This is a genomic window from Chitinophaga polysaccharea (genome assembly GCF_007829335.1).
GTDB classification, from domain to species: domain Bacteria; phylum Bacteroidota; class Bacteroidia; order Chitinophagales; family Chitinophagaceae; genus Chitinophaga; species Chitinophaga polysaccharea_B.
In genome coordinates this window covers 1,672,474-1,730,144 of sequence record NZ_VIWO01000001.1, presented here as the reverse complement: position 1 = coordinate 1,730,144, position 57,671 = coordinate 1,672,474, and the positions used below count along the sequence as shown (strand labels likewise).

The window sequence follows — 57,671 nt, the reverse complement described above, 5'->3', positions numbered from 1 at the left end:
ATGGGATATCCCATGGCAGGATAGTCTTCCAGGTGGCTGTAAATTTCCATCGCTACGTAGGGCAGCCCCCGATGCAAGGCAGCAGTAGCCAGCTTGTTGATCACCGCCTCCCCTTCTTTGCCCCTGCCCTGCCTGACCAGGGAGTCGGCTGCAAAGGCATCAATGTATAACGAAAACCTGCTCTGGGGATATTTGTCTGCCAACTGTTTTGCCTTGCGCAGCGCCCATTGCAGGGAATCTCTGCGGGTACTGTCCTGGTAAAAACGCATCACATAATTAACCAGTAGCATGCTATAGAGGGAATCCTGTGTAGCCGGTAGACGGCTGGCCATATGGAAAGCCTCATAGAAATAATTTCCTGCATCATCCTTCCTTCCCATGTTGAGGTAATAGATATAGAGATTATTCAGGGTATTGCATATACGCACGCTATCCGACAACGACTTATGCAGCTGAAGGGCTCTATAGGCATAGATAGCGGCAATGCTGAAATCTGTTTTCAGCGCATAACGGTAACTGATCACATCAAAGGCATCGGCGATTCCATGAGGATATTGCAGGCGTTCGGCTATCTCCAGTTCCCTGATGGCATACCGGAAACTACTGTCGATATTAATCATCATGTAGAGGGTACCAATTTTACCCAACGTATTTACATAGGCCGCACTGTCCCGCTGTTCATGCAGTTCTTGCAAAAGAACCGGCAATTGCGGGCCTTGTGCGGCTGCATGATTCACCTGGCCTAACCATAACATCGCAATACCCATAGCCAATGCCAGGTTACTGCACCTTGTACGTATACTTATCATTACTTCCTCAATACCATTTTCTTTGCCTCCGGCAACCGGTAATAAAAAGTGCTTCCTCTATCCTGGTTATTATTGGCGCTGATAGTTCCGCCCATTTTTTCAATAAAGTCTTTACAGATAATCAAGGCAACACCGGCGCCTTTTCCAGGCCTTTCCTGTTGCTCTGCCTGGCTGTCCCAGCTAAACAGACGGGATAATACCGTGGTATCTATACCTGTACCGGCATCTTTAAAGGCTACCTGCAGCCATTCCTTTTCACGTATAGCCGTTACAGTTATAGTACTATGTTTCGGTGAAAATTTGATCGCATTATGCAAAAAATTACGGTGAATAAACTGCAGCATTTCGTAATCTGCATTTACCGTAATCGCATCCGGGATTTCTTTCAGTACCTGGATATCTTTTTCTGCCAGTAAATGATGCAGGTTGTTGACGGTGGTATCGATCATATCTGACAGCAGGAAAATTCCTGGGCGATATACAAAGCCTGATAACTGGGTGCGTATCCACGCCAATATTTCTTCGAATACCGTGAGTGTAGCCGCTGCACTGGCTTCTACCTGCAGGATCATATCGGCAGCGTCTGTTACGGTCAGCGCTTCTTCTTCTATAAACCCGGTGATATTAACAATGTTATGCAGGGGCGTTCTGAAATCATGTGCAATCATAGAAATCAGCTTATTCTTAAAATCGTCGCTTTCCTGCAACGCTTTATTACCTTTACCGATTTCTTCGCGCAAAACAGCCATACTGGCTGCATTCATACGTGAAAGTCGGTATGCGCGTACAAAATACAGCAGTAAAACAGCCAATAGCATAGCAATAGCGGTGATGATGATCACCTGGTAATACCAGAAATAATTGTTGCTTTTACTTTGCTGTAGTTTAGCATGTTGCAGCTGGTATTGCGTACGCAGCGAATCCATCAGCTCATCGCCAAAAACATAAGACAGGTAATCTGCTTCCCCCTCCTGTATATCATCCTGTTGTTGCTGCATTACCTGCAAGGCCAGCTGGCTGTAGCTGGCAGCCCGCAGCGAATCCCGCTGCTGCAAATACCAGTTGAACAGTGTAGTAATGACCGGCAGCATTAGTCCTGTATATCCTCCCGCTACTGCATAATTAAGCGATTGCTGCTGGTATTGTAAGGAATCCGTTCTTTTCTGCCAGATGAGATACCCCGCCAATTGCGTGCAGGCATACATGGCAATATAATTCAGTCCCTGGTGATCGGCGGTGGCGATCACTCCTTTCAGCTGCGCTTCTGCGGCGGGAGCATTCCCGGCCCGCAGCGTTTCATGTGCCAGGAATAGCTTTACGTATAAACTACCCAGGTGGTCGTTATACTGCGAAGTCAGTGCTACCGCCTGCTGCAGGGCTTTCTGCGCCACTGGCAGCATGCTGGTATCCGCAGCATTGATCATATAGTAGTTGATTAACACCCAGGCCCGGAGGGAGTCGAGATGCTGATCCCAGGCTATTTTCAGCGCTTTGCTTACATAATACTGCGCTGCCGGATGGTTACCCTGGTATTGATAATAATTGCCAATATTCATCAGGGCGGCTACTACGCCGGCTGAATCGCCGGCAGCGCGACTGGCTTCCAATGCTTTTCCATAAAACAGAAAGGATAAATAGCGGTGAGGCCGGAGGGAGTAATAACGGCCAAGACCCCGTAAGGCATCGCGCCGGCCTTTTTCATAGCCAATGCTCGAAGCAATGGTATTGGCGGCAGTAGCGTATCCCCCACTGCTGTCGAGCTGGCAGGGAATGTAGCAGGCAGACAGGCGGTTTAGCGCGTCTACATACTTTATACTATCCGTTATTGCCGGTAACGCATGCTTAATGTTTGTAATTTCACTCTGCTGGGCGTACAATCCCCCGGTAATCAGTAACAGGCAGGAAAGCGCCATGTAACGCAAACGGGACATCATATATGGAAGTCAACTGCCCGTAAAATAGCGGTATTTACGGTGCCGGCTGTCATCCATTTTGTTCATTTTACAAACTAGATCTCAAAGACCAGTCCTTTGCGTTTCAGGGCTTCGTATTTTTCAGGATCAAAGCGATACAGGTGTGCTCCTTTCTTGGAAGATGTTTTGTCTTTTTCATCCAATTTTTCCATTACATCCAGGGAGAGAATTTTCTTGCGGAAATTGCGCTTATCCAGGGTTTTCCGGTAAATTTCTTCATACAGGCACCGGAGTTGGGAGAGGGTAAATTTTTCCGGCAGCAGTTCAAATCCAATAGGATGGAACTGGGCATTATTGCGCAGGGCGGTCAGTGCATCTTCAATCATCTTTCCATGATCAAAAATCAGGTCCGGAATTTCATGTAATTCCAGCCAGTGGGCCCCATGTTCCCTGGCCAATGGCTTATCGTGATTGGTAATACGGATCAGGGCATAATAGGCAACCGAAATTACGCGGGCGCCGGTATCACGGGCTACATCGCCATAGCAATGCAGCTGGTTCATATAAATATCGTTAAGACCGGTAGTATGCTCCAATACCCGTGCTGCCGCTTCATCCGTGCTCTCTTCTTCCTGCACAAAACCACCCACCAACGACCACTCACCGGCCATAGGGGCTACTTTACGTTGCATGATCAGCAATTTCAACCGGCCTTCATCAAAGCCGAAGATGATACAATCTACTGCTACCAGGTGCCTGGGAGCCTTCGCATAAAAGGAGGCAGCATTCATAATGGAACTTTAAAGGCAAAAGATCGGTAAAAATAATAAAATCAGCCTACTTTTTAGGCTTAAAACGGCTGTATTCCACAGCCGGTAACCGCTGAATACCCAACTGCGCTAACATATATACCAGTTGACCACGGTAAAAGGTACTATTGGTGCATACCTGCACAATGGCATCCTCCACGGCTATCTTGTAATGCTCGCTCTTTTTGAGGGTATAGGCAATCGTATGGTTCAACCGCACCTGGGGCGCCTTTGCTACCCACTCTTCCAGTAATGCCGATTGCTTCAGCCAGGCTGCGCAGGCCGCTGCAAATGAGCCGTCAAAGCCGGTCGTAGGATCAGTGGGCTTTTCTACCAGCTGCAAACGCTGGTACCAACAACATTCTTCCGACCATAAGTGATAAACCGCTTTCCGCAGGGTAGAAAAACGCCCTCCCTGCTCCTGGTCCACCTGCTCCGTTGTTAACTTCCCTAATCCCTTCACCAGCTGCTGATTAGCCCAATGATTATAAGCAGCCAAATGCACAAGCAAATTTTTCATGTTAAAAGAGATTAATAGTCACGCCCTGGTAAACACCTTCCAAATTACAATATTGTTTTTCATTTTAGCATATGATATTTTACCAATCTTCCTGCCGCCCCGGCGAGGGGCCGGGACGGGCAGCCAATGCCTGCAATGGAACACAGGGATCCACACAATTTTGATTATTTTGCACCCGGCATATTAAAACAAAGCGCCGGCTCACCGGCATAACATTTACAGCTATGGAAGATATAACGCTAAGGGTTGCACGAAAAGAGGATTGCCCCCGTTTGATGGAGCTGATCCGCGAACTGGCAGAATATGAAAAAGCATCGGAAGAAGTAACTGTCAGCATGGCCCATTTCGAAGAATCGGGCTTTGGCCCCCATCCGGTCTGGAAAGCATTTGTGGCCACCTCTATGGTGGAAGGCCGGGAAGTGATCCATGGCATGGCATTATATTATATCCGTTATTCAACCTGGAAAGGATGCCGTATGTACCTGGAGGATATTATTGTTACCCGCGAATGCCGTGGTAAGGGGCTGGGTAAATTACTCTTTGACCAGCTGATATTGGAGGCCCAGGAAAAACAATTCAGCGGCATTACCTTCCAGGTGCTGGAATGGAATACACCCGCTATCAATTTCTATAAAAATTACACCAACAAATTCGACCCGGAATGGATAAACGTAGCCATCGAACTGCGATAATTTTTTCCGTTCATATAATTCCGGAAGGGTATATCCTCCGTCCTTGCTAATATTGAGGATATACCCATTCCGTTATGACGATTGATTTCAGAACATTACAAAAAGTCGCTACCCACACACTGTGCGATGCTTTCAATACGGCATTCAGCGATTATATAGTTCCTCTGCACCTGACTCCTTCCATCATGGAACAAAAAATACAGGGCGAAAACCTGCACCGGGATTATTCAATAGGCGCCTTTGCCGGCAACGAACTGGGAGGATTTATTTTACATGCACCAGACGACCACCAGCATCCCACCATGCTGTATAATGGCGGTACCGGCGTTATTCCTGCTTATCGCGGCCAGCGCCTGGTACAGCAAATGTATGATCATTTCATTCCCCGTTACCAGCAACAGGGCATTCAGAAAATAATACTGGAAGTGATCAGCAGCAATATCCCAGCTATCAAAGCCTATAGCAGTACCGGTTTTGAAAAAATAAGAACGATCAATGCCTACAAGGGTAATATCCGCATCGGTAAAATCCCGGCAGGCATCTCTGTGAAAGAAAATAAAACGCCCGACTGGTCACTGCTGGCAACATTTATGGATATGGAACCCACCTGGTCTAACGCTGTAAGTACCCTGGTCAGGGAAGCGCCGTTTACCACCACCTGGGAGGCGGCGATAAGCGGAGAAACCGTTGGCTATGTCAGTATACACCGCGATACGCGCCGGATCCGTAATATAGCGGTGCATCCCCGCTTCCGGCGACAAGGTGTGGGCAGTGCCCTGCTTCAATATGCAGCCACCAGCCTCGACGGCCCTTTTACCATTATTAATATTGATGAAAATTTCCCGGAAATAGGGCTGTTCCTCGAACGTGCAGGCCTGGAACAATACCTCTCGCAATATGAGATGGTGTTGAAGCTGAAAGACTAAAAATAAAAAAGCGAATAACGGGTGTTATTCGCTTTTTACTTTTAAATCATATGCTTAGTTAATACCGTTTACCACGGTGTCTTTGTTAATCTTCTGGATCAATCCCTGTAATACTTTACCGGGACCTACTTCGGTAAACTCTTTCGCGCCATCCGCTACCATGGCTTGTACAGACTGTGTCCATTTAACTGCGCCGGTCAGCTGATCAATGAGGTGCTGTTTGATTTGCGCCGGATCGGTTACTGCCGCTGCTGCCACGTTCTGATATACTGGGCAGGAAGGCGTGTTAAAAGCAGTAGTTTCGATGGCTGCTTTCAGTTCTTCTTTGGCGGGCGCCATCAGCGGGGAGTGGAATGCACCACCTACCGGTAAAATCAGCGCTCTCTTGGCGCCGGCGGCCTTCATTCTTTCACAGGCTATTTGCACGCCTTTGAGGCTTCCTGAAATAACCAGTTGTCCGGGACAGTTATAGTTAGCCGGTACTACTATTTCGCCGGTTTCGGCGGTAACAGCAGCACAGATCTCTTCTACTTTTTCATCTGCCAGGGCCAGTACGGCAGCCATGGTGGAAGGTTGCAGTTCACATGCTTTCTGCATGGCATTGGCGCGGATAGCTACCAGTTTCAGGGCTGCTTCAAACGACAATACGCCATTGGCTACGAGTGCGGAAAACTCACCGAGAGAATGGCCGGCTACCATTTCAGGCTGTGAATGCTCAGTGCACAAAAAGGCTATTACTGCATGCAGGAATACAGCAGGCTGGGTAACATTGGTTTGTTTCAGATCTTCTTCTGTACCAGTAAACATGATATCAGAAATGCGGAATCCTAAGATGTTATTGGCCTGCTCAAAAAGTTCTTTTGCTTTTGCATTGGTGTCATACAGATTTTTGCCCATGCCCGGAAACTGGGAACCTTGTCCGGGAAATACGTAAGCATGCTTCATGTGGAGATATTATAGTTTTAGCTTATCAAATTAAAATTTTCCAAATATACAAGTAAAAGACTTATAAATTATTTAGGGACCCTCAAATTTTATCTTCCTGGTAACACTGCGTAGCAGCGCTATCCCAAAATAAAATCTGAGCGTCCCTAAAATAGGTATAATGTCTTCTATCTGCCTATCAGCTTGAGGAATTCGGCCCTGGTAGTACCGTTCTCAAATTGTCCGCTGAAAGCGGAAGTAGTGGTAACAGAGTTTTGCTTTTGTACGCCACGCATCATCATGCAGAGATGCTGGGCTTCGATTACTACCGCTACACCTTGTGGCTGCAGCGTTTCCTGGATTGCATCCAGGATCTGGTGCGTTAAGCGCTCCTGTACCTGCAGGCGGCGGGCAAATACATCCACTACCCTGGCTATTTTACTCAGGCCGGTAATATATCCGTTGGGAATATAGGCTACATGCGCCTTTCCGAAGAAGGGCAGCATATGGTGCTCACACATAGAGTACAATTCTATATCTTTTACGATCACCATTTCACTATATGCTTCGGTAAACCGGGCGCCTTCCAATATTGCTTTGGCATCTAACTGATACCCCTGCGTAAGCACCTGCATCGCCTTAGCCATGCGCTCCGGTGTTTTTTGCAGACCTTCCCGATCAGGATCTTCTCCCAATAATTGCAGGCACTCCCTATAATTCTCTACAAGACCGGACGTGATCTTATCATCGTATGTTTCAATCTTATTATACGCCATTCTTATATGATTTTAATAAATTCCAAGGCAGGCATATACGTATCCGTTTCCACTATTTTCCTCCGTAGTATTCTACGTATATGCGAGGGGTTTCATACAACTTGATACAGTGTAATTGTACTTCTGCTGGCAGGTGTTTGGCCAACTGGTCCCAGATAGCAATAGACAGGTTTTCGGCGGAAGTAAATTTACCTGCCATAAAATCTACATCCATATTGAGATTCCGATGATCGATCTTCTCAATAACAGCATCCCGGATAATTACTCCTAAAGTCTTGGCATTGAATACAAACCCGGTGTCCGGGTCAGGATTACCTTTTATAGTGACGTGTAATTCGTAATTATGACCATGCCAGTTTTCGTTGGCACATTTACCAAAAACTTCCTCGTTCTTCTCTTTGCTCCAGCCCGGGTTAGATAACTTATGCGCTGCATTGAAGTTCTCTACTCGCGTTAAATAAATCATTATTGCAAAAAATTTTTGCAAAAATACCACTATTAAGTGAGTAAGGCCAATTTATCCTAATTCCTGTCAATTGTTTTACATGGGAAGCTCTCATTTTTGCCGTACTTTTACCCCATGAAATTACTGGTAACAGCGGCTACCACACTGGAAATACAGCCATTTTTACAGTTCCTGGACCAACACCGCCCAACTTTATCTGCCGCCCATTGTGAAGTAGACGTACTCATCGCCGGCATTGGCATGATGCACACCGCTTTCCACCTCGGCCGGCACCTGGCCAATAATAAACCCCACATCGCCATCCAGGCAGGCATTGGCGGCGCTTTTGGCCCCCATTGGGAACTGGGACAGGTAGTGCTCATCCAGCAGGAATACCTGGCCGACCTGGGCGCAGAAGACAATGATCAGTTTAAAGATTTATTTGATATACAACTCTGGCAACCTTCCCAGGCCCCCTTTACGGGCACCAGCCTGGTCAATACCTTTGCCGGACTCCCCTGGATGCCTGCGCTGCCCACCGCCACAGGTGTTACGGTTAACCTGGTAAGCGGCAGCCTGCCCACTATACAGCGACTGGAACAACGCTATTCGCCAGACATAGAAAGCATGGAAGGCGCCGCATTTCACTATGCCTGTCTGACGGAAAACGTACCTTTCCTGCAGATGCGGAGCATTTCCAACCAGGTAGCTATCCGGGATAAAAGCAAATGGAAAATACCACTGGCCGTGAAAACATTAAACGAGGAACTGGTACAAACCGTGAAAACGCTGGCCGGCATTCAATAACAAGGAAATAAAATTTTGGAGCATATGCATTTATCGCTAGGATTTTCACCCTGCCCAAATGATACCTTCATTTTCGACGCATTGGTGAATAAAAAAATAGATACAAAAGATTTTACCTTCGATACCCATCTTGAAGACGTAGAAACGCTCAACAACTGGGCTTTACAGGGTAAACTGGCCATTACGAAACTGAGCTTTGCGGTATACCTCAAAGTAAAAGATCAATACGATCTGCTCAATAGCGGCAGCGCACTGGGACGCGGCTGCGGCCCTTTACTGATTGCCAGGAAAGATATCCCGAAAGAAGAGATCAAAAACCTGTGCATTGCCATCCCCGGAGAAAACACCACGGCTAACCTCCTGTTTTCTATCGCGTTCCCGGAGGCGAAAAATAAAAAGATCATGGTCTTCTCCGAGATCGAAAACGCCGTATTAAACGGCGACGTAGATGCCGGCGTTATCATCCATGAAAACCGCTTTACCTACCAGCTGAAAGGCCTGGTAAAACTCATGGATATGGGCGAATTCTGGGAACAAACTACCGGCAATCCTATTCCGCTGGGCGGCATCTTTATCCGGAAAGACATACCCGAAGCTACCCGCCACCAACTCGACCAGCTCATTCACCAGAGCCTGCAAAACAGCTACACCACTTATCCACAGCTCTCCGACTATGTAAAATCACATGCCCAGGAAATGGATGAACAGGTGATGCGTCAGCATATCGATCTGTATGTAAATGATTTTAGCCTGGACTTAGGCCAGGAGGGAAAGGCAGCCGTGATGGCATTGATGCACGCAGCGGAAAAAATCCGTTCTTAAACCAGCCTTTTTTTGTTCTTTTGTTGCGGTATGAGCGAAAACAAGGATACAATACTGTGGGACCGCTTCCGCCAGGGAGAGGAACAGGCACTTTATTCATTATATGACAAATACTATCACCTGCTCTTCTTCCTGGGTCTGAAAATATGCGCCAGGAGCGAACCGGTGAAAGATTGTATCCAACAGGTGTTTCTTTATCTCTGGGAAAAAAGAACAGGACTCGATACAGTTACCAATGTGCGCAGCTATATTATCACCTCCTTTAAACGGAGACTCCTGCTGCAATTGCAACAAGAGAAAAAAGACAACGGACTGCTTTCGCTCTGGATGGAAATGCAAAAACTAAAAACAGTATTACCGTAAACCAACCATTTATAGCAAGCGGGGATCATGGATCTCCGCTTTGCTTTTAAGATTTCAGCGCTTTCCCATATACTTCCAATGCCCGCTTCCTTGCTACCTCATGCGATACAATTGGTTTCACATAGGTAAGCTCTTCAAACTCCGGTACCCATTTACGTATATATTGCAGGTCTTTATCAAATTTCTGTGTTTGCAAAGTGGGATTAAACACCCTGAAATAGGGAGCCGCATCGCAGCCTGAACCAGCCGCCCATTGCCAGCCGCCGTTGTTGGAGGCTAAATCGTAGTCTAATAACTTATCCGCAAAATACGCTTCTCCCCAGCGCCAATCTATCAATAAATGCTTCGTTAAAAAACTCGCGGTAATCATGCGTACGCGGTTATGCATGTAGCCGGTAGCATTGAGTTCACGCATACCTGCATCCACAATAGGATAGCCTGTTTCTCCCTTGCACCAGCGTTCAAATTCCTGTTCATTATTACGCCAGTGGATCTTATCGTATTCCTTTTTAAAAGAATGTCCCACTACATGCGGGAAATGCCAGAGTATCATCTGGTAAAACTCTCTCCATATCAGCTCTTTGGCGAAGGTATCGTTGAATTGTAAAGCCTGCTGCATTAGCGCACGAATGCTAACGGTGCCGAAACGCAAATGAACACCTATCCTGGAAGTGCCCGCCACAGCGGGAAAGTCGCGATTTTTGTCGTACCCGCGGATCAGTGCTTCCGGCAATACGCTTGCAGGGAAATGTTTATCTCCTGCCACAAAGCCCATTTCCTCCAGGGAAGGAAACGGCAAAGCCGGCTGTTGGTATAATTGCCTGATATAACGGTGGCAGGGATAGGGTTTCAAATGAAAGGCAGTTAATGTATCGTGCCACCTCCGGCTATACGGCGTAAATATCGTATAAGGTTCTCCGTTATCTTTCAATACTTCATTCCGGTCGAGGATCACCTGGTCTTTATAAGTGTGAAAGGAAATGTCCTTTTCGCGGAGCTCCTTTGCTACCAGGGCGTCGCGCTCTCTGGCATAAGGCTCATAGTCATGATTGGTATATACTGCGGCTACGTTATACCGTTGGGTCCAGTGCGCAAAAGCAGCGGCGGGTGTACCGTAAAAGATATCCAGGGAGGCGCCGAAGGGTACCAGTTCCCGTTGCATATCTTCCAATGCCTGGTAGATAAACTGTAAGCGCTGATCCTGCTTGTGTTCCAGGTCATTCAGTATATTTGTATCAAATACAAATACGGGCACCACTGGTTTACCGGAGCGTAATGCATAATAAAATGCGGCCTGGTCATCCAGCCGCAGGTCGCGGCGGAACCAGCATAAACTCACTTCAGTCTTCATGCAAACAGGTAATTTTAGCTACAACATTCCTTCATGCAGTACTTCATGTAAAATAGCAGCAGTGGCGTTGCCATAGCTACTGTCGCGGAAAACGCCCACCCAGCGAATACCATAAATGGCATTGGTCAGGAAGATTTCGTCTGCCATTTCCAGGTCATCAATATCTAATACGCGTTCTTCCACTTTAAAGGGCAATTCTGATTGCAACAGGTATTTACGCATGACGCCACATACGCCTCCTTCTGAAGTAGGTGGCGTATACAGCACTTTGTTCCGTACAATGAATACATTGGCGATGGTACTGTCTGCCACACGGCCATACTGGTTCAGCAGAATCGCTTCGTTCAGCCGGTGTTGTTTAGCGTACATAGCCGCCATTACATAAGGCAGGCAGTTATTGGATTTGATGGAAGAGAGTTTATCGCAACTCTTTTTCACATCCGGGAAAATGTCAGTTACCAGCCCATTTTGATTTAACTCCAATATTGATTTATTTAATTCCCAGCATTGGATAATATAATTGGGCAAATTATTGACGGGGTCGTATAAACCGCCGTCAGAACGGAATATAGCCAGGCGTACACGTGCCAGGTGCAACACATTGTTTTTAGCGCAGAGGTCAGTGATCTGCTTAACAAAAAAAGCCCTGGTAAAATCAGCAGGAATGTCGAAGTGTAATAAATGCAAACTGGCGAGGAGTCGTTCAAAATGGAGGTCGGCCAATAATACTTGGCCCTGGTATACTTTCATCGTTTCGAAGAAGCCATCCCCATATCTGAAGGAACGATTGTCCGCAGTAAAAATCGGGTCTGCCGCAGGAATGTATTTACCGTTATAACAAAGAAATCCAACTTGCACCTCGAACTATTTTAGCAAAGTGGAAGTTAGCACTTATTTGGCGATTTCTGAACTTTGAGATTTCCAGATTTTATTTCAGGAAAGTATGTATGGAGATACAAAATATCTGATACCAAACGGTACCGGGCATTCCTTTCTTAACACTTCAACGGGTATGAATAATTAAATAATATCATTATAATAGATATATAAAGCGCCAAACATTCGTATTTAATATTTAGTATAAAAATGATCCCTTCGTAAAATAAAGTGCCCCTGCTTCCTATAAAGGTGCGGGGCACGGTAACGTATATACGTAATTACCTGATCAGATCTTCATCTCCGGAATTTCACCTTCAACAATTAATCGACCAGCTGTTTTAGCACGAATTTCGTCCACACTCACACCGGGTGCACGTTCCAGCAGCTTAAAGCCATCTGGGGTAACATCCAATACGGCGAGCTCTGTTACTACCTTCTTTACACAGTTCACACCAGTTAATGGCAGGGTACATTGCGGCAATAATTTACTTTCCCCCTTAGGATTGGTATGCATCATGGCCACGATAATATTACGTGCCGATGCCACCAGGTCCATGGCGCCTCCCATTCCTTTTACCATCTTTCCCGGGATTTTCCAGTTGGCAATATCACCGTTGTCGGCAACTTCCATTGCTCCCAGCACGGTGAGGTCTACTTTCCCTGCGCGAATCATACCGAAGCTTTCGGAAGAATCAAAGAAACTTCCTCCTGGTAATAGGGTAACAGTTTCCTTACCCGCATTGATCAGGTCTGCATCTATATCTTCTGTAGCCGGGTACGGCCCCATGCCCAGTATACCATTTTCTGATTGTAACATGATAGACACTCCTGCCGGAATGTAATTGGATACGAGTGTGGGAATACCAATACCCAGGTTAACATACATACCGTCCCGCAGCTCCTGCGCTATTCTTTTGGCGATACCATATTTGTCGAGCGACATAAAATTTCAGATTTGAAGAGTGGAAAATTTGATGAACTAGATCTTAACGGTTCTGCGTTCAATCCGTTTTTCATAATTACCGCCCTGGAATATGCGGTGCACATAAATACCCGGTACGTGGATGTTGTCCGGGTCCAGCTCTCCTGGCTGTACCAGGTGCTCTACCTCTGCAATCGTAATTTGTCCTGCTCTGGCCATAGAGGAACTGAAATTCCTCGTGGTTTTACGGAATACCAGGTTACCCAGGGTATCGCCCTTCCAGGCTTTTACAATAGCGAAATCGGCATGCAGGGCCAGTTCCATCAAATGGGGTTTTCCGTTAAATACCCTTACTTCTTTGCCTTCCGCCACCTCGGTACCGTAACCGGCGGGCGTAAAGAAGGCTGGAATACCCATACCTGCCATCTGGATCCGGGTAGCCAGGGTGCCCTGGGGAATCAGGTCTACCTCCAGTTCTCCGGCCAGTAACTGCCGCTCAAATTCTGCATTTTCGCCTACATAAGACGACATCATTTTCCGGATTTGCCGTGTTTTCAATAACAGCCCCAGGCCAAAGTCATCAACACCCGCATTGTTGGAAATACAGGTCAATCCTTTTACGGCTTTCTTTACCAACGCGGTAATACAGTTTTCCGGAATACCACACAAACCAAACCCTCCCAGCATCAGCACCGCGCCATCCTGGATATCCTGTATCGCTTCATCGGCATTAGCTACTACTTTCTTCATGTTTTGGTGTTTTATAGATTATTGCTGCCGCTTAACAAAGGGCCGCATGGTGTCCATCCTGGGAACCAGTATCACACTGTCGGCATAAGGGAAAATGCTCTTCAAACGATAGCGGATCGGTGCATTTTCTTCTATTGGGTTCCCCAGCTTTTGTTTCCTGGTGGAGATATTATTCTGCACCATCTCCAATACCTCTTTCAACCTGCTGGGATGCGATTCATAATAGCGATAACTATCCATAAATTCATGCACCGTTACTTTATGCAAATCCAGTATCTGCTTGTAGTAGATCTTCACTTTTTCCTGTCTCACTGAATCGTAATTGGGAGAATAGGTAGTATTTTGCTGCACCTGCAACTCATTGCTATAAGCATCTGCAATCGACATATCTGTCATAATGCTGCTCATTTTATCTTTCGAAAGATATTTACCCGGTACTTTATCCCCCTCTCCGCAGGCAAATATAAACAGCATCCATAAAGCCAGGGGGGTATATTTTATTATATTCTTCATTATCGCATTTCACTTTTAGCAGGCAGATATGCTTCCTTCCGCCATTATTTCATCTGTTGATACCGTTGTGCATTGGGTACATCCATCTGGGACAGCAATTCCGCCGCACGGCTTCTTTCCTGCGGCATTGCTTTCGCAAATAATTTCTGTAATTCTTCCCCTTTTGCGGCAAAAAATACCTGCATCAGCATGGAATTGGGAATATCCTGGTGAATGGAATACAGCATATTCAGACAATTCAGCACCGTCGCACGTCCCTTGGCTACATCATCGTACATCACATCCAGTCCCTGGCGGTGGTATTGATACATCACATCATGGAACTGGAGGAACTTGGCATTCAGCAGGTTGTCCTGCAGCCAGTAACGGTTACGATTCCCCTCAAAGGCTTTCCAGCCACTGATTTCCTTCCCATCCGGTGCATTATTCACAATATTCAGCGCCTTTTTGAAGTACGGGTCGCCGCCACGGGGAGAAAAAGAGTCATAATCCAGTCCCAGTATAATATTCACATAATAGGCAAGGATAGCTGTGAGATTAGAGGATAGCGGATCGTTACCTACAATACGGGTATCGCTGAATTCCAGCTGTTGAAATTCCACATACCGGAATACTACGCTGTTATCCTGGATGTTCATCAAACTGGTTACGTAGCTGGCGTTGTACACCGGGCGGGTAGCCTGTATGGTGAGACTGGCCTTATAGGTGTCGGAACCTACAGTGCCGGTTACATTCAGCAGGAAATTGCATTCAATCCGTTCGGCCGGGGTAAATGCATCGTTGGCCCAGTGGCGGTTGTTGAGAAATTCCCGGATGGAATTTTGCAGGGTAGTAAATATTTTCTTGTCTACGCCTTGTACCTGGGCAGCTACCACAGACACGTTGGCCCTGATTTCCTGGGCCTGGGCGGGGCGGCGGCAGTATAGGATCAATGCGCCAGCCAGCAGCAGAAGTAACGGGAAACGTTTATGCATGTTGCAATTCTATTATAGCGGAAACAATATCCTGCGCCACGGCCTGTTTAGATTTCAATGGAAAACTTTGTTCCCGGCCATTTTTATCAAACAGGGTTATTTTATTGGTATCATAGTTAAAACCTGCACCGGCATCGGCCAGTGAGTTCATTACGATCATATCCAGGTGCTTTTCCCGAAGTTTCTTCAGTGCATACTCCTTTTCATTGTTGGTTTCCAGGGAGAAGCCTACCAACAGCTGCTGAGTTTTGTTATCTCCCAGCGAACGCAGGATGTCGGGCGTTTTTTCCAGGTCAATATGTAACTGCGCTTCCCCCTTCTTAATTTTTTTATCGGCTACGTTAGCAGGGCGGTAATCTGCCACAGCTGCTGCTGCCACTACAATATCGGCCTGGGAAAAGCGGGCCGTTACAGCTTCAAACATTTCCTGGGCGGTTTGTATGCGGGTAGTGGTAATGCCGGGGTGGCTGGTTTGCTGGGGGGTAGGCCCCAGTACCAGTTGTACATTGGCGCCGGCATCGGCCAGGGCTTCGGCAATAGCGATACCCATTTTTCCGCTGGAATGGTTGCTGATATAGCGTACCGGGTCAATATGTTCTATTGTAGGACCGGCGGTAACAATGGCTGTTTTTCCACCAAGTGGTTTATTTACAGGTACTTTTTGTTGAAAATGCTGTTGCAGGCAGGCCACTATCTGTTCTGGTTCAGCCATGCGGCCTTCTCCAAAGAGCCCACTGGCCAGTTCCCCGGCGGCTACCGGTATTTGTTGATTTCCGTAGGAGATGAGTTTATCCACATTGCGGCGGGTAGCCGGATGATGCCACATGTCCTCATCCATGGCGGGGGCAAACAGCACCGGGCAGGTAGCAGAGAGATATACGGCCAGTAAGAGGTTATCACAAAGGCCGGAAGCCATTTTGGCGATGGTATTGGCGGAGGCGGGGGCAATGACCATTACATCGGCCCAGCGTCCGAGCATGACATGGTTATTCCAGCTGCTATGGTCGCTGATATTCATGGGTACCTCGTTTTTGGAAAGGGTAGCCAGGGTAAGCGGGGTGATAAAGTCGGCAGCGGCGGGCGTCATCACCACTTTTACAGTAGCGCCTTCTTTTACCAGCAACCGGGTAAGGGTAGCCGCCTTGTAGGCAGCGATGCTGCCGGACACTCCCAGCAGGATTTTCTTTCCTTGTAGCATGTTAATAGCGTCCATGGACATATATAAAAACGAAAAGCGGCAGAAATCATTCTGCCGCCATGAAATTAATATTTTTCTTTTTCGCAATCGCGTACCTCACAAAATAATGTGGGATGGATTAGCTGAACAAATCGTCATCGTTCTTGCGGAAATAAATTTTGTTGTCCAGGAATTCCTGCGTAGCCTGAATAGCTGGATTAGCCAATCTTTCGTAAAAACGGGAAATTTCGATCTGCTCTTTATTCTCGTGCACTTCCTCGAGGTTGTCCGTATGGCTGGCAAACTCTTCCAGTTTGGAATGGAGCTCCTCTTTCACGGAAATATTGATCTGATTGGCGCGTTTGGCTATCACGGCAATAGACTCATATAAATTACCAGTTCTGTTCTTAATGTCGGTAGTATTTTTGGTTTCTACCCAGGGATTAAGGCTACTGGTTAGACTTCGCTTTAATTTGCTCATTATCCAGTGATTTTATGTTGTTTTGTGCTAAGGTATAAAATTTTTCGGCATCTGGCTTCAATTTGCTGTTCGGGTAGTGATCCGCGAAGTCCAGGTATTCGTCCAACACGGTGGCATAACGCTCCTTCTGCTTTTCCGGAATACTGTTTTTAGCATAATTATAATAAGCCCTGATAGCCATTACTTTGTATCCATCGCTTTTATCAGAGTCGGGGTAATTGCGCATCAGGTTTTTGAAGGCAATACCGGCTGCTTTAAAAAAGCCAAGGTTATAATACAATTCGGCGCTGTTGAATTCTTTCTTTTCCAGCTTGCGGCGGCACAATTCGATCACGAGATTGGCTTCCGCCACTTTTTCCGCAGTGGGATAGTTATTGATGAAGGTTTGCATAGCGGCAATGGCCTTCATGGTATTGGTTTGATCCAGGGATACCTTGGGCGACTGCTTATAATAGCAATAGGCCTGCATATAATCTATTTCCACGGCTCTTGGGCTGTTCGGGAACAGGTCCAGGTAGTTTTTAAACTGGAAAGCTGCCTGGATATAATCCTTTACATAATAAGAGCAGTATGCGAAATTATAATACATCGGCTCAAACTTATCGGTACCCTTATACACTTGTACCAGGTCAGTATAGAGTGTAATTGCTGTATTGTATTTCTTCTTCTGGAATAACTGGTTAGCGTATTCCAGCTTCTTCTCAAAGTTGTTGCTTTTCTCTATTCTCCGTAACTGGTTATTACAGGAGGTGGTGATGACAAGCGCAAGAACACTGATGTACAATAAAAATTTCTGCATAAAAGAGTGGCAAAATTAAGAATTAAATGTAAATGTAAGGCAGAGAGATTTTCATTGCTGTTAAAATTTTGCAAAAGAGGGAATTAAATCGGCCAAACAGCTGTTTTTCACCCTGGCAGAGGTAGCTGTTATTTTTATATTTTCCCACTTTCTTGTTTTTCTATAAAGTCCCACAGGATACTCAATTAACACAATTTACACATTGTAGACATACTTATAAACACGTTATTAACATGCATTATGAAAAAATGCACATTATCCAGTGCAAAATGGGATCGAAAGGGCTACTATAGCCGTCGGACCACCTGTGGAAAAAATTTATAAAGTATTTTTTCGTTAAAAAGTGGGAAAAAGTGTTATTTTGTGTTAGAAAATGGATTTTCAAGGACTTTGCCCCATGGTATGACAGGATTTCTCGGTGAATATGAATCGACGCTGGACGCAAAAGGACGCTTTCTGTTACCTGCCGGATTTAAAAAGCAGTTATCAGACGGGGCCGGAGGACAGTTTGTGATTAACCGAGGGTTTGAAAAATGCTTGTCCCTGTATCCCATGAACGAATGGCAGCCTATTTTCGAACGTATCAGCAAGCTGAATGACTTTGACCCAAAAGTAAGGGAATTCAGGCGGTACTTTCTAAACGGAGCCACCATTCTGGAGCTAGACAGTGCAGGAAGACTACTGGTGCCAAAAAACCTGTTGTCTTACGCCAATCTGGAAAAAGATATCGTGCTGGCAGCAGCAACCAATAAAATCGAGATCTGGGATAAAGCTAAATACCAGGAGTTCTTTGAAAATTTCTCACCAGGAGCGTTCAGTGATCTGGCACAACAGGTAATGGGAGGAGGAGATAACAATATTTCAATTTAAAGAGGGGAGCACATGGGCGAACAACAATATCATTTACCCGTTCTGCTGCAGGAAACTACGGAGCTGTTACACATTAACCCGGAAGGGATATATGTGGATGCTACGTTTGGAGGCGGAGGACATTCAAGAGCCATATTGGAAAAGCTGGGCAAAAACGGACGATTGATAGTATTCGATCAGGATGAAGATGCTTACCGCAACAGAATTATAGACGATCGCGTAACTTTTGTACAACAAAATTTCCGTCACCTGCAACGCTTTCTGAAATTGCACAAAGCCGAACAGGTAGATGGGGTACTGGCAGATCTGGGCGTTTCATCGCACCAGTTCGATACAGCAGAAAGAGGATTCAGCATTCGCTTCGATGGCGACCTGGATATGCGGATGGATCAGAGAACGGAATTTACCGCCGCCCAATTGCTGGCCACATGGGGAGAAGCAAGGTTACAACTGATTTTCCAGGAATATGGAGAAGTGACTAACGCCAAAACCCTGGCACAAACAATTGTTAAGCAACGCAAAACACACCCCATGCGCACTATCGCGGAATTCAAATCCGTTATCCAACCCATCGTAAAAGGCAACCCGCAAAAATACCTGGCACAAGTCTTCCAGGCACTGCGTATTGCCGTCAACGATGAACTGGGCGCACTGAAAGATTTACTGGAGCAAGCTACCAACGTACTTAAACCGGGAGGCAGACTAGCCATCATTACTTTCCACTCGCTGGAAGACAGGATGGTGAAAAATTTTATGAAGACTGGCCGTTTTGATGAAGTACCCGAAGATCCGTTTGCGAAGGAAACACCCCCTAAATTGTTCAAATTAATCACAAAAAAACCGGTTACCGCCAGCGATGCAGAGTTGAAAGCCAATGGAAGATCCAGAAGTGCAAAACTGCGGGTAGCCGAAAAAACAACATGACGCGGATTGAAAAACCGCCCGTATTATCCTACCCTATCCTAAACACATCTGTTTGAATTGCGTTCAGGTTTATATTGTCAATTTTTTAAAAAGACATAGCGCGTGTTGCAGGAAGTAGAAACTATCGAGACAATCCAGGATGCTCCGGAGGAAGTAAACATCACTACCCCCCCGGATGAACAAAAAAAAGAATGGCGTTTGCGCATCAACTACCGAGCGTTGGTGCAAAACATGCCCTTCATCGGTTTCCTGGCTTGTTTAGCCCTCATCTACATCGCTAACAGTCACCTCGCAGAGAAAAAAATAAGACGTATAAATAAACTGGGCAAAGAAATAAAAGAGCTCAAGTGGGAGTATATCAATGTGAAAAGTGAGCTCATGTTTCGCAGCAAGATGAGTGAAGTCAGCAAGTCTGTAGAGCCGCTGGGACTTAAACAACTCAGCTCCCCTCCACAAAAGATTGTGCTGAAAAAGGAATCAGAAAAATGATTTTAATACTGATGCCTGACGCTGCCCGCCTGACCCATCAATCAGGTCGGGGATGCTGGTAAATCAAATCAATGGCAAGCATCTCAAATACAAATGCAGCCAGTGTCAGGTATCTACTTAATAAGCTGTCAGCTCTTAACGATAGCCCTTAGCCACAACGCTGAGGGCATTCATGCTAAAAGCCAACAGTAAAAAAGCTAATCGCTAAAACAAATACGTGGATGTAAAAAAGGACATATTGTGGAGAGTGTATCTGTGCCTCATAGGTATGGCGCTGTTTGGCGTGGCCATACTGGTAAAGGTATTCTACATCCAGAATGTTCAGGGCCAATACTGGCGCAACATGGCCGATAGCCTGCATACCGGCTACGTAGCACTCGACGCGGAAAGAGGCACCATCTACTCAGAAGAAGGCAGAATGTTGTCGACCTCCATCCCGTATTTCGATATCCGCATCGACTTCGCTGCCGATGGCCTCCGCGATAAAAATGGCAAAGTGTTCAAGGAAAACCTCGACTCACTCGCCGATCGCCTGGCAAATACCTTTGGCGACCGCAGCAAAGCAGCCTATAGAACCATGCTGCAGGAAGGCTACAAATCAAAGGACCGCTATTTTCTGCTGAAAAGAGATGTGCCCTTTAACCAATACCAGGAGCTACGCACCTTCCCGATGTTTCGCCTCGGCAAAAATAAAGGTGGCATGATCGCTGAATCCAAAAGTAAGCGCATCAATCCCTTTAAACTGCTCGCCAACAGAACCATCGGACTGGCCCGCGAAAACTCACAGAGCGTAGGACTGGAAAGAACCTACAACGATTATCTGAAAGGGGTAACCGGTAAAAGACTGATGCGCCGCATCGCTGGCGGTACCTACGTACCCGTAGATGGATACGACATCGAACCGGAAAATGGCCGCGATGTGGTTACTACCATCGACGTGAATATGCAGGATATTGTGGAAACAGCCCTCATGAACATGATGGTAAGCAATGAAGCCGACCATGGTACCTGCATCCTCATGGAAGTGAAAACCGGCAAAATTAAAGCCATCGCCAACCTGGGCCGCCAACCCGATGGCAACTACTGGGAAGATATGAACTATGCACTGCAGGTAGCGGAACCCGGTTCCACTTTTAAACTGGCTACCGTTATCGCTGTGCTGGAAGATAAATTCGCGACCATGAACACCATGGTCAATATGGATGGTGGACACTGGCAGGTGGGACGCAGAACCGTATACGACTCGGAACCACATCCCGGCCCCCAGAATGTAACCGTGAAACACGCATTCGAACTGAGTTCCAATGTGGGAATGGCTAAACTGGCCTACCAGTTCTATAACCGCCAACCCAACAACTTTGTCGCCCACCTCAGGAAACTGCGGCTCGATCAAAGTACCGGTATAGACCTCGTAGGCGAAGGAAGACCAGTGGTTAAATCCACCGCTTCCAAAAGCTGGAGCAACACATCCCTGCCCTGGATGGCATTCGGATATGAAGTGCTCATCAGCCCGTTGCAAACCTGCATGCTGTACAATGCTGTAGCCAACAACGGTAAAATGATGAAACCCTACCTCGTCAACTCCATACAGGAGTATGGCCAGGTAGCTAAACAATTTGAGCCCACTGTACTGCTGGATAGCATCTGTTCTCAAAACACGCTTAAACAGGTACAGGCCATGCTCGAAGGCGTTCCTATAGATGGTACCGCAAAAAAATTGCGTACCCCCTATTACGACTTCGCCGGCAAAACAGGCACCGCACTCGTGGCCAATGGCAGCCATGGATATGCAGACAAAATCTACCAATCGTCCTTTGCCGGTTATTTTCCCGCAAAAGACCCACAGTATACTTGTGTGGTAGTGATTAAAAATAAACCGCACGCTTTGCGCTTTTACGGAGCAAACGTTGCGGGTCCCGTGTTTAGGGAAGTGGCAGATAAACTGTATGCCATCGCCGTTGAAAGACAAAAACCCATGCAGGCTACCATGCAACTGGATACCCTGCTGGCACTGAAAAACGGAAGAGGCAGCGAATGGAAAGAAATTCTCAGTACCCTGCAACTCCCGCTTAGTGGCACTCCTGCTAACAACAGCTGGGTGAGCGCTAAAGTAACAGACCGGAAAATTGCCTTCCAGCAGGTAACTCAACTGAAAGGCGCCGTACCGGATGTTACCGGAATGGGACTCAAAGACGCACTGTATCTGCTCGAAAATGCAGGACTCCGCGTGGTGGTGAAAGGCGCCGGCAAAGTGAAAACACAATCACTCCCCGGCGGAACTAAAATTGGAAACGAACAAACTATTGTCATAGAATTGAGCTAAATGAAGACGCTGCGCGACATATTGTACAATGTAAGCATCCAGGCGGTGCATGGTAATACCGATATTACCATCAACTCGCTCGCGATCGACTCCAGGGCCATCGGCTCCGGCGATGCTTTCATTGCGGTGAAGGGAGTACACGTGGATGGACACGGGTACATCGAAAAAGCGATTGCTCAGGGCGCCGCTGCCATTATCTGCGAAACATTGCCGGAACAACTGGTGGAAAATATATGCTATGTACAGGTAGCCAACAGCGCTACCAGTAGCGGTGTGATGGCAGGCAATTTTTATGATAACCCATCTCATAAAATACAACTGGTGGGTGTAACAGGTACCAATGGTAAAACTACCATTGCTACACTCCTGTTCCGCCTGTTTACCAAACTGGGCTATCATTGCGGACTGTTGTCTACCGTGCAAAACCAGATAGGCGACACCATTATACCAGCTACCCATACCACCCCCGATCCGATCAACCTCAATGCCTTGCTCGCAAAGATGGTGGAAGACGGCTGCTTGTATGTATTTATGGAAGTAAGCTCCCATGCCATACACCAGCAACGGATCGCAGGACTGAAATTCGCCGGCGGTATCTTCAGTAACATCACCCACGATCACCTCGACTACCACAAAACTTTCGAGGAATATATCCGGGTAAAAAAATCATTCTTCGACAATCTCCCGGTAGGCGCTTTTGGCCTCACCAACCTGGACGATAAAAGAGGCATGGTGATGCTACAGAATACCAAAGCCAGGAAAGCTACTTACAGCCTGCGCACCCTGGCAGATTTCAAAGGTAAAATCCTGGAAAATAACCTCACCGGCCTGGTAATGCTGGTTGGAGACACAGAAGTACATTTCCGCCTCATCGGTGAGTTCAATGCCTATAACCTGCTGGCTGTATATGGCGCCGCTGTATTACTGGGCATTGACAAAGCAAAAGTATTACAGGCACTCAGCGACACACCTGGCGCTGAAGGCCGGTTCGATTATATCATTTCTGACAAGGAACAGATCATTGCCATCGTAGATTATGCACATACACCAGATGCACTGAAAAATGTACTGGCTACTATCAAAAATCTACGCAAAGGCAATGAACAGGTAATCACCGTCGTAGGTTGCGGTGGTGACCGGGATACCACCAAACGCCCTATTATGGGAGACGTAGCCGTGGAAAGCAGCGACAAGGTAATCCTTACCTCCGATAATCCCCGCTCGGAAGACCCGGCAGCGATTATCCATGAAATGGAAGCAGGAATACCCGTGCACCTGAAGAAAAAAGTACTCTCCATTACCGACCGGAAAGAAGCCATTAAAACGGCACTTTCCCTCGCCAACCGGGAAGATATTATCCTGGTGGCAGGTAAAGGACACGAAAAGTACCAGGAAATCAAAGGTGTGAAACATCACTTCGATGATAAAGAAGTGCTGGTGGAGATGATGAAGCTGATGGACAAATAATTTTTGAAGAAGAACGAAGAATACTTAATAATCCAATGACTTAAAAGCCTGTCTGCCAAGGTTGCGGGCGGGTTACGACTAAAACATATGTTATATTATTTTTTAAATTACCTGAAAACAGAATTTAAGATCAGCATCATCGGTGGTGGTATGTTCCAGTATATCACCTTCCGTGTCACGATGGCATTACTGCTGTCGCTTGTGATTTCTTTGCTGTTTGGTAAAAGGATTATTAAGTTTTTACAAAGAAAACAAATTGGCGAAACTATCCGTGAACTCGGCCTCCAGGGCGAAAACACGAAAAAGGGAACACCTACCATGGGTGGGTTGATTATCCTCTCCGCCATCGTAATACCTACGCTATTATTTGCACAAATAGCCAATGTATATATCTGGCTCATCCTGCTCTCTACCGTTTGGCTGGGACTGATTGGCTTCCTGGATGATTATATCAAAGTATTTAAAAAGAATAAAGAGGGACTGGCCGGTAAGTTTAAGATCATGGGACAAATAGGCCTGGGGCTGATTGTAGGCTGTACCCTGTATTTCAATAACGATGTAGTGGTATCCCGCGAAGTAGTAGGCGCCCGGAAACTGGCTCCTTATGAAAAACAGATCACTAATCACCCGGAACGTGTAACCCGCGAAGGACAAAGGTTTGTGGATGTTAAAACACCTATTACCACTATTCCTTTTGTGAAAAATCATGAATTCAATTACGCCAAATTAATCTCCTGGATTCCGGGAGGGGAGAAATATACGTTTGTCATCTACATCCTGAGCGTAATCATCATTATTACCGCCGTTTCCAATGGCGCTAATCTGACAGATGGGCTGGATGGGCTGGCAACGGGTGTTTCAGGCATCATCGGTGTAGGCTTGGGCATCTTCGCTTATGTATCCGGTAACATTCAGTTTGCCGAATACCTGAATATCATGTATATCCCTAACCTGGGAGAATTGTCCATATTCATTGCAGCTTTCGTAGGCGGATGCATAGGATTTCTCTGGTACAACGCTTACCCGGCACAGGTGTTTATGGGAGATACTGGTAGCCTGGCACTGGGTGGTATCATTGCCTCCCTGGCTATTATTGTGAGAAAGGAATTACTGGTACCCATCTTCTGTGGCGTATTCCTGGTAGAATCCCTGTCGGTAATGATGCAGGTATCCTATTTCAAATACACCAAGAAAAAGTATGGTGAAGGCAGACGCATCCTGAAGATGTCACCTCTCCACCACCACTACCAGAAAATAGGCTATCATGAAAGTAAAATTTCTGTTCGCTTCTGGATCGTTACCATTATGTGTGTGGTAGTAGCGATCGCAACATTGAAAATGAGATAATTTTTAAAAGATTAACAACGCAGTATAAACGAAATGAAGTACAAACTCGTCATATTAGGAGCCGGTGAAAGCGGAATAGGTGCGGCCTTGCTGGGAAAACAGCAAGGGTATGAAGTGTTTGTTTCTGACGGTGGCACTATAAAAGATAACTATAAACAGGAACTGGCGGTAAACCAGATCTCTTTTGAAGAAGGACATCATTCCTGGGATATCATACTGGACGCAAACGAAATCGTGAAGAGTCCCGGTATCCCTGAAAAATCGGAACTGATGAAAAAGGTACGCGAAAAAGGCATACCTGTTATCTCCGAAATAGAGCTGGCCTACCGTTTCTCGACAGGTAAAAAGATTATTGCCATCACCGGTAGCAACGGCAAGAGCACCACTACTGCCCTCACCTACCACATCTTTAAAAACGCAGGACTGGATGTGGCCATGGTTGGTAATATTGGTATCAGCTATGCCAGGCAGGTGGCAACCGCACCCGCGGAGTATTATGTGATTGAAATCAGCAGCTTCCAACTGGATGACATTAAGGACTTCAAACCCAATGTGGCCATCCTGTTGAACATTACGCCTGATCACCTGGATCGCTACGACTACAAAATGGAAAATTACGTAGCCTCCAAATTCCGAATCGCCATGAACCAAACAGCAGAAGACTACTTCATCTACTGCATGGACGATCCTGAGATCATGCGACATTTAGCGCAGCAACCCATTTATTCAGCATCAATACCTTTTACCATCATGAAACCACTGAAAGAAGGCGGCTTTATTGCCAACGACCAGTTGCACGTTGATGTCAACGGAGATCCGGTTATCATGTCTATGTATGACCTGTCATTAAAGGGAAAACATAATCTATATAATTCAATGGCAGCAGCAATTGCAGGCAGAACCATGGATATAAGGAACGAAAAAATCCGTGAGAGCCTCACGTCATTTGAAAGCCTCGAACATCGCATGGAATATGTAGCCACCGTGAGAGGAGTAGATTTTATTAACGATAGCAAAGCAACCAATGTTAACTCCGTTTGGTTTGCACTGGAAAGCTTTGACAAACCCATCGTACTCATTATGGGCGGTGTGGATAAAGGCAACGATTACGATGCCATCCGTGACCTGGTGAAAGAAAAAGTAAAGGCCATCATCTGTATGGGTGTAGACAATACCCCCATCTTTGCCGCGTTATCCAACGATACACCGGTGATGATCAATACCACCAGCATGCACGATGCCGTCCAGGAAGCATTTAACCAGGCTGCTAAAGGAGATATCGTATTACTGTCTCCCGCCTGCGCCAGCTTCGACCTGTTTAAGAATTACGAAGACAGGGGCCGGAAATTCAAAGAAGAAGTAAAAGAATTATAAAATATAAAAGTGGAAAATGGCAGGAGCGCTCTATAGAACAAAAGGCGATAAGGTAATCTGGACGATAGTAATTTTTCTATCGCTGGTGAGCCTGCTGGCCGTATATAGCGCTACCGGATCACTGGCCTACCGCGAAAGAGGCGGCCATACCGAGTATTATCTCCTGAAGCAACTGATCGTATTGGTCATGGGATTAGCTATCATCTATTTTGCACACCGGGTAAATTATACTGTTTACTCCCGCGTGGCACAGATAGGCTTCCTGATCTCCATTCCCCTGCTGATCTATACACTGGCCTTCGGACGACACCTCAACGATGCCAGCAGGTGGATCAGCCTACCGATCATTAACCTGACCTTCCAGACATCGGATGTGGCAAAACTCGCCATCTTCATGTATGTAAGCAGGCAGTTGTCCAGGCGTCAGAACCTGATCAACGATTTTAAGAAAGGCTTTCTGCCCATTATTACACCGGTAGCTATCATCTGCGCACTGATTATGCCGGCCAATATGAGTACAGCGCTTTTACTCGGCGCCAGCTGTATGTTGCTCTGCTTCATCGGCCGGGTACCAGTAAGATTCCTCGCTTCCATGGTAGCAGCAGGAGCGGTTGGCATCGTATTACTTTTTGGAATAGCGAAGGTAACAGGCGTGGAAATGCGTACTAAAACATGGGAAAAACGTATCGATAACTTCTTACATGGCGATCATACGGAAGCACCCTACCAGGTACAACAGGCCAACATTGCCATTGCAGGTGGAGGCATTTTAGGTAAAGGTCCCGGTAACAGTACCCAGCGTAACTTTTTACCGCATGCCTATTCTGACTATATCTATGCAACGATCATTGAAGAATATGGTATGGCCGGCGCATTCCTGATCCTGGCGGCTTATATGATACTGCTATTGAGAAGTATCAGGATCTATAAAAGATGTCCGTATGCCTTTGGTGCATTCCTGGCGGTAGGACTCAGTGTAACACTGGTGATACAGGCGTTGACCAATATGGCGGTAAACGTACACTTATTCCCGGTTACAGGGGTTACCCTTCCGCTTGTAAGCATGGGTGGATCATCGGTTTTGTTTACCAGTATGGCCATCGGTATTATTCTCAGTGTGTCCAGGAATGTGGAAGAAATGGAAGGAAAACAGGCAGAAAAAGAACGTTTGGAAAAAGTAATGGCAAATGCAGAAAACGCTGCAGTAGCTTAATACGTATTTATAACAATATCAATCGTAAGTAATAAAACACATGCAACGCAAAGTGATCATAGCAGGCGGCGGTACCGGGGGACATATCTTCCCGGCGATAGCTATCGCGAATGCGTTGAAAAAAATTCAACCGGATACCAACATCTTATTTGTAGGTGCCGCCGGAAAAATGGAAATGGAAAAAGTACCGCAGGCAGGTTATCCTATCGAAGGACTGGAAATCGCGGGATTCAATCGCAGTAATATCTTCAAAAACATACTACTGCCTTTTAAAATATGGAAAAGCCTGCGCCGTGCAAAAACCATCCTCCGCAACTTTCAGCCGGATGTAGTGGTAGGTGTGGGTGGATACGCCAGCTTCCCTATGCTCAACAGGGCACAGAAAGATGGTATTCCGACCCTGATCCAGGAACAAAATTCCTTTGCGGGAAAGACCAATAAAATACTGGGCAAAAAAGCCAGGAAAATTTGTGTGGCATATGATGGTATGGATAAATTTTTCCCGGCCAATAAACTGGTCCTCACCGGCAACCCGGTAAGAAACAACATCTCCCAGTCGGCCGTAACCCGGGAAGATGCCCTGCAGCATTTCGGTCTGAGTCCTTTGAAACAAACCATTTTTGCAGTAGGCGGTAGCTTAGGTGCTAAATCTATTAATGAAGGATTACAGCCCTTGCTGAAAACTATTGCAGATAAAGATATACAGCTCATCTGGCAAACGGGGAAGCCCTATTACGAAACTGCCAAGGCAGCGGCAGCACCATATGAATCACATGTTAAAGTATATGATTTCATCAACGTAATGGACTTTGCCTATAAAGCAGCAGATGTGGTACTATCAAGAGCAGGCGCATTGGCCATCGCAGAATTATGTGTAGTAAAGAAACCCGTGATCTTTGTGCCCTATCCCTTTGCAGCGGAAGACCATCAAACGTCCAATGCTATGAACCTGGTTAACAAACATGCCGGTTTAATCATTAAGGACAGTGATGTAGCCAGTCAGCTGGAAAATGTGTTATTCAGTTTACTGCAAAACAGAGCATTGATGGAACAACTGGAAAACAATATCGGCAAACTGGGAAACCCCAATGCAGATATGGTGATTGCGAAACAAGTATTGGAAATTATTTAGAGAGATTTAGCAGCATATATGGATTTGAACAACATACAAAGGGTTTATTTCATCGGTATCGGTGGTATTGGCATGAGCGCCATTGCCCGCTTTTTTAATGAAAAAGGCGTGCAGGTAAGCGGTTATGACCGTACTGCTACGGCGCTTACCAGGCAACTGGAGGCAGAGGGTATGCAAATCCATTATACAGACGATATCAACCTGGTGGATAAACAGGCTAACCTGGTAGTATATACGCCGGCAATTCCGGCTGCACATACTGAACTGCAGTGGTTCCGTGAGCAGGGCTATGAAGTAATAAAGCGCAGTGATGTATTGCAGGAAATTACCCGCTCCCTGTTTGCCATTACTGTAGCAGGTACCCATGGTAAAACCACCGTTTCTACCATGATTGCGCACCTGCTTACCGACAGCGGATACGGTTGCAACGCCTTCCTCGGTGGTATCAGCGTTAACTATGATAAAAATTTTTGGAGCAGCAGCAAACAAGTAGCCGTTATTGAAGCAGATGAATATGATCGCTCTTTCCTGAAATTAAGTCCGGACATCGCTATACTGACTGCCATGGATGCAGATCACCTGGATATTTACGGTACACCGGCAGCCATGGAAGATGCATTTATTCAGTATACCCACAATATTAAGCCCAATGGCACACTGATTGCTAAGTTCGGCCTGCATCGGAATAATGAGCTCAACGCTACCAATAAGTTGTTGTACAGTTTACAAAACGACGTAGCCAATGCTTATGCTGCCAATATCCGCATGCACAACGGCGGATATGAGTTTGATGTGATGCAGAGCGACTGGATGATTGACAATATTTCGCTGCACATTGGTGGCATGCATAATGTGGAAAACGCAGTAGCAGCCATTACAGTAGCGCATCTGCTGGGTATAGATGCTGATAAAATCAGGGCCGCTATGGCCAGCTTCAAAGGTATCAAACGCAGGTTTGAGTATGTGGTAAAAGCAGCGCAGCAGGTATATATCGATGATTATGCGCACCATCCGGAAGAGCTGCGGGCACTGATTGCCAGCGCCAAAGCGTTATTCCCGGGTAAAAAATGTACTGTTATTTTCCAACCGCATTTATTTACCCGTACCCGTGACCTGGCAGATGGTTTCGCTGAAAGTCTTTCCCTGGCAGATGAAGTAATACTACTCCCTATCTACCCGGCACGTGAACTGCCTATCGAAGGAGTGACCAGCGAAATGATTGCATCGAAAATAACAGTACCCGTAAAAATATTGCCGAAAGAGTCGGTAGTGGAATATGTGGAAAAACATCCATCCCCACTATTGATCACGGCCGGCGCCGGAGATATAGATCAGTTAAAAGAAACAATTGCCCGGACACTAAAAAACAGGACCACATAAAAAAGTAAACATTTGTCTAAAACTACCATCATATTAAAACGACTGGGCACACTCCTCCTCTGGGGGCTGGCGTTGACAGGCTTTGTAGTATTGCTGGTAGCTGCTATACAAGACAAAGATGCCGGTAAATGTAAAGGCATACAGGTGAAGTTTGAAGGGAAAGATGACAACTTCTTCATCGAACCCAAAGACATCAAATCACTGATTGCGAAAGATAAAAACCTGAACCCGGTAGGCAAAAAGATCGGCGATATTAATATCGCCCAACTGGAAGCCCTGGTAGACCAGGATCCATGGGTAAAAAACGCGGAGATTTACTTCGATAACAAGCAACAACTGAATATCAAAGTAACGCAACGCGAACCGGTAGCAAGGATATTTACCTTTTCCGGTAACAGCTTTTACCTCGATGCGGCAGGAGAACATATACCGGTATCCGGTCGTTATGCCGCCAGGGTGCCCGTATTCACCGGCTTCCCCACAGATGCAGAAAAGCTGCAGAAAGCAGATAGCCTGCTCTCCACGCAAATTGTGGATATGGGCAATTATATTGGTAATGATCCGTTTTGGATGGCACAGGTAGAGCAGCTCATGATCACACCCGATCGTAAGTTTGAATTCATACCTAAACTGGGCGACCAGGTGATTGTATTCGGAGATGGTACTGATATAGAAAAGAAATTTGTCAAATTATTGGCTTTTTACAAAGAAGGATTGAATAAAGTAGGATGGAATAACTATACGCGCATTAATATCGCATTTGAGAATGAAGTAGTGTGTACCCGTAAAGATGGCGTAGTTCCATTACAACCGGTGATCAAAGCAGACAGTATAAAACTGCCGGCCGTAGATGAACCACCTATCGCAGATGTAGAAGATGCCGATAGCGGAGCCGTAGCGCATCCGGTAGCAACATCCCCCAAACCGGAGGCCGTAAAACCGGCTGCTAAACCGGAACATCCGGCAAAAGGAAAAGAAAAGGCGAAAACGCAGCATGAGAAAGTAGTGAAGAAAGCAAAAGCAGCCCCTGCGCCCGCCAAACAACAACCCAAAGCAGTGTATAAGCCAGGGAATAAATCTGTTAACACATCAAAAAAACAAAAAACGCCATGAATCAGGAAGCTCCCATCATTGTAGGACTCGACATAGGTACTACGAAGATTGCTGCCATTGCAGGACGGAAGAATGAATACGGGAAACTGGAAATCCTGGGATTCGGAAAAGCTACATCATTTGGTGTACAGCACGGTATGGTGCTGAACATCGACCAAACGATCAAAGCTATCAGGCAAGCACTCGAAAATTGTTATGCATCCAACCCCAACCTGGAAATTAACGAGGTATACGTTGGCATAGCCGGCCATCATATAAAAAGTTTGCAAACCCGCGGGGATATTGTACGCAATGACACTGATGCGGAAATATCCCAGAAAGATATTGATCAACTGATTAATGATCAGTATAAAACAGTCATTCCCGCGAGTGATCAGATCATCGATGTGATCCCGCAGCAATATATTGTGGACAGCCTGCAAAACATCACTTACCCCATTGGCATGTCGGGAGTAAAGGTGGGCGCTAACTTCCACATCATCACCGGCGATAAAAACGCCATTCGTAACATTAACCGCAGCGTGGAAAAATCCGGTCTCAAAATCCGGGACCTCGTACTCCAGCCACTGGCTTCCGCTGCCGCTGTTATGTGCGACATGGACTTCGAAGCAGGTGTAGCCATTGTTGACATTGGTGGTGGCACCACTGATCTGGCCGTGTTCTACGAAGGTATTCTCAAGCATACTGCAGTAATTCCCTACGGCGGAGAAAACATTACCAATGACATCAAAAACGGATTAGGCGTATTAAAAACACAGGCAGAGCAGATGAAAGTGCAGTTTGGTTATGCACTGGCAGATGAAGCCAAAAGCAATGCCTATATCACCATTCCAGGTTTAAGAGGTCAAAGCCCCAAAGAAATTTCAGTGAAGAACCTCGCCCATATCATCCAGGCCCGTATGAGTGAAATACTCGATTTCGTAGTATACCATCTCAAACAAATCGGTATGGATAATAAAATGCTGAATGGCGGTATTATACTCACCGGTGGCGGATCCCAACTGAAACACCTGATACAGTTAACTGAATATACTACCGGCGCAAGCGCCCGCATAGGTTTCCCCAACGAGCACCTGGCAAGCGGCCACATAGATGAATTAACTAAACCTATGTACGCTACCTGCGTAGGCTTGATTTTAAAAGGATATAATGATTTCGAAAATGATCGTAAAGCGCTGGAAGAAAACTATGTAAAGATTAATACCAGCTATCTGGCAAAAGAACAGGCTGCCCAATCCGTAGCACAGCCTGAAGACTGGATAGAAGAAACGGGCCCCAGCAGCCAGGAAATACAAGACCGTAAAGCAAAAGAAAGAAACGCATCCCTGAAAAACTTCTTAGACAAAATGAAAACAAAAATCATTGACATGTTTACAGAAGAAGAAGATGCTAAACTTTAATCGCTATATGGCGCAATTGTTGTAACCAGCAAACGTTTATTATAATAAGAATTAAGAACGATAATTAATAATGACAGGACAAATGAACCATAGTAACATAATAGCATACACGCACTTAATTCTTAATAGTTCATTATTAATTAATCGTACTAACCCATAAAAGTATAGAGTCATGATACATTTTGATCTTCCTAAAGAAAAATCTTCTATCATCAAAGTCATCGGCATAGGTGGTGGTGGAAGCAACGCGGTGAATCATATGTATAGCCAGCGCATTGAAGGGGTAAATTTCATTATTTGCAATACCGATGCACAAGCTATTGCTAACAGTCCCGTTCCCAATAAAATTCAGTTGGGACCTCACCTCACGCAGGGACTTGGTGCCGGTGCAAATCCTGAAATCGGAAAACAGGCGACAGAAGAGTCCTTTGAGGAAATCAAAAAAATACTGGAGGTAAATACCAAAATGGCCTTCATTACTGCCGGTATGGGCGGTGGCACCGGTACCGGTGGCGCCCCTATCATCGCACGTATATGTAAGGAACTGGGTATCCTGACCGTTGGTATCGTTACGACTCCTTTCTCCTACGAAGGAAAGAAAAGAATGTTGCAAGCCGATGAAGGCGTACAACGTCTGAAAGAATACGTAGACACCCTGCTGATTATCTCCAACGATAAATTACGCCAGAAATTCGGTGACCTGAAATTCAAGGCTGCCTTCGAAAAAGCAGATAACGTACTGGCAACCGCCGCCAAATGTATCACTGATGTGATCAATTCTACCGGTCAGATCAACGTGGACTTTGCCGACGTTTGTACTGTTATGCGTAACGGTGGTGTAGCCATCCTCGGCGCTGCCCTGGCGGAAGGTGAAAACCGTGCACAGAGAGCCATCGAAGATGCCCTGACTTCTCCATTGCTGAACGACAACGATATACGCGGTGCTAAATGGATCCTCATCAATATCTCCTCTTCCGAAGGTGAATTCGAACATACACTGGATGAAATGGATGTTATCCAGGCCTACGTACAAAGCCAGGCTGGTGAAGATTGCGATGTGATCCTCGGTGTGGGATACGACCAGTCACTCGACAGACAACTGGGCGTAACCATCATTGCTACTGGCTTTGAACAAAAACCTATCACCCAGCAAAAAATAACACCCTCTACCCAGGAACGCGTAGAACCTAAAATAGTAATGCAACTGGGCAAAGATGGCGATGAGAAGAAAATGAATCTGCAACAACAGTCGCAAGGCCTGCTGTTCCAGGAACCACAAGACCTGATGGCGCCACGACTGATGGAACCGGTGATTACACATCCGGAGCCTGTCATTCCTTATACACCGCCGCAACCGCAGCAACAGCAACAGGCGCCTATCGCTCCTGCCCGTCAGAACTATGTGCTGAGTGTACAACAAGTACCTTCTACCCCACAGCAACCTGACCCGCAGATACAACAACAAATGCAACAGGCAGCACAGCAACAACAGCTACAGCAAATGCAGCAGATGCAGCAACAACAAATGCAGCAACAACAGCAGATGCAGCCTGTTCAGCAAGTGCCGCCCGCACATATACAGCAGCCAGGCGTGAATGTTATCCAGCCACAAACAGGTAACGCTGCCGGCGGATACCTGAACAGACCTGCACATATTTACGTGGAACCAGGCAGTGCACCCGCTCCTGAAATGAAAATGGTATTTAAAGAGGAAGAAGATGCCGTAAACGTACCGCCAACACCTCCGGAAGTGCCTATGCAGCAAGCATATGAAGACCTGGAAGAACAAAAACGCAAACAGGCAGAAAGAGTAGCCAAATTGCGCAGCATCAGCTTCAATGTGAAAAACATGGACAATAATGCAGAACTGGAAAATGTACCTGCCTACCTGCGTAGAAACGTAAACCTGGACAATGGTGCAGGATCTGCCGAACATTTCTACTCCAATTATACCGTGAGTGGGGATCCGGCACAAAATAATCACCCGGAAATCAATACTATCAATACCTTTTTAGATGGGAAAAAGCCCGATTGATGAACACATTTGATTGTTTTTTAGTTGTGTTAAAAAAATCCTCCGGTTCTCCGGAGGATTTTTTTATAATAGCACCTTATGAATGCCAATTATAATTCATTCAATCCTTGTTTGGCAGCCTGTAAAATAGTGGCGGCTGGCGTGGTTTTCAACACCTGTACATCACAAGGTTCCAGCAACTGGTTCAATTTATTCAAAGCGGCCGTGTTACTACTTCTTGTAAACTCCTCCTTCAATAACCTGATCTTTTCAAAATCCTGTATACCTTCCACCATTCTTTCAAAACGGATAGAAGATCTCGGTCCCGGATATACGAAATAAGTATCTCCGGCGGCCCAGGAACGGAAACGGGAATCTAACAGCGGTGCTTTCACCCAACTGTTATAAGCCCAGCGTAAATAACCGCTATATCCTTTGTGAGCAGCATACCAGCCCATAAACGCTGATTCTGCCGGAGGTGAAAACGTAAATGTATTAGGATATCCTTCTGCACAATAAGTGTAAAAAGTAGTAGGTAATCCTTTCTGTATACGCTCTTTCATTACTTCCGCGGGGAATACTTCCTTGGAGGCTACACAATAATCGTAAATCTCCTGTGCAATAGGCGCATGATAGCTTCCTGCCAGCGATACTTTGAAGTCCTTATCTGCTTTTCTGATAATAGCCAGCGCCTGTTTCATGTCTTCCATGGTTCTTTCATCCATTGCAATAGCGGTAATATTAAACCAGCCCTTTGCTTTCAGATGTTTCACAAAATCATTCAGCATAGGCTGCCAGTGAGCAGTATACTCAGGAGTACCTGGTTTTGCTACAATGAAGGTGTCTTTGCCTGCCGCTTCATCATAGTAATAAAATTTCAGGTTCCACGGAATCATACTATAGCAGTTGATTTCCTTGCGAATACCCAGGTCCATCATGAACTGCACCCATTTGTCAAACACAGTATAATCGTATACCCAGCTACCATTTTTCTTCTTCGTCCATTTAACCATGGTACCGTAGATGTCTTCTGTTTGTCCATTCCATGGATCATATATAATGGCAGTAGTAATTACCTTCTGTCCGGCGTCTGCCAACATCTTCATATAGGGCTTCATGGCTTTAAAATGCGCATCACTCCAAGGTTTCACGCCATATACACGAGCCACGGCATTCGGACTTTGCCACAGATCCAGGTGAAATTTCCAATCTTTCGGCGCTGGTAATGTGCGGTCTGTTACCGTCACTTCATAAGGCAGGCTTATGGTACTCGCTCCAGCTTTTACGCTGATGCTACCGTTATAAATGCCTGCAGGCGTGTTGGCTGGCACCTGTATACTCAACCATACTGGCTGCGTATTATTGGCAGCAATGTCCCTTTTATTGATCATGTCGATACCATCTGCTACGAGAGAAGAATCAAAATCGACTGGCTTCCGGTAACCACAACCGGTGCCATCTTTATTCAGTTCATCTGTCATAATATAGCGTACAAATCCTGTGGAGATGGCATCCGCAGCGATCTTCTGTCCTTTGCCATTCTGCAGCGGCGATGTTTGTATACTCACCGATGGCTGCGCAGTGCTAGTCCAGATAACCAATTGGGTATGTACACGCTCTCCTTTCCAGGCTTTAACGGCCCAGGAAGGGGATAAGGCTTTATCATCCGGCGCATTTCTTTTATCATAACGGGTATCAGCAGTACCAAATGCTACGTGCAGCCGGGAGCCATTAACAGCTGCCCAGGAGGCCTGGTTAACGGGCTTGGGATCGGGCAGTTCCCTGTAGTCGCTGGAGGGAGAAGTTTGCGCCCATACGTTTTGTTGCAATGCCAGCAAGGCCAGCATGCCAAAAAATTTGTTCACCATACTAAAATTTAGAGATTCGCGGATATGGGATGTCAGGATTCAATACTGAATGTCCGTATCCCGGAAAACACCCAATATCTATAAAAAAAAGGGATTTTTCATATTTATGGTATAGACGGAAAGCGACTATTCATCGCATAAAAAATGGGGTTTTCAGTGTGTATCTGAAAACCCCATCTCAAGAAAATGACTATCTATTAATGTACAATACGCTTCAACTGCAAATTAGTAACAGGAGCTACCACCAACGGATATTTCTCAATGGTTACATAGCTGGAATCCAGCCCAAAGCCTCTTTCTTCCGATAAGCTGATCTTTTTCAGGAAGAAATACATCTTCATCACCATCCGCTCATAAAGCGGCAAATCGTTGTCGTGTGACAGGAATTTCTCCATTACTATAAACTGGAAATCGCCCACCACATTATTCTTACTTAACGATTCGTAACGGCTGGTGATATTCACTTCCTTATTGCGTACCATGTCTTCCACCACCATTCTGAACATGAGGTTGATACGTTGTTCCACTTTAAATCCAAGGCGGAACTCTACACGTATTACTTCATTGGGAATAATAGTTTGCACAGAATATTCACTGAGATAAGGTTCATCCACCACATCAACATGCACAAACCAGTAAATATCCGCCCGTTTAGGTTTTTTGTTGAGAATAGAATAAATGATTTTGTGTTCTATCTCCTTAGGATTATCTGCGCTACTCATATAAACCAGGTGAGTAGCATACTTGGGGATAGAAGTATCGTTACTGAGTTCCTGGATAATAGGCAGGTAATCTTCCAGGCGGACAAACTCCACGTAACGGTTCTTGATCTTACGTGACTTGAACCATACAATCATCACCAGGAAAAGTGCGCCGGCTACTATCACAGTAACATAACCGCCATGCATGAATTTCACGACGTTGGCAAACAGGAAGGAAAATTCTATGGTAAAATAAACGACCAGGTATAACAGGATCCAACCTACCCATACCCGTTTGGTATACAGATAAAAAGCAAACAGGCAGGAAGTCATTAACATACAAATAGTAATAGACAAACCATAGGCAGCTTCCATGTTACCTGATTCCTGGAAAAAGAGTACAATGGCAGAACAGCCCACAAACAGCATGGTGTTGATACCTGGAATATATAGCTGGCCTCTCATTTCAGTGGGATAGTTTACCCGCATTTTAGGCCACAGGTTTAAACGCATGGCTTCTGCAATGAGCGTAAAGGAACCCGAAATGAGTGCCTGGCTGGCAATAACGGAGGCCAGGGTGGCGATCAAAACGCCAAAAATGATGAACCATTCCGGCATGATGGTAAAGAACGGATTTTGATCTTTTGGAAGAATCTGTCCTTTTTGGGTAAGCAACCAGGCCCCTTGTCCGAGATAGTTTAAAATAAGACAGGATTTTACGAAAATCCAGGATACCCTGATATTGCCTCTACCACAGTGACCAAGGTCGGAATAAAGAGCTTCGGCTCCTGTAGTACACAGGAATACAGCACCCAGAATAAGGAATCCTTTGGGGTAGGTAGTTAATAGTTCAATAGCGTAGTGGGGGCTAAAGGCTTTAAAGATGCTGAGGTCATCGGCAATATGTGAAATACCAAGAATGCCAAGCATAGAAAACCAGAGTACCATGATGGGACCAAACAGTCGGCCTATAGATACTGTACCGAACTGCTGCATTACGAAAAGCCCGGTAATAATGGTCAATACAATCTTTACGATGGTCATTTGGCCAAGATCCTTGAAGACTTCCAGGGTTCTTAAACCTTCAATAGCAGAGGTAACCGTAATGGGAGGGGTAATGATACCGTCTGCCAGTAAGGCAGCGCCTCCTATCATACCGAAGATAACCGCCCATTTGGCGTGACGCCTGACAAGGGCATAGAGGGAGAAGATGCCTCCTTCTCCTTTATTATCTGCACGAAGGGTCAGTATAACGTATTTAACAGTGGTTTGTAGGGTAAGTGTCCATATAATACAGGATATACCTCCAACTACCAGCAGATCGCTGATGGGGTTTCCTCCTACGATGGCTTTGAACACATAAAGTGGAGATGTTCCGATGTCGCCATAGATAATGCCGAGTGCTACTACCAGACCAGCCAGGGAGACCCTGTTAATATTTATTCCCACGTAATAAAAAGTTGGTTAAAAAAGCCTTCAAAATTAGGGGTAAATATTGATACTCCAACAATAAATAATTATAATGGAAGTATCCGCTACAAAGAGAAAACCTCTCCCGAGTGAACGGGAGAGGTTTTCCTAGTTATCATCTTAATGAGTGATACTGATTAGTTAGCAGGAGCTAAATCAACAGTGCCAGACTCACCAGGAGTGTTTTGTTTGATGAAACGACCGCGGTCGATTCCTTGTTTGTCAGCCAGGTAGTCGATAACTGAATCAACACGACGGCTGCTCAGGTCAACACCACCTTTTTTACCTTTAGCACCTGCGTGGCCAGTAACCAGCACGTTGCAAGAAGGATTAGCTTTCAGGCTGGAAGCTACAGAAGCCAGGATAGCTTCTTGTTCGCTACCAACTTTGGTAGAAGAGCCTTTGAAAGATACGCTAGGCAGCACTAAGCTAGAGCAAGCTGGAGCTATGTGTTTGCAGCATTCTGGATCTGGGCATTTACCAACACCATCAGCGTCAACTGGCTGGCAGTAAGTTGGAGTGATCAGTTGTTTGTCTTTGTAATCAGGAACGCCATCACCATCAGTATCTTTAGCAACACCGTGAGAATCAACTGGTGCGCCTGCTGGAGTATTAGGTTCGCGATCGAACTGGTCAGTTACGCCATCACCGTCAGCATCAGGCAGAACCGGAGCTGGGATCTTCATGTGACGTGGGTTGCTCAGCTCGCTGTAAGCGTATTCCAGTGGGTTGATCCACCATAATGGCTGTACGCGTTTAGAAGAGTTACCCAGGTTGAAGTTCAGACGTAAGCTGGTGTAAGAATAGAAATCTTTGGTAGCACCGCCTGGTCCAGGATAACCATCCAGGTAAGCGTCAAATGGCAGGGTCAGTTTTTCTTCAACACCCAGGTTGAAACGTTTGCTGATTTTGAATGCGATACCGGTACCTACGTCCAGTGCGTGACGCAGCAGTTGGTTGTCGTTATGACGGCCGATAGCGATTCTGTTACCCTGAGAAGGAGCATTTTGCTCGTATTTACCATCTTGTAAAGACTTCAGGTCTTTCACGATGTCATGACGTTTCTGACCAAAATTGATGGAAGAATAGTCATAACCATTACCGTTTGCATCCAATGCATCAACGTCAACGTCAGCTACCACTATTGAGTAACCAGCCAGTACATACCAGTTAATCTTAGGTTCTGCTCTGTAGAACAGGATGTTGCTCAAAGAAGCAATCATATCCAGAGACAGCTGGTGGTTCTGAGATTTGTAGTTAGGAACGTAGAATCCGTTCTTTGCATACGTTTTAGCCCAAGGACTAGCAGCACCCGGATTATCGTAGATAGCTTTGTAGTTCTGTCCTTTATCGATAGAACCGATGTACTCAGCTCTCAGGGAAAAAGTATGACCCAGTGCTTTTCTCAGGGAGATACCACCACCAAAACCTGGTCTAGGGTTAACTGTTCCATCAATCAGGTGTAAACCACCGCTTAAACCCAGTTCCCACATATCTCTCGGTTTAGCCGGGAAATTTGATTGGTGGTTCGTGAAGTTATTTTGTTGTACCATACGCTTGCTAGACACTTTGGTGCTATCCAAAGCATCGTAGCCGGTTGGTTGAACCTGTGCAAAACTAGTAGATGCTGATAGTAAACCCACAGCGCCTGCCAGTAATAAGTACTTTTTGCTTGCCATAATTGTTTTTTTTATTAAAAACTGTTAAAAATTTACTAATAACCCGTTTTTTACCTAGCAAAGGTAAATATCATAAATGAATATACAAATTTTTCTTGCAATATTATTTTCATTGATAAGTCCTTCAATATTAAAGCTTAAATGAAAGTATTTATATACCTTAAATCTAGCTAAGTTAAAGGAATGCATACCTCGTGTTAATGAAATCTTTATCTCTTGTTAAGAGAATGTTATACTCCATATACAAATTAAAGGCCAAAATGTTAAAATGTGATTTTTAAAACCTAGCTTAGCAATCCTTTTTATTTCAGACATGGACGAGATTAAACACCTGATAGGGAAAGAATTACAGGATTTTGAAAGTAAGTTTGCAGATTCAGTAAAAAGCCATGTGCCGTTGCTGGACAGGATCATGCATTACATTGTGAAACGCAAGGGAAAGCAGATCAGGCCCATGTTTGTTTTATTATCCGCTAAGCTTTTTAATGAAAATATCCAGGAAAGCACTTATCGCGCAGCAGCCCTGGTAGAATTGCTACATACCGCCACCCTCGTACATGACGACGTAGTAGATGACGCCAATGAACGCCGTGGATTATTTTCTATCAATGCCCTGTGGAAAAACAAAATTGCAGTACTGGTGGGCGACTACCTGCTGTCAAAAGGTCTGTTATTGTCACTGAATAACAATGACTTCCGGACTTTACAAATCCTGTCTGAGGCAGTAAAGGAAATGAGCGAAGGCGAACTGCTCCAGATAGAAAAAACAAGGAAACTGAATATCAAAGAGGATATTTACTTCGAGATCATCCGCCGCAAAACAGCCTCCTTACTCGCTTCCGCCTGCGCCGCAGGTGCATGGAGCAGCAGCAATGACGAACATACCACCGAACAAATGCGCCTTTTTGGCGAAAAGGTAGGCGTTGCCTTCCAGATAAAGGATGACCTATTCGATTATGGGTCTGCCAAAATTGGTAAACCTACCGGCATAGATATAAGGGAGAAAAAAATGACCCTTCCCCTTATCTATACCCTGGAACACGCCACTCCTGATACCAGGAGAAAGATTATTAATATAGTAAAAAATCACAATACAGAAAAAGACCGCGTAGAAGAAGTCATCCGGTTAGTAAAAGCATCCGGCGGAATTGATTATACCCGCCAAAAAATGTTCGAATACCGGGATGAAGCCCTTACCATATTGAATAAATTCCCGGAAAATGCCGTCAGAAACGGACTGGAATCCCTGGTACGTTTCACAACTGACAGAACATTTTAGAAAGAATAAAAAATAATGTAATATGCAGATGAAGCTGAAAGCAGCTAGCTAACGGCAGCAGGAGACAGTAGTGGAGATACAGGCGAAGCTTTCGCTTCTTAAAACATAATAATGCAAAAACGCTGGACAGTAAAAGCATATCAACCAAATCAGGAACAGTTACTACAGTCTTCATTGCGCATACACCCTCTACTATGTAGGTTGCTGGTACAACGCAATGTGACCAATTTCGAAGCTGCCCGGCAATTTTTTCGCCCTACACTGGAAGATCTACATGATCCCTGGACAATGAAGGATATGGATAAAGCCATTTCAAGAATTGAACAGGCGTTTTTTCAGCATGAAAAAATATTGATATACGGCGACTACGATGTAGATGGTACCACCGCTGTAGCGACTGTGTATGCTTTTCTACAAAAACTCTACGGCAATATTGAATTTTATATCCCGCACCGGTACCGCGAAGGATACGGTATTTCTATGCAAGGCATCGAATATGCGAGAGACAATGATTTCAGCCTGATCATTGCACTCGACTGCGGTATAAAATCTATTGAACATATCACCCTCGCCAAAGAATGGGGTATCGACTTCATTATTTGCGACCACCATTTGCCTGATGCCATACTTCCTCCAGCAGTAGCCATCCTGAATCCCAAACAAACAGATTGTCCTTATCCTTATAAAGAACTTAGTGGGTGTGGCATCGGCTACAAACTAATTTCCGCCTTTGCACAAAAAAGAGGACTTCCTCCTTCGGAAGCCAACCAGTACCTCGACCTCGTTGCCACCAGCATCGCAGCAGATATTGTTCCGATGACCGGTGAAAACAGGGTACTTGCCTTTCACGGTCTCGTAAAAGTAAATACTGATCCGCTTCCCGGTATTAAAGCGTTGATTACACTTAGCGCCCTGAAAGAAAAGTTAACGATCGCCAACCTTGTATTCGTTATTGCCCCCCGGGTAAATGCCGCAGGCAGAATGGACGATGCCAGGAAAGCGGTAAACCTGTTTATCGAAAATGATGTGGAAAAAGCAGCTGCTATCGCCGCCGTATTGCACGCCGATAATTTCGACCGGAAAGAAATAGACAATACCATCACCCAGGAAGCCATTGTGCTCCTTCAAAATGATGCAGATATTGCCACTAAAAAATCTACAGTACTATACCAGGCACACTGGCATAAAGGAGTCGTAGGCATTGTTGCCTCCCGGCTTATCGACAAATATTACTACCGGCCAACGATTATCCTCACCCAATCGAATGACGACAAAGTTGCGGGGTCGGCACGTTCTGTGATGGGTTTCAATGTGTATGAAGCTATTCATCAATGTAAAGACCTGCTGGAAAATTATGGGGGACACTTTTACGCAGCTGGTATGACCATGAAAACAGAAAATGTAAAAGCATTCCAGGAACGCTTTGAAACAGTGGTAGCCAACACGATACGTCCCGATCAGCTGGTGCCGGAAATCGTGATCGATTCGGAAATCCAATTATCTGATATTACTCCAGCTTTTTATAATATCCTGAAACAATTTGAACCCCTGGGACCAGAAAACCTGCGCCCCGTTTTCCTGGTAAGGAATGTCACAGATAATGGTTATTCAAAAATTGTAAAAGACGAGCATATCAAATTCTCTGTAAAACAAGGCAGATATGGCCCTACCATGTCGGGGATTGGTTTTTACATGGCAGATAAATTCAGCATCTTAGCAGATAAAAAGCCATTTGATATGGCGTTTACGCTCGATGAAAATGAATGGAATGGGCAAACATCCCTGCAGCTCAAAGTAATTGATATCAGGCGCCACCAATAAGCTTATCTCTTCTAGTTATTTATGTTGCGCCAGTAACCAGGTATACACATTGGCATTAGCATAAGTGCGGGTCCAGGCATCATGGCCTCCATCAGGATATTCTGTATATTTCACATTACTGCCCAACGCCTTCAATGCATTTACCAGTACCCGCGTATTACTTACATTTACAGTAGGATCGTCTGCACTGTGGAAAGCCCATATAGGCATAGCTTTCAGGTTGGGCATCCTGTTTACATCCCCACCGCCGCTGATAGGAATAATGGCGGCAAATTTTTCCGGACGGGCTGAACTCCAGTCCCAGGTACCGAATCCTCCCATACTCAATCCAGTGAGATATACCCGGGTTGGATCCACGTGATACTTTTCCAATACTTCCTTGTATAAGATATCAAGATACTGCGGATTCCACCACCCGCTTAAACACTGCGGTGCAATGATCACGAAGGGCTTCCCTCCTGCTACTTTTACCAGTCCCACATTTTTCAGCACATTCACATTATTGCCCATTTCTCCTACACCATGCAGAAAAAATACCACTGGCCATTTATAACTTTTCTTCTCATTATAGCCATCGGGAATATAAAGGAGATAATCGCTGATGTTTCCTTTAGTATCAATCTTTTGCGCGGTAATACCCACCGTTTGCCGGCTAAAGGAATCTTCTACAGGTGGGGTATTGTCTACAGGCGCCGCAGTTTCCGTTTTTTTACAGGAAATGAGAGCAGATATGCTCAACACGATGATATAGTTTAATATTTTAATTATTCTTTTTTTCATATAACTACCAAAAACTAAAAATCCCCCATCGCATCAGCGACGGGGGACAGGTTTTACAATATTTTTCTCCTGCTGGTTAAAATGCAGTTTTCGGGGGTTGCTGCAAATTAACTAACAAAAACAGGAAATGAAATATTTTTTTATTGTATAGCTATATTATTTTTTTTCCGCCATCAACTCTACACTTCTATTGACAAAAGCGGTCAGATCTGCGCCGGTCAACAAGTTCTGAGATAATAATGCCAGGTCTGCCAGGTTCTTTATCTGCTTCTGTTGCAAGGTATTATCACTCTCTTTCAGGATCTGGGTATATACCGGGTGATTGGCATTCACCGTCATATTGATTTCGTCGGGCATATTAGCATACCAGTTCATTCCGCCGCCGCCCATGGCTGCCATATCTTTCATACGGCGCATAAACTCAGGGCGTGTAACAATAACCGGTTGCGCTTCAACACTCAGTCCTTTCATTTCCACCTTGATATTGGGCTGGGTCACCTGGGCGCCAAACAGTTCTTTCAAAGTACCTTCCTGCTCCTGCGATAATACAGTAGTCGTGTTTTCTTCTTTATCAATCAGGTTGTCTGCAATATCAGCATCTACGCGGGTGAACGATACATTCTCCCATTTCATTTCCATATTATTGATAAAGGCAGCATCCACCAACGTTTCCATTTTCACTACTTTGTAACCCTTACTGATGGCAGCTTGCACATAGCTATCCTGTTGTACCGGATTGGTAGCATATAAGATGACGAGTTTCTGTTCTTTATTGGTTTGCAACGCCGCAGCGGCAGTGCGGTATTCTTCCTGTGTATAAAACTTACCTCCTGCTACATCTTCCAGCAATAGGAATTTATTGGCTTTTTCCAGGAACTTGTCATCGGTCATCATACCGTATTTCACAAACAGACCGATAGAATCCCATTTCTCTTCAAAAGAAGTACGGTCATTCCGGAATATTTCATCTAATTTATCAGCTACCTTTTTGGTGATGTGTGCGTTGATTTTCTTTACGTTAGGATCGCCTTGCAGATAGCTGCGGCTCACGTTCAGCGGGATATCCGGGCTATCGATCACGCCATGCAGTAACATCAGGAACTCGGGTACAATATCTTTTACTTCGTCTGTAACATATACCTGGTTGGAGTAGAGGTTGATTTTATCTTTCTGTAGTTCGTAGCTTTTGTTGATTTTCGGGAAGTAGAGTATACCGGTGAGATTGAATGGATAGTCTACATTCAGGTGAATCCAGAACAACGGAGGTTCAGCAAACGGATATAATTCCTTGTAGAAATTCTGATAGTCTTCTGTTGTTAACTCACTTGGTTTCTTTGTCCATGCCGGGTTGGTGTTATTGATCTGTGTTCCTTCAAAAGTAACGGGAACAGGCAGGAACTTACAGAATTTTTCAAGGATAGCGCGTACGCGTCCGTCTTCCAGGAATTCTTCACTTTCCTCATTAATATACATCACGATTTCGGTACCTCTGTCTGTTTTGGATACTTCTTCCAGCTCATATTCCGGGCTGCCATCGCATTCCCAGCGAACGCCGGCTGCATCTTCTTTCCATGATCTGGAATAGATTTCCACCTTGCTGCTTACCATAAAGGAAGAGTAAAAACCCAGCCCAAAATGCCCGATAATATTAGTACCGCTTTCCTGTCCTTTGTATTTTTTCAGGAACTCTTCTGCTCCTGAAAACGCTACCTGGTTAATATATTTGTCCACTTCTTCCGCAGTCATGCCAATACCATGATCTGCAATCGTAATGGTTTTCTTTTCTTTATCTACTTTTACGTCAATAGCAATGTCTCCCAGATCTCCTTTGAATTCCCCAACACTGGCTAATGTTTTCAGCTTCTGGGTGGCATCCACAGCGTTACTTACCAGCTCGCGGATAAAAATTTCATGATCGGAATACAGGAACTTTTTGATAATCGGGAAAATGTTCTCTGTTTGAACACGTATAGCGCCTTTTTGCATCGGTTATCTGATTTTTTCTAAACTTTTTCAAAGGGTGTGCCAGCCAGGGTTTAGCTGACAAGATGGCAATAAATATATTAATTAAATTTAAATACGATATAATAAAGCAGAATAATTGCTGATGGCCATCCGGCAAGGAAATACGTTCCCGGAAAAATCCGGAGATCCATTAATGTTAGGGTTATTAACAAAAAAATCATATCCCGGGTAAACTGAATTACGTAGATTTATTTACCGAAATCTGAAACCCTTTTTTTTCATTAAAACCTTACTATGGAAAAACCTCTACTCTGTCTGCTTATTGGCTTACTTATCGGGGGCAACGTGCACGCCCAAACGAATCCTGCAGCACAGTCGCTCCCTTACCAGCAAAACTTTGATGCACTCCCGGCCACGGCCACCATTTATCCTGATGGATGGCAGGGATGGTCGCTAAGCGGGGCTCCCTCCGGCAGCTTCAATACAGCTGCCCCGGCAGCAGATAAGGCCCTGCTCACCGGCAGCGCTTCTTCTACCGGTAATGGCGTATACAACTACAATGGCAAATTGGGATTTCTGAACAGCGGCAGCGTGGATAATGCGCTGGTGATGGCACTCAATACCAGCGGACAACAAAATATCCAGCTGGCCTATGATGTAATGACGATCAGGAATCCTTATGACGGGAGCGCGAATACCCGTATTAATGAAGTGGTGGTACAATATCGTATAGGCAATGCCGGTAATTTCATTAGCTTATCTGAAACTGCCTACCAGAATGATACCATCGCACAAACGGGGCCGGGTATTACCACACCGCAACATAACATCCATCAGTCGGTATTGCTGCCGCCAGCCTGCAGTAACCAATCGCTGGTGCAACTGCGCTGGGTAAACCGGCAAATCAGCGGTGGCGGCTCCAGGCCAAGCTTTGCAGTCGATAATATTCAGGCCAGCGGATCTGGCGCCGATACAACGGCCCCTGTTGCAGGGACACTGATTCCGGCTAATGCGGCTACCGGCGTATCGCCTGTTACGTCTCCCCAGGTTATTTTCAGTGAAAATATCCAGACTGGTACCGGTTATCTCCTGCTGCATAACAGTCAAACCGGTCGGATCGACAGCTTCACCATTAACAATCCAGCCGTTGTTATCAGTAACAATTCACTGACCCTCAAAAAGACATTGCAACCTAACCGTCATTACTATATTACAATTGATAGCGCTGCTGTGAAAGACTTGTCCGGCAATGCTTTTGCCGGTATCCGCGATAGTACGAAATGGGAATTTACCACCGGTAACCAGGAGCTGATCTATCACTTCGATGATTGTACGCCGAGTGGCAGCAGCCAGTTGAGCGGAGGATTCAGTCAATACAGTGTAAGTGGCGCTCAACAATGGGGCTGCACTACCTTTGGACAAAATAATAGTAATGGCGTACAAATAAATGGATACAGCGGCGGAGCGGTTGAAAATGAAGACTGGTTGATTTCCCCTGCTTTCGACCTGACAGGTTTTCATTATCCGCTGTTACAATTCAGCAGTCGTACGGCCTTTGCCGGCCCTTCGCTGACACTGCGTATATCTACCAACTACAGTGGTACCGGCGATCCGCGGGAGGCTAGCTGGACTACGCTGAACGGGCGTTTCCCTGATAGTGGCAGCGATGTATGGAAATTGTCTTCCGGTATTAACCTGGCTGCATTTAAACAAGCCAATGTATCTATTGCATTTGTGTATACCTCCGGCCCGGAAGTACAGGCCGCCCGGTGGACCATTGATGACTTTATACTCAGCGATACCACCGCAGCGCCGGCGCCAACGCTCAACAGCAACCCTGGGGCACTGGATTTCGATTATGTAAAATCAGGACAGTCATCGTCTCCCCAAAATATTCATTTCTGGGCCAATGATTTTACTGCGAACCTTAACATTACCGCTCCTGCCGGCTTCCAGGTATCCCGCGACAGCAGCAATTTTGGCAATACAGTAACCTTTACCACAGGAGAATTGCAGAACGGGCCGAAGGACATATCGGTAAAATTTGTACCTACTGCAGCCGGACAGGCCTATACAGGAAATCTTACTTTTAACGCCGGTAGCTTTGCTGATAGTCATACCCAATTATCCGGTACTTCCTTACGGTCTTTAAAAGTAGTAAACTGGAATATCGAGTGGTTTGGCAGCCCGGTGCAAAACCCTGCCAATGATAGTTTACAGCAGGCCAATGTAACCCGGGTATTACAATCGCTCGATGCTGACATTTTTGCGCTGGCTGAAGTAGTGGATACTGCGCGTTTCCGGGCGGTAGTGAACCAGTTGCCCGGCTATAGTTACGTGCTGTCTGACTTTGGCTCCTATGCCGATAGCGTAACTGATGTAGACTATGTGAGTGCGCAAAAGCTGGCATTTGTTTATAAAACAGCAGTGATCCGTAAGATACGTACCTATGGCGTATTACGGCAAAACGGCAGCAGCAACGCTTATTATAACTGGTCATCAGGTCGTTTCCCCTACCTGATGGAAGCTACTGCCAAATTGGAAAATGATTCTGCCCGTATACAATTTATCCTGTTACATGCCAAGGCCAATACCGGTACTAAACCCGACAAAATCACTTCCTGGCAGCGGCGTAAAAATGGGGCTAAAGAGCTGAAAGATACTTTGGATACGCAGTATCCGTATAGCAATATTATTATGCTGGGGGATTTTAACGATGATCTGAATAAGACCATCACGACAGAATTGTTGCCGGATACTACGACTTCTTATATCGATTTTATGAATGACAGCATTGACTACCGGCCTTTGACACTCCCGTTAAGTTTGTCGGGGCAGCGGTCTACCATTAGTTATTCATCGGTGATTGATAACGTGATAGGCTCCAATGAAACCGGGGTAGCTTATATTCCAGGATCGGCCCGTGTACAAACGCAGGTAGAGAGGTTGGTAAGCAATTATGGCGCTACTACTACCGACCATTATCCGGTGATGAGCCGTTATAATTTACAGATACTGGGTAATCCATTGCCGGTCAACGCATTTGATGCAAGGCCGGATGGCAATAAGGTATTGGTAAGTTGGAAAACGCCTTATGAAATCAACAGCAAATACTTTGTGGTAGAGCGTTCCAGGAATGGCCGGAGCTATGAGGCGGTAGATACTGTGCTGGGACAGGGCAGTATTGCGGGTGCATCGGCCTATATTGCTTATGATGAGCAGCCCTGGCCGGGCTTCTCGCAATATCGGCTGAAAACAGTAGGACTGGACAGCAGTATAAAGTACAGCCCGGTTAAGGCAGTCTTTATGATAGATAAAGACCTGTGGTTGAAGTTATTGTGGTGTATTTTGGGGCATCAGCTGCAATATTGGCTGGATTGGCCGATGAGTGGTCCCGCCAGTGTGTCGTTGATTGATGTACAGGGACGAGTGCGATATGAGGGTAGAACCGAGCTCATCAAGGGAAAAAATTACAAAACGGTCAATATTGATCAATTGCCTACTGGTGTTTATTTCCTGCGGATACAATCGGGAATGCAGGTACAGGTAAGTAAGATTTTCATTAGCCGCTGATCTTTTTGAAAAAACCATATAAATGAGTGACCGCCCCGGGGATTCCCAGGGCGGTTTTTAGTTTCACAACTAATTATTTATCAATAATATATACATTCACCTTCAAATATTTGGCGTTTATCGTGATAAAGATGTGGAAATAAGGAATAGTTCAGTATCTTTGCGGTCCTAATTTTTTTTAATTAAACCATTTAAAACAGGGAATTATGAACTACGAATTGATGGTGATCTTTACCCCTGTGCTTTCTGAGGACGACTACAAAGCGGCTCAGAAAAAATTCGCTGATATCATTAAAGATAACGGCGGAGAAATTACGCACGAAAATCCCTGGGGATTAAGATCACTGGCGTATCCAATCCGGAAGAAAACTACAGGTATGTATGTTGTTCTGGAATATAATGCGCCATCCGACCTCAATGAGAAGCTGAAAATCCAGCTGAATCGCGATGAAAATGTATTACGTCACATGATTACTGTACTGGATAAGCATGCAGTTGCTTACAACGGTCGTAAAAGACATGGCGTAAATGCTGAATCTAAAACCACTGAAGCTTAAAACTATGGCAGTTAAACCTAAACAAGAAATTAAGTACTTAACAGCCGTAAAAACTGAAAAACGTCAGAAGAAATACTGCCGTTTCAAGAAGTTGGGCATCAGGTACGTAGATTACAAAGACGCGGAGTTTTTGAAGAAATTTTTGAACGATCAAGGCAAGATGTTGCCACGTCGTATTACGGGTAACTCCCTGAAATTTCAGCGTAAAGTAGCCCAGGCTATTAAGAAAGCTCGTCAAATGGCTTTATTGCCTTATGTTACTGACCTTTTAAAGTAAGAAGTTATGCAAATTATCTTAATACAAGACGTAGATAACCTGGGTCAGAAAAATGAACTGGTTAACGTAAAGAATGGTTACGCCAGAAACTTTCTGATTCCCCAGAAATTTGCAGTAGAAGCTAGTCCTTCTAACATGAAGCAATTGCAGGAACGCCTGAAAGTGCAGAAAGTGAAAGAAGAGAAACTGCTGGCTGAAATTGCGAAAGTGGTGGAAGTGCTGAAAGCTTCTCCTGTTAAAATTGGCGCTAAGACCGGTACTTCCGGTAAGATCTTCGGTAGCGTAACTGGTGTTCAGATTGCCCGTGCAATTAAAGAACAGAAAGGTTATGAAATTGACCGTCGCCGCATCCACATCCTGGATGATGTAAAAGAACTGGGTACCTACAAAGCTCGCCTCGATTTCGGTAAAGGCAACGAAACTGAACTGGAATTTGAAGTAGTAGCTGAGTAATATTCCAACTTGTTGGAAAAAAGAAAAATCCCAAGCTGATTATCAGCTTGGGATTTTTTTGTGTGCTCTATCATACTCCATTCAGATAATAGCATGAAAAGCTATATCATTGCTTCCTTTCGCAGCCTCAGTAATGCTATCGCTGAAAAACTCAAATCTTCTTAGTATTTTCATGTCCTTATCCGCCTGGCACATGAAAAATGTTATCTACTGCTTATTTATCGTCATTGCTATCTCCGCCTGTAGCACCAACAAATACAAAGCAACCGTACCACGGCTCGCCACGATAGGTATCCAGGGTGATGATATCCCGCAATACTCATTTCATTATGATGAAGCTGGCAACCTGACAACTTTGATACAGCATTACAGTGCGCACGATACCAATGTTCATACTTTTTTTTATGACAGCAGTCATCGTATTACCGGGATGATCGTTTCGAACCGGCACAACCAAACCGATACGATACAAGAACGGGCACAGGTAACCGCCTGGGATAAAGACGGAAATGTGGAAGAAATACGCTATTTCGATGCAGAGAAAAAGCCTTTACGCACAGCAGCCATTCATTGGGAAAAGGGCCAACCATTAGGATTGAAATATTCTGACAGTACCCAGGCCGTGAGTTGGAACTATAAAAAAGCCGATCCTGTACGGAAAGACATTTGTATGGATAGCTTTTCGGGGAAGAAAGAGGAATCCCTGGTAACCTTACGTACCGCCCGGTACGAATGGGATGACTCTATTAATCCACTGCATCCCCTGGTCAATCAATTACTGATGAGCCGAGCGGTAGCCCCGGTGGTCCGTCTCACGCCCCTGTACGACCTTTCAAATACCTTACTCCACCTGGGCACTCAAAATCCGGCCCTCATCAAAATATCTGAAAAGGAAAAATCACATTGCCAGCAACATTACCAGGAATATGAGCGTTATACCACCATGCAATATACCTGGTCTTGCAATAGTCGCAAGTACCCTTCAGGAGCATGGGTACATGTACATAGCGAAGGATTTACCAGGCTTGGGTCAGACACCGATGTGATACTGGAATATAAATACGAATAGTATTATTGATGATTTTTCATTAACTTTTAGGAGATGAAAATCATCAATCGATTAAGGGCTATGCCGGTTACCATAGTACTGATTGGTATAAACATACTGGTTTTCGGCTATACAGCGTTAACAGGTATGGATATATGGCAGGGAAACGGCGGGCAATTACTGCACCTGGGAGCCAATTACTGGCCACTTACCATATCTTCCCATCAGTACTGGCGGTTGCTCAGCAGTATGTTCCTGCACGCAGGGTTTTTTCATCTCTGGACGAACATGATCGGATTATTTATTGGCGGATTTTTCCTGGAGCCCGTCATTCGCAGCGGCAGGTATGGATGCGCCTATATCGTTACTGGTATTGTATCTGATTATATGAGTATCTGGTATCATCAAAGCGCAGTGGGAGTCGGCGCCTCGGGAGCAATTTTTGGCATTTTCGGAGTATTTCTGGCCTTATTAACGACGCCCCTTTTCCGGTGGGAAGTACGAAAGGCTTTCCTGGCTTATATAGGAATATTCGTCGTATTAAACGTAATCGCTGCTGTTGTTTCCGAAGGCGTAGACAACGCAGCACACCTGGCCGGCTTTTTAAGTGGAGCCATAATGGGATATATTTTCTTTTTTACATTAACAGGAGCAGATGGAGAAAGACTATCCCGCTGATCGTCTCCAATATGCTAAATACTTACATTTGCACACTTAAATGCAACAAAAGATGATGAATAAGTTATGGTTCCTGCTTTGTGCAGGCATAATACTGGCGCTGGGCTGTAAGACGAAAAGCAAGAATAATGCAGCCACTGGCAACGATTCCACACCCCGGGCTATTCACAGTACACCAGACGACACGGTTCAACTAGGTGATAAAACATTCTTTGTTTATTTTATTGAGAAAGCAGATTTTGACAAATTTCCTCTTCCTCCGTCAGATTCCAGCGAAGCTCAGGTACTGGCAAAAGATACCCTCGTAAAAAGAGAGGGTAATAAACTGACTATACAACTGCAAAACGGCAAACAACGCATTCTGGCCGATAATAGCAACGAAGGCGAAGAGTATATCGGGTATACTTACGCGGCTAACTATCCATCTATCAAAAGAAAAGGATTTTTTGTCAGCTATTATGAAGGCAGTGCCTTTGCCCTGGTAAATACCCTCGATGGCGACTCTATGATCACCTGGTCTGCCCCCGCTATTTCACCTGATAAAAAGTATATCATGACCGCATGCATGGACCTCGTAGCCGCCTTTGATCCCAACGGGTTTCAATTGTTTAGCGTAAATAACAACGAGATAAAACCTGTTGGCGAAGCCAACCTGGACGATTGGGGGCCGGGTATGGTTCAGTGGATTAACGATAAAACATTATTGTCTGAATACATTACCATTAATGAAGAAGGAAATACGCAGATACGCTATGTAAAATTGGTGATGCAATAAAGACTATTTAGTATATTTAATAGTAATCTCCTGCATCAAACCCACGTACATATGAAAAAACTGTTCACTTCAGGATTATGGCTGTTGCTCACCTGTTCTTTTACAGCTGTAACGCTGGCAATGCCCGTTGACGTTGTGTACCAGAACCCAACCATGAATATAGACGGTACCGCCAGTTCGATTGTCAGTAAACTGGATAAAACACTTTTACTAACAGATGCACAGAAGCCCAAATTACTCAACATCATCACGGGTTATCTGCGCCAGAAAGTAAATATTCAGTCGTTACGCCTGAGCAATGAAAAGGCGTATACCTCTAAAATGAACAGTATGCAAAATGGATTGCACGCTAAACTGAAACCACTATTTACACTCACGCAATACTCCGAATTCCTGGGATTAAAACCCAAATCTTTCGATGACACCAATATCCTGACTCAATTGTACTATTAAGCAAAAGCGCTTAAAGCATAAGGCAAAAAGCTAAATAATAATCTGCCTGTCACGGGCTACAATACGCCAGTTGGCAATAGCAGCATTGTCTTCCACTACATATGCTTTCTCATATAATGCCACCGTAGGGCATATATGGAGCGGTACACCGTATAGCACGGTACCTACCGGGAACTGGCTGGCAGTTTCTACCTTGAGTACCAGATGTTCTTCGCTTTGAGAGATGATTTGTGCAGCAGGCGCATTCAAAAAATGAACACGCGGCTGCGGGCTTTCCGCAGCCACTGATTTATGACCGAGATCAAGACAAATGTGTTGCTCGTCAATGACCGATATTACCCGGCTGAGCACCAACGCTGCCCATTTGAATGGTTGTTCCGGTAAGTTCTTTCCATATCCCCAGTCCCAGAATACAAAGGTACCCGGGCTGCATTGTATATCTTTTCGTTTTGCATGTACCGGGAAGGTGGGACTGCCACCTGCAATAATTACTGGTCGGGGTAATCCGGTATCGGCAATTTGCGTTGCCAGCATAGCTACCGGAGCATACGCCGCATCACATTTTTCTTTTCGTATAGTCATGTCCGTATCATGAATATGCCCGTCATATGCATGTAATCCTACCGGGATTACACCTGGCAGGGTATGAAGATATTGGTATAACTCCAATGCAGCCTGCCCGGGCCGGATGCCGGTGCGGTTCATACCTACATTCAAATCAACATACACTGGTAGACGCCGCCCCTGCGCCGCAAAGATATCGCTGATCGCTAACGCGGTATCTTTGTTATCGGTTACACAGGAAAAAGCAGTTTGCGGATACTTCTGTACCAGTTCTAACAGTCGCACTATTTTAGGTCCCACGGGCTGATAAGCCAGCAGCACGTCTTCAGCCTGCACCATCCCCAGCATTTCTGCTTCTGCTATTGTAGCGCATTTAAAACGTTGTATACCTGCTTCCTGCATCAACTGTACTACTTCCGCGATCTTATTTGTTTTTACATGTGGGCGTAACCGTTGTATATCATCGATCATTGTTTTCAATAAAGCGATATTATCTTTTACCCTGTCACTATAAATAACTATTGCCGGAGAATCTATCTGCGCGGCATTTGCAAGCTGATACCATTCCATGAATAAAAATTTATTTTTTACAGCCCTGTTAAATCATTTACGTTCAGCCGTCAATGTTATACAATCATACTTAATAATAAACACCCGATCAACCCCGTTATAGAAACAATTGTTTCCATCACCGACCAGGTTTTAATCGTATCCTTTACCGACAAGTTAAAATATTCCTTGAACATCCAGAAGCCTGCATCATTAATATGGGAAAACATCAGGCTCCCTGCCCCGGTAGCCAATACCATGAGATTGGGATTTACACCCGATGCAGCAATCATGGGCGCCACTATCCCCGCAGTAGTTAAACCCGCTACGGTAGCCGATCCGATACATACGCGTATAATAGCAGCAATACCCCAGGCCAGCAATAATGGATGCAGATGCATATGTTGTAGAGTATCTGCAATATAAGCGCTTACCTTACTGTCGTGTAATAACTGTGTCAACGCACCCGAACCTCCGATGATAAGAATAATCACCGCTACCTCTCTTACTGCATCATCCATAATACTCATTACTTTTTTTGCAGGCATTCCTCTTCTTAATCCCAGTAAGTACACGCCATTCAACACCGCCAGCAACATCACTATCAACGGCTCTCCCAGCCAGTCGGCTACATGAAACAGAGTACTGTCCTTTGCTACCCATAACTTTGCCAGCGCCGTTCCTGCCAGTAGAAACACTGGCAGCAAGGCGGCAAATAAACTGGTAAACATTCCTGGCAACTGCTCTTCCGGAATGGGCGGAGCAACAAACATCTGCCCCGGAGGATTGGTGTAATGTTTCAGGAAACGCGAAAACACGGGTCCCGCCAATATAATAGCCGGAATGGCCACCATGATGCCGAATAATAAAGTCATTCCCATATTAGCATGAAACTGCTGTATCAGCGCAGTAGGAGAAGGATGTGGAGGCAAATAACCATGCGTTACGGATAAAGAGGCCAGCATGGGAATGCCCAGGTATACCACTGGTAATTTAGTACGTGCTGCCACGGTGAAAATCAGGGGAACCATCAACACAAATCCGATGTTATAAAACAAGGGAATACCTACAATAAAGCCGGTGAGCATGAGTGACCACTGTACATACTTCGGTCCAAATACATTCATCAGGCCTCCGGCAATCTTTTGCCCCGCACCGCTTTCCGCTACCAGCTTACCAAGCATAGCACCAAAAACAATAATGACAATCAGCGAACCCAGCGTTTTACCTATACCTGTTTGAATAGACTGTGTAATGTCTGTTACTTTCATGTGCAGGGCCAACCCCATCAACAAAGACACGATCAGGAAAGAAAGGAAAGTATTGAGTTTGCACCAGGTAACCAGCACTACCAGTAAAAGAATAGCGGCGATAACAACTAATAAGGGCATATGTATTGTTGTTTTACATGAACATGGAAAACAACAAGATAATAAAATATTATTCGTATCTCAAGGCTATAATAGGATCTAATTTGGAGGCTTTATAAGCGGGATAAATGCCAGACACCAGGCCTACGGCCGCACAGAGGCTTACCCCTATTAATATCCACAGCCAGGGGATGATAAAAGAAGATTTCAGTAATGCCGATACAATGTTACCCAGTAACATGCCCATAATAACCCCGATAATACCTCCCATCACACTAATAATAATCGCCTCATACAGGAACTGGGTACGTACTACTTTACTGGTGGCGCCCAAAGCTTTAGTAACACCTATTTCGCGGGTACGCTCCGCTACTGATACCAGCATAATATTCATGAGACCAATAGCTGATCCAAAAAGCGTAATAAAGGCAATAACGATAGCAAAGAGGTTCACTTTTCCCAAACTGGAGAACAACATCTCAGCGATACTATCACTTTTACTCAGCTCAAAGTTATCTTCTTCAGTGATCGCCAGTCCCCGGATAATGCGGAACAACCCGATGGCCTCTCCCTGGGCGGCATCTATTTGTTTGATATCTTTTACCGATACGCCAATCTGGTAGCTGGCATTAGGGCGGTCAAAAATACGCCGGGTATTGTTAACTGTAGTAATCACTACGTTGTCGGCACTCATCATTTTGCTACTTCCTTTGGAAGCTAGCACGCCAATAACGCGGTAGCGGATATCTCCCACCCGGACAGTATTATTTACCACATTCTTCATGTCTTTACCAAAGAGTTTCTGGGCAACATCCTGTCCCAGGATAGCCACATTCCGGCCCGATTGCACATCCAGCTGGTTGAAATTACGTCCCTGGGCTACTTCATAGTTGGAGATCTGCAGGTAGTTTTCATCCCCCCCTATTACCTGTACATTAGGGTTGGTTTTCTTATCATCCTTATACACGGTGGCAATACCGCTGGCCTGGAAAGATACACTTACAATAGCAGGGAATTTATACCGGTCGCGGAAAGCCACTGCTTCAGGGTAGCGGATCACTTTATTACTGTTGGATTTTTTTACCTTCTTGATATTTTTATTCCCCTTGGACG

General features: G+C 45.3%; 52 protein-coding genes (2 of these 52 only partly in view). 28 read left to right on the top strand and 24 right to left on the bottom strand.

Annotated elements, in window-relative coordinates; genetic code table 11:
- The 4 genes from FHW36_RS07270 to FHW36_RS07255 all read right to left on the bottom strand — a co-directional run.
- A protein-coding gene (locus FHW36_RS07270; protein ID WP_145664675.1) for a sensor histidine kinase crosses the window boundary here: on the bottom strand, positions 1-809 show its beginning. It extends 1,105 nt beyond the left edge of the window; the window shows 809 of its 1,914 coding nt (coding positions 1-809); its start codon is at positions 807-809; its stop codon lies off the left edge, out of view.
- Positions 809-2,743 carry an ATP-binding protein gene (locus tag FHW36_RS07265; RefSeq protein WP_145664672.1) on the bottom strand — a complete coding sequence of 645 codons (1,935 nt, stop codon included), beginning with the start codon at positions 2,741-2,743 and terminating at the stop codon, positions 809-811. The genes FHW36_RS07270 and FHW36_RS07265 overlap by 1 nt, the downstream gene beginning before the upstream one ends.
- A gap of 74 nt (positions 2,744-2,817) precedes the next feature.
- The gene (locus tag FHW36_RS07260; protein WP_145664669.1) at positions 2,818-3,513 is read right to left on the bottom strand and encodes an NUDIX hydrolase; all 696 of its coding nucleotides are present in this window, start codon (positions 3,511-3,513) and stop codon (positions 2,818-2,820) included.
- 46 nt (positions 3,514-3,559) lie between these two features.
- Complete coding sequence (locus FHW36_RS07255) at positions 3,560-4,051, bottom strand: DinB family protein (RefSeq protein ID WP_145664666.1); 492 nt, start codon at positions 4,049-4,051, stop codon at positions 3,560-3,562.
- Positions 4,052-4,275: 224 nt separating this feature from the next.
- On the opposite strand from FHW36_RS07255, the gene FHW36_RS07250 reads away from it, so the two are divergent.
- Positions 4,276-4,743: a GNAT family N-acetyltransferase gene (locus FHW36_RS07250; protein WP_145664664.1), complete on the top strand. Its 468-nt coding sequence runs from the start codon at positions 4,276-4,278 to the stop codon at positions 4,741-4,743.
- Positions 4,744-4,817: 74 nt separating this feature from the next.
- Positions 4,818-5,669, top strand: a complete 852-nt coding sequence (locus FHW36_RS07245; protein WP_145664661.1) for a GNAT family N-acetyltransferase — start codon at positions 4,818-4,820, stop codon at positions 5,667-5,669.
- 54 nt (positions 5,670-5,723) lie between these two features.
- Here the strand turns inward: FHW36_RS07245 and fabD are convergent, their stop codons facing one another.
- The 3 genes from fabD to FHW36_RS07230 form a co-directional block, all read right to left on the bottom strand.
- Positions 5,724-6,614, bottom strand: coding sequence for an ACP S-malonyltransferase (gene fabD / locus FHW36_RS07240; protein ID WP_145664658.1), 891 nt, complete (start codon positions 6,612-6,614; stop codon positions 5,724-5,726).
- A 167-nt stretch (positions 6,615-6,781) separates the two neighbouring features.
- A complete protein-coding gene (gene folE / locus FHW36_RS07235) occupies positions 6,782-7,369 on the bottom strand; it encodes a GTP cyclohydrolase I FolE (RefSeq protein ID WP_145664655.1) in 588 nt (195 codons plus the stop codon).
- A gap of 52 nt (positions 7,370-7,421) precedes the next feature.
- Complete coding sequence (locus FHW36_RS07230) at positions 7,422-7,835, bottom strand: 6-pyruvoyl trahydropterin synthase family protein (protein ID WP_145664653.1); 414 nt, start codon at positions 7,833-7,835, stop codon at positions 7,422-7,424.
- 114 nt (positions 7,836-7,949) lie between these two features.
- On the opposite strand from FHW36_RS07230, the gene mqnB reads away from it, so the two are divergent.
- Genes mqnB through FHW36_RS07215 form a run of 3 tightly spaced genes read left to right on the top strand, consistent with a single transcriptional unit; the run spans position 7,950 to position 9,806 of the window.
- Positions 7,950-8,621, top strand: a complete 672-nt coding sequence (gene mqnB / locus FHW36_RS07225; RefSeq protein WP_145664650.1) for a futalosine hydrolase — start codon at positions 7,950-7,952, stop codon at positions 8,619-8,621.
- 24 nt (positions 8,622-8,645) lie between these two features.
- On the top strand, positions 8,646-9,443 hold the full coding sequence (locus FHW36_RS07220) for a 1,4-dihydroxy-6-naphthoate synthase (protein ID WP_145664647.1): 798 nt from the start codon (positions 8,646-8,648) through the stop codon (positions 9,441-9,443).
- Positions 9,444-9,473: 30 nt separating this feature from the next.
- Positions 9,474-9,806, top strand: coding sequence for an RNA polymerase sigma factor (locus tag FHW36_RS07215; protein WP_145664644.1), 333 nt, complete (start codon positions 9,474-9,476; stop codon positions 9,804-9,806).
- Positions 9,807-9,852: 46 nt separating this feature from the next.
- Here FHW36_RS07215 and FHW36_RS07210 read toward each other — a convergent pair whose 3' ends face one another.
- The 9 genes from FHW36_RS07210 to FHW36_RS07170 all read right to left on the bottom strand — a co-directional run bounded on the left by FHW36_RS07210 (position 9,853) and on the right by FHW36_RS07170 (position 17,652).
- Positions 9,853-11,157: a cryptochrome/photolyase family protein gene (locus FHW36_RS07210; protein WP_145664641.1), complete on the bottom strand. Its 1,305-nt coding sequence runs from the start codon at positions 11,155-11,157 to the stop codon at positions 9,853-9,855.
- An 18-nt stretch (positions 11,158-11,175) separates the two neighbouring features.
- Positions 11,176-12,015, bottom strand: a complete 840-nt coding sequence (locus tag FHW36_RS07205; protein WP_145664638.1) for an aminotransferase class IV — start codon at positions 12,013-12,015, stop codon at positions 11,176-11,178.
- Positions 12,016-12,322: 307 nt separating this feature from the next.
- Positions 12,323-12,979 (bottom strand): 3-oxoacid CoA-transferase subunit B, encoded by a 657-nt coding sequence (locus FHW36_RS07200; protein WP_145664633.1) that lies wholly within the window; start codon positions 12,977-12,979, stop codon positions 12,323-12,325.
- Positions 12,980-13,015: 36 nt separating this feature from the next.
- Positions 13,016-13,708 carry a CoA transferase subunit A gene (locus FHW36_RS07195; protein WP_145664630.1) on the bottom strand — a complete coding sequence of 231 codons (693 nt, stop codon included), beginning with the start codon at positions 13,706-13,708 and terminating at the stop codon, positions 13,016-13,018.
- Between the two features lie 18 nt (positions 13,709-13,726).
- Entirely contained in the window at positions 13,727-14,221 is a 495-nt protein-coding gene (locus tag FHW36_RS07190; RefSeq protein ID WP_145664627.1) for a DUF4296 domain-containing protein, read from the bottom strand.
- A gap of 44 nt (positions 14,222-14,265) precedes the next feature.
- Complete coding sequence (gene porD / locus FHW36_RS07185; RefSeq protein ID WP_145664624.1) at positions 14,266-15,195, bottom strand: type IX secretion system protein PorD; 930 nt, start codon at positions 15,193-15,195, stop codon at positions 14,266-14,268.
- Complete coding sequence (gene coaBC / locus FHW36_RS07180) at positions 15,188-16,408, bottom strand: bifunctional phosphopantothenoylcysteine decarboxylase/phosphopantothenate--cysteine ligase CoaBC (protein ID WP_246121091.1); 1,221 nt, start codon at positions 16,406-16,408, stop codon at positions 15,188-15,190. The genes porD and coaBC overlap by 8 nt, the downstream gene beginning before the upstream one ends.
- A 103-nt stretch (positions 16,409-16,511) precedes the next feature.
- On the bottom strand, positions 16,512-16,853 hold the full coding sequence (locus tag FHW36_RS07175) for a DNA-directed RNA polymerase subunit omega (RefSeq protein WP_142683742.1): 342 nt from the start codon (positions 16,851-16,853) through the stop codon (positions 16,512-16,514).
- The gene (locus FHW36_RS07170; RefSeq protein ID WP_145664621.1) at positions 16,822-17,652 is read right to left on the bottom strand and encodes an outer membrane protein assembly factor BamD; all 831 of its coding nucleotides are present in this window, start codon (positions 17,650-17,652) and stop codon (positions 16,822-16,824) included. Before FHW36_RS07170 ends, FHW36_RS07175 begins: the two co-directional genes overlap by 32 nt.
- Before the next feature lie 402 nt (positions 17,653-18,054).
- Here FHW36_RS07170 and mraZ point away from each other — a divergent pair, with 402 nt between their 5' ends.
- The 13 genes from mraZ to ftsZ all read left to right on the top strand — a co-directional run bounded on the left by mraZ (position 18,055) and on the right by ftsZ (position 34,719).
- Positions 18,055-18,522 carry a division/cell wall cluster transcriptional repressor MraZ gene (mraZ, locus tag FHW36_RS07165; RefSeq protein WP_145664618.1) on the top strand — a complete coding sequence of 156 codons (468 nt, stop codon included), beginning with the start codon at positions 18,055-18,057 and terminating at the stop codon, positions 18,520-18,522.
- Positions 18,523-18,534: 12 nt separating this feature from the next.
- Entirely contained in the window at positions 18,535-19,446 is a 912-nt protein-coding gene (gene rsmH, locus FHW36_RS07160) for a 16S rRNA (cytosine(1402)-N(4))-methyltransferase RsmH (protein WP_145664615.1), read from the top strand.
- 102 nt (positions 19,447-19,548) lie between these two features.
- Positions 19,549-19,935 (top strand): FtsL-like putative cell division protein, encoded by a 387-nt coding sequence (locus tag FHW36_RS07155; protein WP_145664612.1) that lies wholly within the window; start codon positions 19,549-19,551, stop codon positions 19,933-19,935.
- A gap of 217 nt (positions 19,936-20,152) precedes the next feature.
- Entirely contained in the window at positions 20,153-22,258 is a 2,106-nt protein-coding gene (locus tag FHW36_RS07150) for a penicillin-binding protein (protein ID WP_145664610.1), read from the top strand.
- Positions 22,259-23,725 (top strand): UDP-N-acetylmuramoyl-L-alanyl-D-glutamate--2,6-diaminopimelate ligase, encoded by a 1,467-nt coding sequence (locus FHW36_RS07145; RefSeq protein ID WP_145664607.1) that lies wholly within the window; start codon positions 22,259-22,261, stop codon positions 23,723-23,725. It abuts the gene before it with no gap.
- 87 nt (positions 23,726-23,812) lie between these two features.
- Positions 23,813-25,072, top strand: coding sequence for a phospho-N-acetylmuramoyl-pentapeptide-transferase (gene mraY, locus FHW36_RS07140; protein WP_145664604.1), 1,260 nt, complete (start codon positions 23,813-23,815; stop codon positions 25,070-25,072).
- Between the two features lie 33 nt (positions 25,073-25,105).
- On the top strand, positions 25,106-26,446 hold the full coding sequence (gene murD, locus FHW36_RS07135) for a UDP-N-acetylmuramoyl-L-alanine--D-glutamate ligase (RefSeq protein ID WP_145664601.1): 1,341 nt from the start codon (positions 25,106-25,108) through the stop codon (positions 26,444-26,446).
- Positions 26,447-26,462: 16 nt separating this feature from the next.
- Positions 26,463-27,659 carry an FtsW/RodA/SpoVE family cell cycle protein gene (locus FHW36_RS07130; protein WP_145664598.1) on the top strand — a complete coding sequence of 399 codons (1,197 nt, stop codon included), beginning with the start codon at positions 26,463-26,465 and terminating at the stop codon, positions 27,657-27,659.
- Between the two features lie 40 nt (positions 27,660-27,699).
- The gene (murG, locus tag FHW36_RS07125; RefSeq protein ID WP_145664595.1) at positions 27,700-28,791 is read left to right on the top strand and encodes an undecaprenyldiphospho-muramoylpentapeptide beta-N-acetylglucosaminyltransferase; all 1,092 of its coding nucleotides are present in this window, start codon (positions 27,700-27,702) and stop codon (positions 28,789-28,791) included.
- Between the two features lie 18 nt (positions 28,792-28,809).
- Positions 28,810-30,171 (top strand): UDP-N-acetylmuramate--L-alanine ligase, encoded by a 1,362-nt coding sequence (murC, locus tag FHW36_RS07120; protein WP_145664592.1) that lies wholly within the window; start codon positions 28,810-28,812, stop codon positions 30,169-30,171.
- A gap of 12 nt (positions 30,172-30,183) precedes the next feature.
- Positions 30,184-31,284 (top strand): cell division protein FtsQ/DivIB, encoded by a 1,101-nt coding sequence (locus tag FHW36_RS07115; RefSeq protein ID WP_145664589.1) that lies wholly within the window; start codon positions 30,184-30,186, stop codon positions 31,282-31,284.
- Entirely contained in the window at positions 31,281-32,684 is a 1,404-nt protein-coding gene (ftsA, locus tag FHW36_RS07110) for a cell division protein FtsA (RefSeq protein ID WP_145664586.1), read from the top strand. The genes FHW36_RS07115 and ftsA overlap by 4 nt, the downstream gene beginning before the upstream one ends.
- Positions 32,685-32,856: 172 nt before the next feature.
- Positions 32,857-34,719: a cell division protein FtsZ gene (gene ftsZ, locus FHW36_RS07105; protein ID WP_145664583.1), complete on the top strand. Its 1,863-nt coding sequence runs from the start codon at positions 32,857-32,859 to the stop codon at positions 34,717-34,719.
- 89 nt (positions 34,720-34,808) lie between these two features.
- Here the strand turns inward: ftsZ and FHW36_RS07100 are convergent, their stop codons facing one another.
- From FHW36_RS07100 to FHW36_RS07090, 3 genes are all read right to left on the bottom strand, one after another.
- Positions 34,809-36,566, bottom strand: a complete 1,758-nt coding sequence (locus FHW36_RS07100) for a DUF4091 domain-containing protein (protein ID WP_222429001.1) — start codon at positions 36,564-36,566, stop codon at positions 34,809-34,811.
- Positions 36,567-36,763: 197 nt separating this feature from the next.
- Positions 36,764-38,716 (bottom strand): KUP/HAK/KT family potassium transporter, encoded by a 1,953-nt coding sequence (locus tag FHW36_RS07095; protein WP_145664581.1) that lies wholly within the window; start codon positions 38,714-38,716, stop codon positions 36,764-36,766.
- 158 nt (positions 38,717-38,874) lie between these two features.
- Positions 38,875-40,416 carry an OmpA family protein gene (locus FHW36_RS07090; RefSeq protein ID WP_145664578.1) on the bottom strand — a complete coding sequence of 514 codons (1,542 nt, stop codon included), beginning with the start codon at positions 40,414-40,416 and terminating at the stop codon, positions 38,875-38,877.
- Positions 40,417-40,729: 313 nt separating this feature from the next.
- Between FHW36_RS07090 and FHW36_RS07085 the strand changes: the two genes are divergently transcribed.
- Complete coding sequence (locus FHW36_RS07085; protein ID WP_186452326.1) at positions 40,730-41,695, top strand: polyprenyl synthetase family protein; 966 nt, start codon at positions 40,730-40,732, stop codon at positions 41,693-41,695.
- A 111-nt stretch (positions 41,696-41,806) separates the two neighbouring features.
- A complete protein-coding gene (recJ, locus tag FHW36_RS07080; protein WP_145664572.1) occupies positions 41,807-43,516 on the top strand; it encodes a single-stranded-DNA-specific exonuclease RecJ in 1,710 nt (569 codons plus the stop codon).
- A gap of 15 nt (positions 43,517-43,531) precedes the next feature.
- On the opposite strand, the gene FHW36_RS07075 is transcribed toward recJ, so the two are convergent.
- Positions 43,532-44,296, bottom strand: a complete 765-nt coding sequence (locus FHW36_RS07075) for a carboxylesterase family protein (protein ID WP_145664568.1) — start codon at positions 44,294-44,296, stop codon at positions 43,532-43,534.
- A 156-nt stretch (positions 44,297-44,452) separates the two neighbouring features.
- Positions 44,453-46,282: a molecular chaperone HtpG gene (gene htpG, locus FHW36_RS07070; protein ID WP_145664566.1), complete on the bottom strand. Its 1,830-nt coding sequence runs from the start codon at positions 46,280-46,282 to the stop codon at positions 44,453-44,455.
- 273 nt (positions 46,283-46,555) lie between these two features.
- Between htpG and FHW36_RS07065 the strand changes: the two genes are divergently transcribed.
- The 8 genes from FHW36_RS07065 to FHW36_RS07030 all read left to right on the top strand — a co-directional run bounded on the left by FHW36_RS07065 (position 46,556) and on the right by FHW36_RS07030 (position 54,075).
- A complete protein-coding gene (locus tag FHW36_RS07065) occupies positions 46,556-49,834 on the top strand; it encodes an Ig-like domain-containing protein (protein WP_145664563.1) in 3,279 nt (1,092 codons plus the stop codon).
- Between the two features lie 206 nt (positions 49,835-50,040).
- Positions 50,041-50,391 carry a 30S ribosomal protein S6 gene (gene rpsF, locus FHW36_RS07060; RefSeq protein ID WP_211092473.1) on the top strand — a complete coding sequence of 117 codons (351 nt, stop codon included), beginning with the start codon at positions 50,041-50,043 and terminating at the stop codon, positions 50,389-50,391.
- 4 nt (positions 50,392-50,395) lie between these two features.
- The gene (gene rpsR, locus FHW36_RS07055) at positions 50,396-50,668 is read left to right on the top strand and encodes a 30S ribosomal protein S18 (RefSeq protein WP_133806446.1); all 273 of its coding nucleotides are present in this window, start codon (positions 50,396-50,398) and stop codon (positions 50,666-50,668) included.
- A gap of 6 nt (positions 50,669-50,674) precedes the next feature.
- Positions 50,675-51,121, top strand: coding sequence for a 50S ribosomal protein L9 (rplI, locus tag FHW36_RS07050; protein ID WP_106527275.1), 447 nt, complete (start codon positions 50,675-50,677; stop codon positions 51,119-51,121).
- 193 nt (positions 51,122-51,314) lie between these two features.
- Positions 51,315-52,190, top strand: a complete 876-nt coding sequence (locus tag FHW36_RS07045) for a hypothetical protein (RefSeq protein ID WP_145664557.1) — start codon at positions 51,315-51,317, stop codon at positions 52,188-52,190.
- A 33-nt stretch (positions 52,191-52,223) separates the two neighbouring features.
- The gene (locus FHW36_RS07040) at positions 52,224-52,847 is read left to right on the top strand and encodes a rhomboid family intramembrane serine protease (protein ID WP_145664554.1); all 624 of its coding nucleotides are present in this window, start codon (positions 52,224-52,226) and stop codon (positions 52,845-52,847) included.
- 52 nt (positions 52,848-52,899) lie between these two features.
- Positions 52,900-53,622, top strand: coding sequence for a hypothetical protein (locus FHW36_RS07035; RefSeq protein WP_145664551.1), 723 nt, complete (start codon positions 52,900-52,902; stop codon positions 53,620-53,622).
- A gap of 51 nt (positions 53,623-53,673) precedes the next feature.
- Complete coding sequence (locus FHW36_RS07030) at positions 53,674-54,075, top strand: hypothetical protein (RefSeq protein WP_145664548.1); 402 nt, start codon at positions 53,674-53,676, stop codon at positions 54,073-54,075.
- Between the two features lie 30 nt (positions 54,076-54,105).
- Here FHW36_RS07030 and FHW36_RS07025 read toward each other — a convergent pair whose 3' ends face one another.
- The 3 genes in view from FHW36_RS07025 to FHW36_RS07015 are tightly spaced (at most 56 nt apart) and all read right to left on the bottom strand, a layout consistent with a single transcriptional unit that may run on beyond the window.
- The gene (locus FHW36_RS07025; RefSeq protein WP_145664545.1) at positions 54,106-55,209 is read right to left on the bottom strand and encodes a D-TA family PLP-dependent enzyme; all 1,104 of its coding nucleotides are present in this window, start codon (positions 55,207-55,209) and stop codon (positions 54,106-54,108) included.
- Positions 55,210-55,265: 56 nt separating this feature from the next.
- Positions 55,266-56,579 (bottom strand): gluconate:H+ symporter, encoded by a 1,314-nt coding sequence (locus FHW36_RS07020; protein ID WP_145664542.1) that lies wholly within the window; start codon positions 56,577-56,579, stop codon positions 55,266-55,268.
- 49 nt (positions 56,580-56,628) lie between these two features.
- Positions 56,629-57,671 carry the 3' portion of an ABC transporter permease gene (locus FHW36_RS07015; protein ID WP_145664539.1) on the bottom strand. The gene runs 235 nt beyond the window's last position, so only the last 1,043 of its 1,278 coding nucleotides appear in the window; its start codon lies beyond the right edge, outside the window; the stop codon is at positions 56,629-56,631.

Coding starts and splice junctions, on each gene's coding strand:
- FHW36_RS07265 (WP_145664672.1), bottom strand. CDS start 2,743: ATGATGTCCCGTTTGCGTTACATGGCGCTTTCCTGCCTGTTACTGATT.
- FHW36_RS07260 (WP_145664669.1), bottom strand. CDS start 3,513: ATGAATGCTGCCTCCTTTTATGCGAAGGCTCCCAGGCACCTGGTAGCA.
- FHW36_RS07255 (WP_145664666.1), bottom strand. CDS start 4,051: ATGAAAAATTTGCTTGTGCATTTGGCTGCTTATAATCATTGGGCTAAT.
- FHW36_RS07250 (WP_145664664.1), top strand. CDS start 4,276: ATGGAAGATATAACGCTAAGGGTTGCACGAAAAGAGGATTGCCCCCGT.
- FHW36_RS07245 (WP_145664661.1), top strand. CDS start 4,818: ATGACGATTGATTTCAGAACATTACAAAAAGTCGCTACCCACACACTG.
- fabD (WP_145664658.1), bottom strand. CDS start 6,614: ATGAAGCATGCTTACGTATTTCCCGGACAAGGTTCCCAGTTTCCGGGC.
- folE (WP_145664655.1), bottom strand. CDS start 7,369: ATGGCGTATAATAAGATTGAAACATACGATGATAAGATCACGTCCGGT.
- FHW36_RS07230 (WP_145664653.1), bottom strand. CDS start 7,835: ATGATTTATTTAACGCGAGTAGAGAACTTCAATGCAGCGCATAAGTTA.
- mqnB (WP_145664650.1), top strand. CDS start 7,950: ATGAAATTACTGGTAACAGCGGCTACCACACTGGAAATACAGCCATTT.
- FHW36_RS07220 (WP_145664647.1), top strand. CDS start 8,646: ATGCATTTATCGCTAGGATTTTCACCCTGCCCAAATGATACCTTCATT.
- FHW36_RS07215 (WP_145664644.1), top strand. CDS start 9,474: ATGAGCGAAAACAAGGATACAATACTGTGGGACCGCTTCCGCCAGGGA.
- FHW36_RS07210 (WP_145664641.1), bottom strand. CDS start 11,157: ATGAAGACTGAAGTGAGTTTATGCTGGTTCCGCCGCGACCTGCGGCTG.
- FHW36_RS07200 (WP_145664633.1), bottom strand. CDS start 12,979: ATGTCGCTCGACAAATATGGTATCGCCAAAAGAATAGCGCAGGAGCTG.
- FHW36_RS07195 (WP_145664630.1), bottom strand. CDS start 13,708: ATGAAGAAAGTAGTAGCTAATGCCGATGAAGCGATACAGGATATCCAG.
- FHW36_RS07190 (WP_145664627.1), bottom strand. CDS start 14,221: ATGAAGAATATAATAAAATATACCCCCCTGGCTTTATGGATGCTGTTT.
- porD (WP_145664624.1), bottom strand. CDS start 15,195: ATGCATAAACGTTTCCCGTTACTTCTGCTGCTGGCTGGCGCATTGATC.
- coaBC (WP_246121091.1), bottom strand. CDS start 16,408: ATGGACGCTATTAACATGCTACAAGGAAAGAAAATCCTGCTGGGAGTG.
- FHW36_RS07175 (WP_142683742.1), bottom strand. CDS start 16,853: ATGAGCAAATTAAAGCGAAGTCTAACCAGTAGCCTTAATCCCTGGGTA.
- FHW36_RS07170 (WP_145664621.1), bottom strand. CDS start 17,652: ATGCAGAAATTTTTATTGTACATCAGTGTTCTTGCGCTTGTCATCACC.
- mraZ (WP_145664618.1), top strand. CDS start 18,055: ATGACAGGATTTCTCGGTGAATATGAATCGACGCTGGACGCAAAAGGA.
- rsmH (WP_145664615.1), top strand. CDS start 18,535: ATGGGCGAACAACAATATCATTTACCCGTTCTGCTGCAGGAAACTACG.
- FHW36_RS07145 (WP_145664607.1), top strand. CDS start 22,259: ATGAAGACGCTGCGCGACATATTGTACAATGTAAGCATCCAGGCGGTG.
- mraY (WP_145664604.1), top strand. CDS start 23,813: ATGTTATATTATTTTTTAAATTACCTGAAAACAGAATTTAAGATCAGC.
- murD (WP_145664601.1), top strand. CDS start 25,106: ATGAAGTACAAACTCGTCATATTAGGAGCCGGTGAAAGCGGAATAGGT.
- FHW36_RS07130 (WP_145664598.1), top strand. CDS start 26,463: ATGGCAGGAGCGCTCTATAGAACAAAAGGCGATAAGGTAATCTGGACG.
- murG (WP_145664595.1), top strand. CDS start 27,700: ATGCAACGCAAAGTGATCATAGCAGGCGGCGGTACCGGGGGACATATC.
- murC (WP_145664592.1), top strand. CDS start 28,810: ATGGATTTGAACAACATACAAAGGGTTTATTTCATCGGTATCGGTGGT.
- ftsA (WP_145664586.1), top strand. CDS start 31,281: ATGAATCAGGAAGCTCCCATCATTGTAGGACTCGACATAGGTACTACG.
- ftsZ (WP_145664583.1), top strand. CDS start 32,857: ATGATACATTTTGATCTTCCTAAAGAAAAATCTTCTATCATCAAAGTC.
- FHW36_RS07100 (WP_222429001.1), bottom strand. CDS start 36,566: ATGGTGAACAAATTTTTTGGCATGCTGGCCTTGCTGGCATTGCAACAA.
- FHW36_RS07090 (WP_145664578.1), bottom strand. CDS start 40,416: ATGGCAAGCAAAAAGTACTTATTACTGGCAGGCGCTGTGGGTTTACTA.
- FHW36_RS07085 (WP_186452326.1), top strand. CDS start 40,730: ATGGACGAGATTAAACACCTGATAGGGAAAGAATTACAGGATTTTGAA.
- recJ (WP_145664572.1), top strand. CDS start 41,807: ATGCAAAAACGCTGGACAGTAAAAGCATATCAACCAAATCAGGAACAG.
- FHW36_RS07075 (WP_145664568.1), bottom strand. CDS start 44,296: ATGAAAAAAAGAATAATTAAAATATTAAACTATATCATCGTGTTGAGC.
- htpG (WP_145664566.1), bottom strand. CDS start 46,282: ATGCAAAAAGGCGCTATACGTGTTCAAACAGAGAACATTTTCCCGATT.
- FHW36_RS07065 (WP_145664563.1), top strand. CDS start 46,556: ATGGAAAAACCTCTACTCTGTCTGCTTATTGGCTTACTTATCGGGGGC.
- rpsF (WP_211092473.1), top strand. CDS start 50,041: ATGAACTACGAATTGATGGTGATCTTTACCCCTGTGCTTTCTGAGGAC.
- rpsR (WP_133806446.1), top strand. CDS start 50,396: ATGGCAGTTAAACCTAAACAAGAAATTAAGTACTTAACAGCCGTAAAA.
- rplI (WP_106527275.1), top strand. CDS start 50,675: ATGCAAATTATCTTAATACAAGACGTAGATAACCTGGGTCAGAAAAAT.
- FHW36_RS07045 (WP_145664557.1), top strand. CDS start 51,315: ATGAAAAATGTTATCTACTGCTTATTTATCGTCATTGCTATCTCCGCC.
- FHW36_RS07040 (WP_145664554.1), top strand. CDS start 52,224: ATGAAAATCATCAATCGATTAAGGGCTATGCCGGTTACCATAGTACTG.
- FHW36_RS07035 (WP_145664551.1), top strand. CDS start 52,900: ATGATGAATAAGTTATGGTTCCTGCTTTGTGCAGGCATAATACTGGCG.
- FHW36_RS07030 (WP_145664548.1), top strand. CDS start 53,674: ATGAAAAAACTGTTCACTTCAGGATTATGGCTGTTGCTCACCTGTTCT.
- FHW36_RS07025 (WP_145664545.1), bottom strand. CDS start 55,209: ATGGAATGGTATCAGCTTGCAAATGCCGCGCAGATAGATTCTCCGGCA.
- FHW36_RS07020 (WP_145664542.1), bottom strand. CDS start 56,579: ATGCCCTTATTAGTTGTTATCGCCGCTATTCTTTTACTGGTAGTGCTG.